This is a genomic window from Diaphorobacter oryzae DSM 22780 (assembly GCF_059568935.1).
The window spans coordinates 55,687-110,085 of sequence record NZ_JCANUL010000005.1 but is presented as its reverse complement, the minus strand read 5'-3'; the positions used below and the strand labels follow the sequence as shown (position 1 = coordinate 110,085).

At 70.8% G+C, this 54,399-nt stretch carries 58 protein-coding genes (2 of these 58 cut by a window edge); 41 read left to right on the top strand and 17 right to left on the bottom strand.

Translation table 11 applies throughout. From position 1 onward, the window contains the following. The 3 genes from glcF to BP68_RS10195 all read left to right on the top strand — a co-directional run. Positions 1-661 carry the 3' portion of a glycolate oxidase subunit GlcF gene (gene glcF / locus BP68_RS10205; RefSeq protein ID WP_496371299.1) on the top strand. It extends 587 nt beyond the left edge of the window, so 661 of the gene's 1,248 nt are visible here — the last part of the coding sequence; its start codon lies off the left edge, out of view; the stop codon is at positions 659-661. A 97-nt stretch (positions 662-758) separates the two neighbouring features. Beyond that, positions 759-1,661: a ProQ/FINO family protein gene (locus BP68_RS10200; protein WP_496371297.1), complete on the top strand. Its 903-nt coding sequence runs from the start codon at positions 759-761 to the stop codon at positions 1,659-1,661. A gap of 27 nt (positions 1,662-1,688) precedes the next feature. Next, positions 1,689-2,867, top strand: a complete 1,179-nt coding sequence (locus BP68_RS10195; RefSeq protein ID WP_496371295.1) for an MFS transporter — start codon at positions 1,689-1,691, stop codon at positions 2,865-2,867. A 9-nt stretch (positions 2,868-2,876) separates the two neighbouring features. On the opposite strand, the gene BP68_RS10190 is transcribed toward BP68_RS10195, so the two are convergent. The 4 genes from BP68_RS10190 to lplT all read right to left on the bottom strand — a co-directional run bounded on the left by BP68_RS10190 (position 2,877) and on the right by lplT (position 6,860). Continuing rightward, positions 2,877-3,362: a glutathione peroxidase gene (locus BP68_RS10190; protein WP_496371293.1), complete on the bottom strand. Its 486-nt coding sequence runs from the start codon at positions 3,360-3,362 to the stop codon at positions 2,877-2,879. Positions 3,363-3,393: 31 nt separating this feature from the next. Further along, a complete protein-coding gene (locus BP68_RS10185; RefSeq protein ID WP_496371291.1) occupies positions 3,394-4,302 on the bottom strand; it encodes an EamA family transporter in 909 nt (302 codons plus the stop codon). 165 nt (positions 4,303-4,467) lie between these two features. Then, the gene (locus tag BP68_RS10180) at positions 4,468-5,451 is read right to left on the bottom strand and encodes a methyltransferase domain-containing protein (RefSeq protein ID WP_496371289.1); all 984 of its coding nucleotides are present in this window, start codon (positions 5,449-5,451) and stop codon (positions 4,468-4,470) included. 131 nt (positions 5,452-5,582) lie between these two features. Then, positions 5,583-6,860 (bottom strand): lysophospholipid transporter LplT, encoded by a 1,278-nt coding sequence (gene lplT, locus BP68_RS10175; RefSeq protein WP_496371287.1) that lies wholly within the window; start codon positions 6,858-6,860, stop codon positions 5,583-5,585. 139 nt (positions 6,861-6,999) lie between these two features. Between lplT and alr the strand changes: the two genes are divergently transcribed. The 4 genes from alr (at position 7,000) to BP68_RS10155 (ending at position 11,947) form a co-directional block, all read left to right on the top strand. Next, on the top strand, positions 7,000-8,100 hold the full coding sequence (gene alr / locus BP68_RS10170; protein WP_496371285.1) for an alanine racemase: 1,101 nt from the start codon (positions 7,000-7,002) through the stop codon (positions 8,098-8,100). A gap of 9 nt (positions 8,101-8,109) precedes the next feature. Further along, positions 8,110-8,949, top strand: coding sequence for a hypothetical protein (locus BP68_RS10165; protein WP_496371283.1), 840 nt, complete (start codon positions 8,110-8,112; stop codon positions 8,947-8,949). A gap of 202 nt (positions 8,950-9,151) precedes the next feature. Next, on the top strand, positions 9,152-10,171 hold the full coding sequence (locus BP68_RS10160; protein WP_496371281.1) for a cytochrome-c peroxidase: 1,020 nt from the start codon (positions 9,152-9,154) through the stop codon (positions 10,169-10,171). Positions 10,172-10,360: 189 nt separating this feature from the next. Then, positions 10,361-11,947, top strand: a complete 1,587-nt coding sequence (locus tag BP68_RS10155) for an ABC transporter substrate-binding protein (RefSeq protein WP_496371279.1) — start codon at positions 10,361-10,363, stop codon at positions 11,945-11,947. 62 nt (positions 11,948-12,009) lie between these two features. Here the strand turns inward: BP68_RS10155 and fahA are convergent, their stop codons facing one another. Together fahA and BP68_RS10145 are read right to left on the bottom strand one after the other, a co-directional pair. Beyond that, positions 12,010-13,284, bottom strand: a complete 1,275-nt coding sequence (gene fahA, locus BP68_RS10150) for a fumarylacetoacetase (protein WP_496371277.1) — start codon at positions 13,282-13,284, stop codon at positions 12,010-12,012. Between the two features lie 22 nt (positions 13,285-13,306). Continuing rightward, on the bottom strand, positions 13,307-14,302 hold the full coding sequence (locus tag BP68_RS10145; protein ID WP_496371275.1) for a Bug family tripartite tricarboxylate transporter substrate binding protein: 996 nt from the start codon (positions 14,300-14,302) through the stop codon (positions 13,307-13,309). A gap of 127 nt (positions 14,303-14,429) precedes the next feature. Between BP68_RS10145 and BP68_RS10140 the strand changes: the two genes are divergently transcribed. After that, positions 14,430-15,209: an IclR family transcriptional regulator gene (locus BP68_RS10140; protein ID WP_496371273.1), complete on the top strand. Its 780-nt coding sequence runs from the start codon at positions 14,430-14,432 to the stop codon at positions 15,207-15,209. Between the two features lie 31 nt (positions 15,210-15,240). Here the strand turns inward: BP68_RS10140 and BP68_RS10135 are convergent, their stop codons facing one another. The 3 genes from BP68_RS10135 to BP68_RS10125 all read right to left on the bottom strand — a co-directional run bounded on the left by BP68_RS10135 (position 15,241) and on the right by BP68_RS10125 (position 17,469). Continuing rightward, on the bottom strand, positions 15,241-15,642 hold the full coding sequence (locus BP68_RS10135) for a Rid family hydrolase (protein ID WP_496371271.1): 402 nt from the start codon (positions 15,640-15,642) through the stop codon (positions 15,241-15,243). A gap of 162 nt (positions 15,643-15,804) precedes the next feature. Next, positions 15,805-16,431, bottom strand: a complete 627-nt coding sequence (locus BP68_RS10130; protein ID WP_496371269.1) for a glutathione S-transferase family protein — start codon at positions 16,429-16,431, stop codon at positions 15,805-15,807. Positions 16,432-16,491: 60 nt separating this feature from the next. Continuing rightward, on the bottom strand, positions 16,492-17,469 hold the full coding sequence (locus BP68_RS10125; RefSeq protein ID WP_496371267.1) for a 2-dehydropantoate 2-reductase: 978 nt from the start codon (positions 17,467-17,469) through the stop codon (positions 16,492-16,494). A 65-nt stretch (positions 17,470-17,534) separates the two neighbouring features. Between BP68_RS10125 and radA the strand changes: the two genes are divergently transcribed. From radA to BP68_RS10085, 8 genes are all read left to right on the top strand, one after another. Beyond that, on the top strand, positions 17,535-18,923 hold the full coding sequence (gene radA / locus BP68_RS10120) for a DNA repair protein RadA (RefSeq protein ID WP_496371265.1): 1,389 nt from the start codon (positions 17,535-17,537) through the stop codon (positions 18,921-18,923). 106 nt (positions 18,924-19,029) lie between these two features. Beyond that, positions 19,030-19,470 carry a glycerate kinase gene (locus tag BP68_RS10115; RefSeq protein WP_496371263.1) on the top strand — a complete coding sequence of 147 codons (441 nt, stop codon included), beginning with the start codon at positions 19,030-19,032 and terminating at the stop codon, positions 19,468-19,470. A 43-nt stretch (positions 19,471-19,513) separates the two neighbouring features. Then, positions 19,514-20,452: a branched-chain amino acid transaminase gene (locus BP68_RS10110; RefSeq protein ID WP_496371261.1), complete on the top strand. Its 939-nt coding sequence runs from the start codon at positions 19,514-19,516 to the stop codon at positions 20,450-20,452. Between the two features lie 3 nt (positions 20,453-20,455). Beyond that, positions 20,456-20,662, top strand: a complete 207-nt coding sequence (locus BP68_RS10105) for a zinc-finger domain-containing protein (RefSeq protein ID WP_496371259.1) — start codon at positions 20,456-20,458, stop codon at positions 20,660-20,662. A gap of 105 nt (positions 20,663-20,767) precedes the next feature. After that, entirely contained in the window at positions 20,768-22,087 is a 1,320-nt protein-coding gene (locus tag BP68_RS10100; protein ID WP_496371257.1) for an O-antigen ligase family protein, read from the top strand. 3 nt (positions 22,088-22,090) lie between these two features. Continuing rightward, the gene (locus BP68_RS10095; RefSeq protein ID WP_496371255.1) at positions 22,091-23,233 is read left to right on the top strand and encodes a glycosyltransferase; all 1,143 of its coding nucleotides are present in this window, start codon (positions 22,091-22,093) and stop codon (positions 23,231-23,233) included. Continuing rightward, positions 23,230-24,309, top strand: a complete 1,080-nt coding sequence (locus BP68_RS10090; RefSeq protein WP_496371253.1) for a glycosyltransferase family 2 protein — start codon at positions 23,230-23,232, stop codon at positions 24,307-24,309. Before BP68_RS10095 ends, BP68_RS10090 begins: the two co-directional genes overlap by 4 nt. Positions 24,310-24,312: 3 nt before the next feature. Next, the gene (locus tag BP68_RS10085) at positions 24,313-25,296 is read left to right on the top strand and encodes a glycosyltransferase family 32 protein (protein WP_496371251.1); all 984 of its coding nucleotides are present in this window, start codon (positions 24,313-24,315) and stop codon (positions 25,294-25,296) included. Positions 25,297-25,365: 69 nt separating this feature from the next. On the opposite strand, the gene BP68_RS10080 is transcribed toward BP68_RS10085, so the two are convergent. Then, the gene (locus BP68_RS10080) at positions 25,366-26,427 is read right to left on the bottom strand and encodes an NAD(P)H-dependent flavin oxidoreductase (protein WP_496371249.1); all 1,062 of its coding nucleotides are present in this window, start codon (positions 26,425-26,427) and stop codon (positions 25,366-25,368) included. 3 nt (positions 26,428-26,430) lie between these two features. Then, positions 26,431-27,330 (bottom strand): LysR family transcriptional regulator, encoded by a 900-nt coding sequence (locus BP68_RS10075; RefSeq protein WP_496371248.1) that lies wholly within the window; start codon positions 27,328-27,330, stop codon positions 26,431-26,433. Between the two features lie 81 nt (positions 27,331-27,411). On the opposite strand from BP68_RS10075, the gene BP68_RS10070 reads away from it, so the two are divergent. After that, positions 27,412-28,674 (top strand): YbfB/YjiJ family MFS transporter, encoded by a 1,263-nt coding sequence (locus BP68_RS10070; RefSeq protein ID WP_496371247.1) that lies wholly within the window; start codon positions 27,412-27,414, stop codon positions 28,672-28,674. 46 nt (positions 28,675-28,720) lie between these two features. Here BP68_RS10070 and BP68_RS10065 read toward each other — a convergent pair whose 3' ends face one another. The 3 genes from BP68_RS10065 to BP68_RS10055 form a co-directional block, all read right to left on the bottom strand. Beyond that, the gene (locus BP68_RS10065; protein WP_496371246.1) at positions 28,721-29,269 is read right to left on the bottom strand and encodes a redoxin domain-containing protein; all 549 of its coding nucleotides are present in this window, start codon (positions 29,267-29,269) and stop codon (positions 28,721-28,723) included. An 81-nt stretch (positions 29,270-29,350) separates the two neighbouring features. Next, entirely contained in the window at positions 29,351-30,079 is a 729-nt protein-coding gene (locus tag BP68_RS10060) for a GntR family transcriptional regulator (protein ID WP_496371245.1), read from the bottom strand. Positions 30,080-30,094: 15 nt separating this feature from the next. Next, on the bottom strand, positions 30,095-31,798 hold the full coding sequence (locus BP68_RS10055) for a sigma 54-interacting transcriptional regulator (protein ID WP_496371244.1): 1,704 nt from the start codon (positions 31,796-31,798) through the stop codon (positions 30,095-30,097). On the opposite strand from BP68_RS10055, the gene BP68_RS10050 reads away from it, so the two are divergent. The 20 genes from BP68_RS10050 to thmT all read left to right on the top strand — a co-directional run bounded on the left by BP68_RS10050 (position 31,797) and on the right by thmT (position 48,654). Then, on the top strand, positions 31,797-31,976 hold the full coding sequence (locus BP68_RS10050; RefSeq protein ID WP_496371243.1) for a hypothetical protein: 180 nt from the start codon (positions 31,797-31,799) through the stop codon (positions 31,974-31,976). The genes BP68_RS10055 and BP68_RS10050 overlap by 2 nt on opposite strands. Before the next feature lie 74 nt (positions 31,977-32,050). Beyond that, the gene (locus tag BP68_RS10045) at positions 32,051-32,341 is read left to right on the top strand and encodes a phenol hydroxylase subunit (RefSeq protein WP_496371241.1); all 291 of its coding nucleotides are present in this window, start codon (positions 32,051-32,053) and stop codon (positions 32,339-32,341) included. Positions 32,342-32,385: 44 nt separating this feature from the next. Next, a complete protein-coding gene (locus BP68_RS10040; protein WP_496371239.1) occupies positions 32,386-33,378 on the top strand; it encodes an aromatic/alkene monooxygenase hydroxylase subunit beta in 993 nt (330 codons plus the stop codon). Between the two features lie 23 nt (positions 33,379-33,401). After that, positions 33,402-33,671 carry an MmoB/DmpM family protein gene (locus BP68_RS10035; protein ID WP_496371237.1) on the top strand — a complete coding sequence of 90 codons (270 nt, stop codon included), beginning with the start codon at positions 33,402-33,404 and terminating at the stop codon, positions 33,669-33,671. Between the two features lie 46 nt (positions 33,672-33,717). Continuing rightward, positions 33,718-35,265, top strand: a complete 1,548-nt coding sequence (locus BP68_RS10030) for an aromatic/alkene/methane monooxygenase hydroxylase/oxygenase subunit alpha (RefSeq protein WP_496371235.1) — start codon at positions 33,718-33,720, stop codon at positions 35,263-35,265. An 87-nt stretch (positions 35,266-35,352) separates the two neighbouring features. Then, positions 35,353-35,709: a phenol hydroxylase subunit P4 gene (locus tag BP68_RS10025; RefSeq protein WP_496371233.1), complete on the top strand. Its 357-nt coding sequence runs from the start codon at positions 35,353-35,355 to the stop codon at positions 35,707-35,709. 70 nt (positions 35,710-35,779) lie between these two features. After that, positions 35,780-36,847: an NADH:ubiquinone reductase (Na(+)-transporting) subunit F gene (locus BP68_RS10020; protein WP_496371231.1), complete on the top strand. Its 1,068-nt coding sequence runs from the start codon at positions 35,780-35,782 to the stop codon at positions 36,845-36,847. A gap of 11 nt (positions 36,848-36,858) precedes the next feature. Further along, the gene (locus BP68_RS10015) at positions 36,859-37,203 is read left to right on the top strand and encodes a 2Fe-2S iron-sulfur cluster-binding protein (protein ID WP_496371229.1); all 345 of its coding nucleotides are present in this window, start codon (positions 36,859-36,861) and stop codon (positions 37,201-37,203) included. Between the two features lie 20 nt (positions 37,204-37,223). Further along, positions 37,224-38,150, top strand: a complete 927-nt coding sequence (locus BP68_RS10010; RefSeq protein ID WP_496371227.1) for a catechol 2,3-dioxygenase — start codon at positions 37,224-37,226, stop codon at positions 38,148-38,150. After that, entirely contained in the window at positions 38,150-38,578 is a 429-nt protein-coding gene (locus tag BP68_RS10005; RefSeq protein WP_496371225.1) for a GlcG/HbpS family heme-binding protein, read from the top strand. The genes BP68_RS10010 and BP68_RS10005 overlap by 1 nt, the downstream gene beginning before the upstream one ends. Before the next feature lie 14 nt (positions 38,579-38,592). After that, positions 38,593-39,483, top strand: a complete 891-nt coding sequence (locus BP68_RS10000; protein ID WP_496371223.1) for a SphA family protein — start codon at positions 38,593-38,595, stop codon at positions 39,481-39,483. 104 nt (positions 39,484-39,587) lie between these two features. Beyond that, complete coding sequence (locus BP68_RS09995; RefSeq protein ID WP_496371221.1) at positions 39,588-41,048, top strand: 2-hydroxymuconic semialdehyde dehydrogenase; 1,461 nt, start codon at positions 39,588-39,590, stop codon at positions 41,046-41,048. Between the two features lie 112 nt (positions 41,049-41,160). Then, complete coding sequence (gene dmpE / locus BP68_RS09990; protein ID WP_496371219.1) at positions 41,161-41,943, top strand: 2-oxopent-4-enoate hydratase; 783 nt, start codon at positions 41,161-41,163, stop codon at positions 41,941-41,943. 14 nt (positions 41,944-41,957) lie between these two features. Continuing rightward, positions 41,958-42,866, top strand: a complete 909-nt coding sequence (locus tag BP68_RS09985; RefSeq protein ID WP_496371217.1) for an acetaldehyde dehydrogenase (acetylating) — start codon at positions 41,958-41,960, stop codon at positions 42,864-42,866. A gap of 14 nt (positions 42,867-42,880) precedes the next feature. Next, complete coding sequence (gene dmpG / locus BP68_RS09980; protein WP_496371215.1) at positions 42,881-43,909, top strand: 4-hydroxy-2-oxovalerate aldolase; 1,029 nt, start codon at positions 42,881-42,883, stop codon at positions 43,907-43,909. Positions 43,910-43,922: 13 nt separating this feature from the next. Beyond that, positions 43,923-45,341 (top strand): methyl-accepting chemotaxis protein, encoded by a 1,419-nt coding sequence (locus BP68_RS09975; RefSeq protein ID WP_496371213.1) that lies wholly within the window; start codon positions 43,923-43,925, stop codon positions 45,339-45,341. Next, the gene (locus BP68_RS09970) at positions 45,338-46,585 is read left to right on the top strand and encodes an ABC transporter substrate-binding protein (RefSeq protein WP_496371211.1); all 1,248 of its coding nucleotides are present in this window, start codon (positions 45,338-45,340) and stop codon (positions 46,583-46,585) included. Before BP68_RS09975 ends, BP68_RS09970 begins: the two co-directional genes overlap by 4 nt. 35 nt (positions 46,586-46,620) lie before the next feature. Beyond that, positions 46,621-47,409 carry a 2-oxo-3-hexenedioate decarboxylase gene (gene dmpH / locus BP68_RS09965; protein ID WP_496371209.1) on the top strand — a complete coding sequence of 263 codons (789 nt, stop codon included), beginning with the start codon at positions 46,621-46,623 and terminating at the stop codon, positions 47,407-47,409. 41 nt (positions 47,410-47,450) lie between these two features. Further along, positions 47,451-48,434 carry a Bug family tripartite tricarboxylate transporter substrate binding protein gene (locus BP68_RS09960; protein WP_496371207.1) on the top strand — a complete coding sequence of 328 codons (984 nt, stop codon included), beginning with the start codon at positions 47,451-47,453 and terminating at the stop codon, positions 48,432-48,434. 28 nt (positions 48,435-48,462) lie between these two features. Beyond that, positions 48,463-48,654, top strand: a complete 192-nt coding sequence (gene thmT / locus BP68_RS09955; protein WP_013517254.1) for a 2-hydroxymuconate tautomerase — start codon at positions 48,463-48,465, stop codon at positions 48,652-48,654. Between the two features lie 16 nt (positions 48,655-48,670). On the opposite strand, the gene BP68_RS09950 is transcribed toward thmT, so the two are convergent. The 3 genes from BP68_RS09950 to BP68_RS09940 all read right to left on the bottom strand — a co-directional run bounded on the left by BP68_RS09950 (position 48,671) and on the right by BP68_RS09940 (position 52,046). Then, a complete protein-coding gene (locus tag BP68_RS09950; protein WP_496371204.1) occupies positions 48,671-49,882 on the bottom strand; it encodes an ATP-binding protein in 1,212 nt (403 codons plus the stop codon). After that, positions 49,882-50,598, bottom strand: coding sequence for a response regulator (locus tag BP68_RS09945; RefSeq protein ID WP_496371203.1), 717 nt, complete (start codon positions 50,596-50,598; stop codon positions 49,882-49,884). Before BP68_RS09945 ends, BP68_RS09950 begins: the two co-directional genes overlap by 1 nt. Before the next feature lie 113 nt (positions 50,599-50,711). Then, a complete protein-coding gene (locus tag BP68_RS09940) occupies positions 50,712-52,046 on the bottom strand; it encodes an AmpG family muropeptide MFS transporter (protein ID WP_496371201.1) in 1,335 nt (444 codons plus the stop codon). Between the two features lie 47 nt (positions 52,047-52,093). Between BP68_RS09940 and BP68_RS09935 the strand changes: the two genes are divergently transcribed. The 4 genes from BP68_RS09935 to BP68_RS09920 form a co-directional block, all read left to right on the top strand. Next, positions 52,094-52,780, top strand: a complete 687-nt coding sequence (locus BP68_RS09935) for a helix-turn-helix domain-containing protein (RefSeq protein ID WP_496371199.1) — start codon at positions 52,094-52,096, stop codon at positions 52,778-52,780. A gap of 114 nt (positions 52,781-52,894) precedes the next feature. Next, on the top strand, positions 52,895-53,791 hold the full coding sequence (locus BP68_RS09930) for a DMT family transporter (RefSeq protein WP_496371197.1): 897 nt from the start codon (positions 52,895-52,897) through the stop codon (positions 53,789-53,791). Positions 53,792-53,920: 129 nt separating this feature from the next. Continuing rightward, complete coding sequence (locus BP68_RS09925) at positions 53,921-54,238, top strand: PXPV repeat protein (protein WP_496371195.1); 318 nt, start codon at positions 53,921-53,923, stop codon at positions 54,236-54,238. 93 nt (positions 54,239-54,331) lie between these two features. Beyond that, positions 54,332-54,399: the start of a M48 family metallopeptidase gene (locus tag BP68_RS09920; protein WP_496371193.1), read on the top strand. 811 nt of this gene lie beyond the right edge of the window; only the first 68 of its 879 coding nucleotides appear in the window; its start codon is at positions 54,332-54,334; the stop codon falls past the right edge of the window.

Genomic DNA, 54,399 nt, shown 5'->3' with positions numbered 1-54,399 from the left:
CGAGACCGTGGTGGCCGCCAAGGCCGGCTGCTGCGGCGCGGTGAAGTTCCACCTGAACGATCAGGACGGCGGCAAGGCGCAGATGCGCGCCAACATCGACGCCTGGTGGCCCCATGTGGAGCGCGGCGAGGTGGAGGCCCTCGTCATGAACGCCTCGGGCTGTGGCGTCACGGTGAAGGAGTACGGCCATGTCCTGCGCCACGAGCCGGCCTACGCCGAGAAGGCCGCCCGCATCAGCGCCCTCACGCGCGACCTGTCGGAGCTGCTGCCCGACCTGGTGGAACGGCTGCGCGGGCGCGTCACCCCCCCGGCCGCACCGCTGGCCTACCACCCGCCCTGCACGCTGCAGCACGGGCAAAGGCTGCGCGGCGGCGTCGAGCGGCACCTGGCCGCCCTGGGCTTCGAGCTGCGTGTGGCGCGCACCGAATCGCACCTGTGCTGCGGCTCGGCCGGCACCTATTCCGTGCTCAACCCCGAGCTGTCCGGCCAGCTGCGCGACCGCAAGCTCGGCGCCCTGGGCGAGGCCTTCGCCACCCAGCCGCCGGCCGCCATCCTCTCGGCCAACATGGGCTGCATCACGCACCTGCAAAGCGGCACGGCCATCCCCGTGAAGCATTGGGTGGAACTGCTCGACGAGTCCCTGTCTGCCGCCGTATCCTGAGGCCCGGGTGCCGCGCCGCGCGATGGCGGCGCGGGACTGGCATGATGGCGGGTTTTGATCGCCGCGCCGCATGGGCCATGCCGCGCCTTTTTCTGCCATGAATGACACCGTGAACGCACAAACACCGCCCACAGCAGACGCCGCGCCGCCCGCCGCAGACGCCGCGACCACCGCCGCGCCGGCCGCTGCGGCGCCAGCGGGAGAGGGCGGGGGCGGCGCACCGCGCGCCAGCCGTCAGGGCCGCCGCGGCGGGCGCCGCCGCTCGGGCGACCGGCGCGCGGAGGGTGCGCCCGCCGCCACCGGCGAGGCCGGCAGCGCGGCACCTGCCAAGGGCGCGGCCCCCGGCCCGCGCCGCACGCACCCGCTGCTGGAACAGCTGGCCGCGTGGTATCCGCACCTGTTCGGTGCGCAGTTCCTGCCGCTCAAGCGCGGCGTCTTCCAGGACCTGCTGGCCGCGCATGGCGAGGCCATCGACAAGGACGGGCTCAAGCTCGCGCTGTCCATCCACACGCGCTCCACGCGCTACCTCACGGCCGTGGCCTCGGGGCTCAAGCGCCATGACCTGCAGGGCCAGCCCGTGGAGGACATGGCGCCCGAGCATGTGCACCACGCGCTGCTGGAGGTGTTCCGCCGCCGCAAGCCGCGTGACGGCGCCGAGGACCTGACGGCCAAGCTGCGCCGGCGCATCGCCCAGGCGTTCGAGGCCTCGGGCCTCACGCGCGAGGCCTACGACGCCCTGGTGCGCGGCCGCGACGAGAAGGCCAACGCCCTGCTCGACGAGGCCTTTGCCGAAGTCGCCGAGCGCGACGCCAAGGCCGAGGCCCTGCTGCGCGCCTTCGAGGCCAGCGGCGCCACGCTGGAGCAGTTCGCCGACATGTACGGCATGGACCGCCGCGTGGTCACGCAGTCCCTGGCGCGCGCGCGCCGGCTGCGGGAACCCGTTGCAGAGCCCGCCGCTCCGGTCGAGGCACCCGCAGAGGCACCGGGCGAGGCGCCGTAAGCCCGCGGCACACCACCGCCTTCCGCCATGACCCAGCCCGCCGTTCCCCGCCGCGTGCTGCCGGTCATCGTGTTCTCGCAGTTCGCGGCCACGTCCCCGTGGTTCGCCACCAATGCGGTGATGCCCGACCTGCAGCAGGCCTGGGGCCTGCCGGCCGGCGCCGTCGGCACGCTGACGTCCGCCGTGCAGCTGGGCTTCGTGGCCGGCACGCTGGTCTTCGCGCTGCTGATGATCGCGGACCGCTTCCGCCCGACCCGCGTCTTTCTGGCCTGCGCCGCGCTGGGCGCGGCCGCCAATGGCCTCACCGCCGCGCTCGACGGCGGGCAGTGGACGCTGCTGCTGGCGCTGCGCTTCGCCGTGGGCTTTGTGCTGGCGGGCATCTACCCGGTGGGCATGCGCATCGCGGCCGGCTGGTACCGCGAGGGGCTGGGCGCGGCGATGGGCGTGCTGATCGGCGCGCTGGTGCTGGGCACGGCGCTGCCGCACGGGCTGCGCGCGGCCGGGGGGCTGGCGCTGCCCTGGCAGAGCGTGGTGCTGGCCGTGTCGGCGCTCACGCTGCTCGGCGGCCTGGCGACCACCGGCCTGGTGCCCGATGCGCCGCGCCCGGCGCGCGGGCCCCGGCTCACGCCGCGCGGCCTGGCGGTGATCTGGTCCGACCCGCGGGTGCGCGCCTCGGTGCTCGGCTATTTCGGCCACATGTGGGAGCTGTATGCGTTCTACGTGCTGGTGCCGCTGATCCTGGCCACGCATCTGGCGGGCGCGGGCCTCAGCCTGGCGGCCTTCGCGGTCATTGGCGCTGGTTTCCTGGGCTGCGCCGTGGGCGGCCTGGTGGCGCGGCGCCTGGGCAGTGCCCGGGTGGCCGCCGCGCAGCTGGCGACCAGCGGCCTGTGCGCGCTGGCCAGCCCGCTGCTGCTGGGCGCGCCGCTGCCGTGGTTCCTGGCCTGGCTGCTGCTGTGGGGCGTGACGGTGGTGGGGGATTCGCCGCAGTTCTCCACCCTCACGGCGCGCAACGCACCGCCCGAGATGGTGGGCAGCGTGCTCACCTTCGCCAACAGCATCGGCTTTGCGATCACGGTGCTGAGCATCGAGCTGTTCGTGCGCGGCGCGCAGGCGCTGCCGCTGGCGCAGCTGCTGCCCTGGCTGGCCCTGGGCCCGGTGCTGGGCCTGTGGATGCTGCGGCCCCTGCTGCGGCCGGGCGGGGGGTGACCGGGGGGCTCAGCGCGCCAGCGCGGCCTCGATGTCGCGCACCAGCGCCTCGGGCTTGTCCGTGGGCGCGTAGCGGCGGATCACCCGGCCGTCCCGGCCGATGAGGAACTTGGTGAAGTTCCACTTGATGGCCTTGGTGCCCAGCACGCCCGGCGCCTCGGCCGTGAGCCAGCGGTACAGCGGGTGCGCCTCGCCGCCGTTGACGTCGATCTTGGCCATCATCGGGAACTGCACGCCGTAGTGGCGCTGGCAAAAGCCCGCAATCTCGCCGTTGCTGCCCGGGTCTTGCTGGCCGAACTGGTTGCATGGGAAGCCCAGCACCACCAGGCCCTGCGGCGCGTAGCGCTCGTGCAGCGCCTCCAGCCCGGCGAACTGCGGCGTGAAGCCGCAGGCGCTGGCGGTGTTGACGATGAGCAGCACCCGGCCGGTGAACTCGGCCAGGGGCTGGGGCGCGCCGTCGATGCGCGCGGCGTCGAAGTCGTATGCAGTGGTCATGGGGGCCTCCGGTCGCTTCGGCCCCACCTTATCACTGCGCGGCCTGGACGGCCTGGGGCACCCGGGCGCGCGGCCGCCAGGCCGACCAGGCGGCCGCCAGCAGGATCATCGCGCCGCCGACCAGTGTGCCCTCGGTGAGGCGCGCGGCGCCGAACAGCACGGATGAGCCGCTGGCGAACACCACTTCTGACAGCATCACCACCGCCGTCGTGCCCGCCGCCAGGCGCGCGGCGCCGAATTGCAGCGCCCAGTTGCCGGCCATCAGCAGCACGGCCATCAGCGCGGCCACCGTGAGCCAGCTGGCGTTGACCGCCGGGAACGCCGGCACCAGGCCCACGGACCGTCCCATGTGGGCCGCCAGCAGCGCCAGGAGCACGCAGCCGCCGAACATGGCACACATGCGCGCCTGGCCCGGCACGGCGTGCAGGCGGCGCAGCGTGACGCTGGTCATGGCGAAGGTGAAGCCGCCCAGCAGCGCCAGCAGGTCGGCCAGCGTCAGGGCGCCCAGCAGGCGCTGCACGCCGCCCTCGGCGGGCCACAGCACCAGCAGCACGCCGCACAGGGCCAGCAGCAGCCGCGCCAGCGCTTGCGGCGTGGGGCGCTCGCCCAGGATGCGCCAGGCCAGCAGCACGGCCCAGGCGGGCATGAGGTAGAACAGCAGCACCACGCGCACCACGTCGCCGATGGTGATGGCCCAGTTGAAGGCCGCGTTGGTCAGCCCCGAGTTCAGCGCCAGCAGCCACAGCGCCGGGTGCGCGCGCAGCTGGGCCAGGATGCCGGGACGCAGCACCAGCAGCGTGACGAGGATGGTGCCGTACATCAGCGCCGTGGCCCACAGCGGGTGCATGCCCGCGCCATGCATCTGCCGGAACGGCCACCAGGACAGTCCCCATATCAAGGCGTTGAACAGCAGGGCGAAGACGGGAAGCGGTGATTGCATGCAAAAAGTGCCGCCAGCGCCCGTGTATCAAGCGCTGGTAGCTATCAAAATAGTAGTATTCCGCCGAGGGGCCATGCGGCGTGGCGGCGGCGGCATGGTAGCGGTGAACGGCTAGGCGAGCGGCGCAGTGCGCCTTTCGGGCGGGGGCGGGCAAGGCCCCATGGGTCAGCCGCCGCCGCGGTACAAGCCGATCAGCGCGCGGTCGGTGATGGGCCGTGCGGCCCTCTGGCCGAAGAAGTACACCCCGCCGGCGCCATCGCCGCCGGACGGATGGCGCAGCGTGAGGGGGTCCAGCCAGCGCCACGGCAGCGACAGCAGGATGCCGCTGAAGTTGAGCAGGCGGCGGGACCAGCGCCCCCCCGCGAAGCTGAGGAGGAACGCATGCCCTGCCGCGCCCAGCACCCAGCCCGGCCCCAGGGCCGGGCCCGAGGCGATCTCCGCGTAATGCCGGAAGAGGCGGCGGTGCCCCAGCGGGGTGAAGCGGGTGAAATCGTAGGCGCCCATGTGGACGGGCTGCAGGAACGGCGTGACGGCGTAGACCCACCCGTCGGGGACCAGCACCCGGCGCATTTCCGCCTCGACCCGCTGCGGGTCGACGACATGCTCGAGGACCGCGACGGCCACCACCATGTCGAAGCTGGCGTCGGCGAAGGGCAGGTCGTGGGCATCGGCGATGCACGCGATGCCGTCGGAGAACGACACATCGGTGTAGGTGAAGTCGGCCGCATGGTCGAAGCGCACCACGCCGGCGCCGATCACGAGGATGCGGGGCCGGCCGCGCTGGCGGCAGACCGCCTGGATGGCCGCCGCGGAGGAGGTGCCGGCGGAGGCCGGGCCGCAGTCGTGCAGGAACCGCATCAGCTTGCGGTAGCGGCCCCGCAGTCCCTGGGCGTCATCGACGCCGGTGCCGTAAGAGGCGCCCTCATAGGTGGCGGCATCGGTGAAGTCGTCGCGCGCGAACACCGAGCGTTCGTCGACGATGAGCACGGGCGTGCCGCGCCGCACGGGGTAGGTCTGCCCGCACCCGGCGCAGCGCAGCGTGCCCGCCGCGGGGTGCAGCGCCGCGCCGTGGCATGCGGGGCACCACAGCGGCGGCGCAGGCACCGGTGCGCCGCAGGCCGGGGAGGCGTGGGGGGACTCCTGATCCATGGCGTCTTCCTCCTTGGCACAGGCCATGCCATCCGCAGGGGAGGGCATGCCGACGTATGCATTGTGCCGGCGAAGCGCGCGCGGCGGGCGGGAAGAACGACCCCCGGGCCCAGGGCCCGCGGCAGGGGCGGTCAGTGATGATCGCGGCGCGCGATCGTGAGCAGGTGCTCCAGCTCCTCGCCGTGGCGGCGCGTGTTGTGCGCATGCCAGCGCTGGATGATCCACATCACGCCGGCCACCACCAGGCCAAAGGCCGTGATCGCGCCGAAGGCCGACAGCCCGAACTTGGTGGACAGGCTGTAGAACGCGCCCATGCCGAGGATGGCGGCCTGCTCGTTGAAGTTCTGCACGGCGATGGAGCGGCCCGCGCCCATGAGGTTGTGGCCGCGGTGCTGCAGCAGCGCATTCATGGGCACGACGAGAAAGCCGCCCAGCCCGCCGAGCACGATGAGGAAGGGAATCGCGAGCCAGATGTTGTCGATGAAGTTCATCAAGATCACCAGCAGGCCCATGGCGATGCCCATCGGAATCACGCGCGTGGCCACGTCCAGGCGCATGTGCATGGAGGCCAGCACCGCGCCCGCCGCCGTGCCGATGGCCACCACGCCCACCAGGGCCGAGGCCTGGGTGGTGCTGTAGCCCAGGGCGGCGGCGCTCCAGGCCAGCACGATGTAGCGCAGATTGCCCGACACGCCCCAGAACAGCGTGGTGGTGGACAGCGAGATCTGCCCCAGCTTGTCGCGCCACAGGCGCCCGTTGCAGGTCCAGAAGTCGGGCAGCAGCGCGAGGGGGTTAGACGGCATGGGGCGCATCTCCACGCCGGTGAGCGGTATGCGCAGGTTGAACCAGGCGGCCAGCGCGTACACCGGCACCAGGGCCAGGATGGCGGCCTCTGCCGGCAGGTCGATGCCCAGGTCCATGCCGGGCATGTCCAGGGCCAGCAGCACGCCCGAGATGTGCGGCGCCACGAGCTGCCCCCCCACGAGCACGCCCAGGATGATGGAGGCGATGGTCAGCCCCTCGATCCAGCCATTGGCCTTGACCAGCTGCGAGGCCGGCAGCAGCTCGGTGAGGATGCCGTACTTGGCCGGCGAGTAGGCGGCGGCGCCCAGCCCCACCACCGCGTAGGCCAGCAGCGGGTGGTGGCCGAACAGCATCATCAGGCAGCCCGCCACCTTGATGGCATTGCTGATGAACATCACCCGCCCCTTGGGCATGGAGTCGGCAAACGCCCCCACCCACGGCGCCAGCACCACATAGAACAGCGCAAACATGGGCACCAGGGCGGCGCGCTGCCATTCGGGGGCGCCACTGGTGCGCAGCAGTTCCACCGCGGTCACGAACAATGCGTTGTCTGCCAGCGAGCTGAAAAACTGCGCCGACATGATGGTGTAGAAACCGCGCTTCATCGGATGGCTGGTGCTCCATCAGCGGGACTGATGGATTGTGAAAATTCGAAACACTCCGAGGAGCGACGGGCGGTTATATCACGCACCCTCGCGGGGCCAGTGCCAGAATGGCCTCCTTCCGCTCCGTAGAAACACCGCCATGCCGCGCCCCATCCTCGCCACGATTTACCCCGCCGCCGTTCAGCACAACCTGGAGTGCGCACGCCGCGCGGCGCCCGACGCGCGCCTGTGGGTCGTGGTCAAGGCCAATGCCTACGGCCACGGCATCGAGCGCGTGTTCGAGGGCCTGCGCTCGACCGACGGCTTTGCGTTGCTGGACCTGGCTGAGGCCGAGCGCGTGCGCGCCCTGGGCTGGCGCGGCCCCATCCTGCTGCTGGAGGGCGTGTTCGAGCCGCGCGACCTGGAGGCCTGCTCGCGCCTGTCGCTGTGGCATGTGGTGCACTGCGACGAGCAGATCGACTGGCTGGCCGCGCACAAGACCCAGGTGCCGCATCGCGTGTTCCTGAAGATGAATACGGGCATGAACCGCCTGGGCTTCACGCCCGAGCGCTACCGCTCGGCCTGGGCCCGGCTCAACGCCCTGCCGCAGGTGGACGAGATCTCGTTCATGACCCACTTCAGCGACGCCGACGGCCCGCGCGGCATCGCCCACCAGGTGCAGGCCTTCCACCATGCCACGCAGGACCTGCCAGGCGAGCGCTGCATCTCCAACAGCGCCGCCATCCTGCGCCACGGCGGCGAGACGCCGGTGCGCCTGGACTGGGTGCGCGCCGGCATCGTGCTCTACGGCAGCGCACCCGACCATCCCGAGCGCACCAGCGCGGACTGGAACCTGCAGCCGGCCATGACGCTGGCCTCGCGCGTCATCGGCGTGCAGCACCTGCAGGCCGGGGACACGGTGGGCTATGGCTCGCGTTTCACGGCCGAGGGGCCGCTCACCATCGGCATCGTGGCCTGCGGCTACGCCGACGGCTACCCGCGCCACTGCGGCACCGGCACGCCGGTGCTGGTGAACGGTGTGCGCACGCGCACCATCGGCCGCGTGAGCATGGACATGCTCGTCGTGGACCTCACGCCCGTGCCGGGCGCCGGCATGGGCGCCGAGATCACGCTCTGGGGCCGCGCCGGCAATGGCGCGCTGCTGCCCATCGACGAGGTGGCGCAGGCCGCGGGCACCGTGGGCTACGAACTCATGTGCGCCCTGGCGCCGCGCGTGCCCGTGGCGGTCGCGCAGGACTGAGCACCGCACATGGCACGCTCCCGCAGACGGCCGGGCAGCGGCCCATGGCACCGCCTGCGCCTGCCGCAGCGCACGCTGGCGGACGGCCTGCGCCGGCGCCACAGCCTGCGCTTGCATGGCTGGTGCATCGGCAGCTTCACGCTGGCCGTGATGTGGGGCGTGGCCCACGCGCAGATGCTGCTGGGCGTGCAGTCGCTCGCGCTGCGCTACCTGGCCACGCTGGGCATGGGCTATCTGGCCTATCTGCTGGTGCTGCGCCTGTGGGCCGCGTGGCTGCTGCGGTCCCGCAGCGAGGGCGACGGCGGCTGGCTGGACGGCGTGGACCTGCTGCCCGACATCGGTGCGGGCGCTGGGCGCAGCGGTGGCGCTCCTGCCGCCCCGCGCAGTGGCGGCGGAGGGGACTTCGGCGGTGGTGGCGCCAGCGGCGAATGGACCGCCCTGTCCGACGGCGCCGATGCCGCCGGCCTGGCCGATGGCCTCGGGGACGCGGCATCGGGTGCGCTGGAGGCCGCGGGCAGCGCCGACGAGGGTGCGGTGGTGGTCGTGCCCGTGATGGCCATCTTTTTGCTGGGTACGGCCGTGCTGCTGGGGGCGGGTGCGCTGGCCTGGCTGTATTTCGGCTCCGAGGTGCTGCTGGCCGTGGCGGTGGAGGTCGCCTTTTCCGTGGCCACGGCACGCGCCATGATGGGGGCGGAGCGCGCGGGCTGGCTCGGCGCCGCCTGGCGCCTGACCTGGAAGCCCCTGCTGGGTGCGCTGCTGTGCGCGGTGGCGCTGGGCGCCATGCTGGACCACTTCGTGCCGCAGGCGCGTTCGCTGCCCCACGCGGTGCAGCTGCTGCGCGGCCACTGAGCCCGCCCGCGGGCCGAAGCGCCGGCGGGAATAACCATTTCGCCGAAAATGTCTTTCGGTTTGTTCTTCATCAACTGCGGGCCGCGGGTCTTCCCGAAGAATGGGCCCACAGCGAACACCTGCTGTGCGCCCGCAGGGCGCCGCCGGGGTACTCGGGCGTACAGCGCTTTGACCGTTCGCTGGCCAAGAAATGGAGTTCTCGATGAAAAACAAGTCCCCTTCCGCTGGCCGTGCCGTCCGGTTCCTGCTGGGCGCGGTGTCCGTTGCCGCACTGCTGGCCACGGGCAGCGTACGCGCCCAGGAGCCCGTGCAGCCGATTGCCGCGGCCAAGGTCACTCAGCCCGCGAAGGTCGCGCTGGGCCAGAAGCTGTGGTTCGATCCACGCCTGTCGCGCTCGGGCTTCATCTCGTGCAACTCGTGCCACAACCTCAGCATGGGCGGCTCGGATAACCTCAAGACATCCATCGGCGACAAGTGGCAAAAGGGCCCCATCAACTCGCCCACGGTGCTCAACTCCAGCCTGAACCTGGCCCAGTTCTGGGACGGCCGCGCCAAGGACTTGAAGGAACAGGCCGGCGGCCCCATCGCCAACCCGGGCGAGATGGCCTTCTCGCACGATCTGGCGGTGGACATGCTGCGCTCCATTCCGCAGTACGTGGCCGAGTTCCAGAAGGTCTTCGGCCATGACAAGCTCACCATCGACGAGGTGACCTCTGCCATCGCCGCGTTCGAGGAGACCCTGGTCACGCCCAATTCGCGCTTCGACCAATGGCTCAAGGGCGACAAGAAGGCCATCACGGCGCAGGAGCTGCGCGGCTACCAGCTGTTCAAGGGCTCGGGCTGCGTGGCCTGCCACAACGGTCCCAACCTGGGCGGCAACTCGTTCCAGAAGATGGGCCTGGTCGAGCCCTACAAGACGGACAACCCGGCCGAGGGCCGCTCCGCCGTGACCGGCAACGACGCGGAACGCTTCAACTTCAAGGTGCCGACGCTGCGCAACGTGGAGCTGACCTACCCCTACTTCCACGACGGCGCCGCCGATACGCTGGCCGAGGCCGTGGACACCATGGGCCGCATCCAGCTGGGCAAGAAGTTCAGCGCGCAGGAAAACGCCGACATCGTGGCCTTCCTGAAGACGCTGACGGGCGACCAGCCCAAGATCGCCATGCCGATACTGCCGCCCTCCAGCGACAAGACCAAGCGGCCTCAGCCCTTCGACTGATTCGCGACAACAACGAAAGCCGGCCCGCGCTTGCAGGCCTTTCCAAGGCCGGGGCTCTGCGGGGGGCGCCGGCCTTTTTTGCTTGCCGCGCGGGCAGCGCAGGCATATGCATACAACCAGACGGTCGTTCGTGGTTGCCCGAGACCGGGTCATAGTGGCGCATCTTCGGCTTTCCGTTGTCCCATTGCCATGCGATTCCACAAGACCCTTCTCGCGGCCGCCGCCGTGGCTGCCGCCCTGCCGCTGGTGGCGCAGGCCTCCACCTTTCGCTTCGCGCGCTCGACCGACCTGTCCTCCTGGGACATTCATGCCCATAACGTGGGGGTGAACAACGCGCTGCACTCGGCGGTGTATGAGACCCTGGTCGAGTACAACAGCAAGACCTTCAAGCCCGAGCCGCAACTGGCGACCGAGTGGAAGCGCCTGAGCCCCACGCAGCTGCGCATCACGCTGCGGCAGGGCGTGCGGTTCAGCGACGGCTCCCCGTTCACGGCCGAAGACGTGAAGTTCTCGCTGGAGCGCGCCAAGGCCAAGACCTCGAACTATGCCGTGTATACGCAGGGCATAGACCGCGTGGAAGTGGTGGACGCCACCACCATCGACATCTTCTCGGACATCCCCAACCCTGTGCTGGTGAACCAGCTCACCGAGCTGCGCATCATGAGCAAGCCCTGGGCCGAGCGGCACAACACCACGGCGCCCAAGGACATCAAGGCCAGCGACGAGCCCTATACCCACCGCAACGCGCTGGGGACGGGGCCGTTCGTGCTCCGTTCCTGGTCTGCCGACCAGCGCACCGTGCTCTCCGCCAATCCGCACTGGTGGGGCAGGGGCCAGTTCAGCGGCAACGTGACGGACATTGTCTACACGCCCATCAAGTCCGATGCCACGCGCACGGCCGCGCTGCTGTCGGGCGAGGTCGACTTCGTGCTCGATCCCAGCCTACAGGACGTGGTGCGCATCCGACAGCAGCCGAACCTGAAGGTGCTCGACGGCGCCGAGAACCGCACCATTTTCCTGGGCATGGACCAGTTCCGTGACGAGCTGCAGAACTCCAACGTGAAGGGTAAGAACCCGCTCAAGGACCTGCGGGTGCGCAAGGCGCTGTACCAGGCCATCGACATTGCGGCCATCCAGCGCGTGGTGCTACGCGGACTGGCCCAGCCCACGGGAGCGCTCATCGCGCGCCAGGTGAACGGCTGGACGCCCAAGGCCGACGTACGTTGGCCCTACGACCCCGCCACCGCGCGGAAATTGCTGGCCGAGGCCGGCTACCCGCAAGGCTTCGAGGTGGACTTCGCCTGCAGTGCGGGCCGCTACATCAACGACGAGCAGCTGTGCCAGGCCATCACTGCGCAGTGGGCCAAGGTGGGCGTTCAGGCCAGGCTGCGCACGCTGCCGTTCGCCACGTACTTTCCGATGATCCAGCGCTACGAGGCCAGCATTTACCTGCTTGGCTGGGGGGTGCCCACGTTCGACGCGTTGTATTCGCTGCAATCGTTGGTGCGCTCGCCGGGCGCCGGCGGTGACGGCAACTTCAATCTGGGCCGTTTCAGTGATCCGCAACAGGACGCATTGATCGAACGCATCAAGAAGGAAACCGATGCGGCCACGCGCAACGGACTCATCGAGCAAGCGCTGGTGCGGGACCACCAGCTCATCTCGCACATCCCGCTCTACAACCAGATCATTCCGTGGGCGGCCACGAAGAAGGTGGAGATCATCCACCGCGCGGACAACCGCATCGACTGGCGCTCGCTGAAAGTCGGGAAATAAGCGCCCCTGGGCCGCGTTGCGCTGTCCGACCTCTTTCGCAGCGCAGCGCGCCGGGGGCTTGATCAGCTGCTGATCGTGGCGCTGGCCTCGCCCAGGCCGATGCGCACGGCGCCCGGGCGTTCGCACCAGCCACGCAGCGTGAGCGTGTCGCCGTCTTCCAGAAAGCTGCGCTGCTCGCCGTTGGGCAGCTGCACGGGTCGCTGGCCCGCCACGGCCAGTTCCAGCAGCGAGCCCGCTTCGTCCGTCCCGGGGCCCGAGAGCGTGCCCGAGCCGAGCAGGTCCCCGCTGTGCAGATTGCAGCCGTTCACCGTGTGGTGCGCCACGAGCTGCGCGGGCGTCCAGTACGCGGCGCGCGTGGTGTCGGTGCGCGACAGCACCGCAGGCGCCATGCCCTCGGCGCGCATGCGGGCCGTTTGCAGCAGCACCTCCAGCGTGATCGCGAACGCGCCCTGCGCGCGGTTGTCCGCCGAGTCCAGGTAGGGCAGGGGCTGCGGGTCGCCCTCGGGCCGCGTGAACGGCGCGCGGAACGGCGCCAGCGCCTCCAGCGTCACCACCCAGGGCGAGAGGGTGCTGGCGAAGTTCTTCGACAGGAACGGGCCCAGCGGCTGGTATTCCCAGCCCTGGATGTCGCGCGCGCTCCAGTCGTTGAACAGCGCTACGCCGAACAGGTGCTGCTCGGCCTCGCCGATGGCGATGGGCTCGCCCTGCGCGTTGCCCTGGCCGATGAACCAGCCCAGCTCCAGCTCGTAGTCCAGCCGCCGGCTGGGCGCGAGCACGGGCGCCGCCGCATCCGCCGCCTTGAGCTGGCCCATGGGCCGCTTCACCTGCCCGCCGTTCGCACCACTCACGCCGATCGACGAGGCGCGGCCGTGGTAGCCGATGGGCACCCACTTGTAGTTGGGCAGCAGCGGGTTGTCGGGGCGGAACTGCCGGCCCACGTTGGTGGCGTGGTGCACGCTGGTGTAGAAGTCGGTGTAGTCGCCGATGCGGCAGGGCAGCAGCATCTCGGCCTGCGCCTGGGGCACCAGCGCCTGCTGCCATGCGGCCTGCAGGGCGCTGCCCGCGGCGAGGCCCTGCGACAGCCGGGCGCGCAGCACCTGCCGCTGCGCGGGTGCGGCGGCCATGAGGGCGTTCATGTCGTCGGTATCCACCAGGCCTACGGCGCGCAGGTCGAGGATCTGGTCGCCAATCGCCACGCCGATCCGCGCCGCGCCGCCTGCCACCCGGAAGCGCCCGAACGGCAGGTTCTGGATGGGGAAGTCGCAGCCCGCCACGTTGGCGGAGGCGACCCAGCTGTGCAGGCGCGGGTCGTGGGTGGCGTCGGTGTGCAGGGCCATGGCGGTGTCTCCGGTCGGTGCGTCAGTCGGCGGCCATGTGGGCGTCGCGCGCCACCTTGCCCAGGCGCTCGTATTCGCGCTGGGTCAGGGCGCCGAACTCGGCGGCCGTGGAGCCGCGGGGCGTGAAGCCGGCGGCCAGCAGCTTGTCCTTCACGGCCGGTTCGGCCAGCGCGTCCTGCAGCGCCTTTTCCAGGCGCTGCACCACGGCGGCGGGCATGCCCGCGGGGCCGTACACGCCGAACCAGGGTTCGACCGCGTAGTCGGCAAGGCCCGCCTCGGCCAGCGTGGGCACGTCGGGCAGCGCGGGCGAGCGCTGCGAGCCGGCCACCGCCAGCGCCTTGAGCTTGCCCGACTGGATGTGCGGCAGCGAGGCCGGCAGGTTGTCGAACGCCACGGGCACCTGGCCCGCGATCAGGTCGGTGATCAGCGGCGCGCTGCCCTTGTAGGGCACATGCGTCAGCTCGGTCTTGCTGACCTGCCCGAACAGCACGCCCGCCAGGTGCATGGAGGTGCCCGCGCCCGCGGTGGAATAGGGCAGGCCGGGGTTCTTGCGTGCATGCGCGATCAGCTCGGCCACGTTCTTCACGGGCAGGGCGGGGCCCACTTCCAGCACGATGGTGGAGTTGCCCAGCTGGCCGATGGGCGTGAAGTCCTTGCGCGGGTCGAACGGCATCTTCTTGTAGATGTGCGGGTTCAGCGCGTTGGTGGAGATGGCGCCCATGCCCACGGTGTAGCCGTCGGGCGCGGCCTTGGCCACGGCGTCCATGCCGATGTTGCCGCCCGCGCCGCCCCGGTTCTCGATCACCACGGGCTGGCCCAGCGTCTGCGCCATGCGCGCGCCCACGGTGCGCGCCACCAGGTCGGTGGTGCCGCCCGCCGCATAGGGCACGATGAAGCGGATCGGCTTGGCCGGGAAGGCGTCCTGCGCGGCCAGCGGGCCGGCGGCGCACAGCAGCGCGGCGGTGGCGGCGCCCAGCAGGGCGCGGCGTGGCAGGGCGTTGGCAAGGGTGCGGTGCATGTTGTCTCCTGTGGAATGAAAAGGCCGCGCGTGGCGTGGTGGTTGTCGTCGGAGTCGATTGTTGCGATCGGTGCGCTTCCTACAATCGCTTTTTCCACTGGATGGACAACGGCAACCCTGGAGACGCATGACCACCCTGGTGCTCGACCGCGCGCTGCGCATCCTCGACCAGCTCTCGCGCTACGACGCGCGCGGCCTGTCGCTGTCGGACATTGCCCGGCAGTCCGGCATACCGCACCCCACCGTGCACCGCCTGCTGCGCGACATGGCGGCCGCGCGCATGGTGACGCAGTTGCCCGATGGCAAGGGCTATGTGCTGGGCCGCCTCACCTTCGAGCACGGCCTGGCCGCGCGGGCGCGGCACGATGTGGCGCCGCTCTTCACCGCCCACCTGCGCCGCCTGGCCGACGCCACGGGCTACGCGGCCTACCTCTTCGTGCTCAGCGGCCATGAGGCCGTGTGCTACGACCACACCAACGTGCAGCGGCTGGACCCGCCGCTCTCCGTCACCGTGGGCGGGCGCCGCCCGCTGGGCGTGGGCGCGGCCGGCCTGGCCCTGATGGCCGCGCAGGACGACGCGCTGGTCGAGGCCGCATTGCAGGCGCATGCCGAGGTGCTGGGCCGCTACGGCGGCCTGGACGTGCCCGCGCTGCGCACGCTGATCGCGCAGACGCGCGCGCTGGGCTATGCGCGCAGCGGCGGCTGCCTCAACACCAACACCGCCGCCGTGGGCCACGCCGTGCGCGATGCGGGCGGGCGGGCCTTCGCGGCGGTGAGCCTGTCCACCACCGTGGCCCGGCTCACCCAGCGCGAGGCGGCGCGGTTGGCGTCGCTGCTGCGCGCGGAGGTCCGGGAGATCGAGCCGCGCGTGCGGTTTGCGTGGAGCGATGGCGAGGCACTGCGCTGAGGGCGTGCCTGGCCCCACGCGGCTGCCGGCGTCAGTCCGTGACGGCCTGCGCCTCGATTTCGATCAGCCATGCGGGGTCGGCCAATCCTGAAACCAGAATCCAGGAAGAAGCCGGCAGGGCCTCGCCAAAAGCCTCATGCAGCGCTTGGGAGATGTCCTTTTGCGACGCCTCGGTGCTGGCATCTGCCCGGATGTAGAGCCGCAGCATGGTCACATCGGCCAGGCTGGCGGGCACTTGCGCCAGCAAGCGCTCGATGCTCTTCAGGCATTGCGTGGCCTGCGCATGCATGCCGACGCAGTGCAGGGACTGGTCGGCATTGGCGGCGACCTGCCCCGACAGGAAGATCTGCTTGGTCCCCGTGGAAACAACCGCCTGGCTGAATCCGTGCTGGGTGCTGTTGAACAAGAAACTGGGATTGATTCTCTGGTGCATTGATATCGGTCGTGAATGTCCTGCCCATGCTGGATGGGCACCGCGGCCAGCGCTCCTTCTCAAGGCCTTGAAGAGGGGGCGCCGTGGGCCGGGCCCGATGGTATCGGGGCGGTATTGTCCCCGGTGTCCGCGCCACTTTGTGCGGCCATGGCCGCGCGCGCTTCAGGCCAGCGCCTGCTGCACCGCCGGGCGTGCCGCCACGCGTTGGGAATGGGCGTGCACCTTGGGGAAGCGGGCGATGTCCACGCCGTCGCCTTTCAGCCAGCCCGCCACGGTGAACAGATAGCCGTCGGCCACGGAGTACTGCTCGCCCAGCACCCAGGGGCCCTGGTCCGCGTGGCCCAGGTAATGCCGTTCGATCACGTCGAAGCACTCGGCCATGTTGGCCGGCACCTTGCGCTGCATGGCGGCCTGGGCCTCGGGCTCGTCGGCCCAGCGGCTGGCGCGCGGGCGGTGGGCGTGGGCCACATGCACGGTGGAGGCGAGGTAGCTGTGGAATTCCTGCATGCGCGCCAGGGCGAAGGGGTCGTCCAGCGGCGCGAGCCGTGCGGCCGCAAAGCGCTGGGCCACGTAGAGCAGCAGCGCGGGCGTTTCGCTGAGCACGCCCCGCTCGGTCACCAGCGCCGGCACGCGGCCCTTGGGGTTGATGGCCAGGTAGGCGGGGCTGCGCTGCTCGCCGGCGGCGAAGTCCAGGCGCACGGCCTCGTGCGGGGCGTTGGCTTCGAGCAGGGCGATGCGCACGGCCTGGGCGCAGGTGCCGGGTGCGTAGTAGAGCGTGAGCTGGGTCATGGTGTTTGCTATGAAAAATGTAGCTGTTTGCGCTTGTTGGATAAGCGCCAGGGCCTGTTTTTAATATAAACCGCGCGTGCGTGCCATGAGCCGCGTGAGGCCCAGCAGCGCGTCGGTGTGCGGGGTGGGCACCTGCGTGAGCTGGCCCAGCTCGCGCACGACGCCCACGAGTGCGTCGATCTCCATGGGCTTGTGGGCCTCCACGTCCTGCAGCATCGAGGTCTTGAACGCGCCCAGCCGGCGCGTGACGGCGTGCCGGTCCTCGGGCCGCTGGTCGATGGGCAGGCCCAGCCGCTCGCCGATGGCCTTGGCCTCCAGCATCACGGCCGAGACGAAGCCGCGCACCAGATCGTCGTCCAGGATGCGGTCGGTGGTGGCGCCGGTGAGGGCGCTGATGGGGTTCATGGTCAGGTTGCCCCAGAGCTTGAACCAGATGTCGCGCTGGATGCGCGGCGAGCGCTCGACCTCGATGCCGCCGCGCGCCAGCCGTTCGGCGATCCGGTCCAGGTGTGCGCCGTCCTGCCCGCCGGGATCGCCCAGGATGAGCTTGTTGCCGAAATGCTGGCGCACCTGGCCGGGGCCGTCGAGCGCGCAGCTGGCGTGCACCACGCCGCCGACCACCTGCGCCTGCGAAAAGGCGCGGGCGATGCCGCCGTCGGCATCCACGCTGGTGAGGGCCTGGCCGCGCGCGGGGCCCTCGCAGCCGGCGGTGAACCACCAGGGCACGCCGTTCATGGCGGTGAGCACCACGGTGCCGGGGCCGATCAGCGGTGCGATGCGTCGCGCCACGTCGGGCAGGGCCGGGGCCTTCACGGCGATGACCACCAGGTCCTGCGCGCCGAGCGCGGCGGGGTCGTCGCTGGCGCGCACGGCCGCCTGGGCCTGGCTGCCGTCGGGGCGGGTGAGGCGCAGGCCGTGGGCCTGCAGTGCGGCCAGGGTGTCTCCGCGCGCGACCAGGCTCAGGTCGCAGCCGGCCTGGGCCAGTGCCAGTCCAAGCCAGCCGCCAATGGCGCCGGCTCCGTAGATGCATGCTTTCATGGGTGGAATGCGGTTCTGGGGAACGGGCCATTGTCCACGCTGGCGCCCGCTATAGTCTGCGCCCCATGGCCAAGGACAAAACCATCTTCACCTGCACCGCATGCGGCGGCACCAGCCCGCGCTGGCTGGGCAAATGCCCGGCCTGCGGGGCCTGGAACACGCTGGTCGAGGGCGTGGCCGAGAGCGCGGGCGGCGGCAAGAACCGGCTGAGCACGGCCGCCGGGCAGTACGCCGGCCTGGCCCAGGCGCAGGCCGTGATGCCGCTGGCGGCCATCGAGGCCACCGAGGTGGCGCGCACGGCCAGTGGCATCGAGGAGCTGGACCGCGTGCTGGGCGGCGGCGTGGTGGAGGGAGGCGTGGTGCTGATCGGCGGCGACCCGGGCATCGGCAAGTCCACCCTGCTGCTGCAGGCCATGGATGCGCTGCACCGCGTGGGCCTGCCCACGCTGTACGTGACGGGCGAGGAAAGCGGCGCGCAGGTGGCGCTGCGCTCGCGCCGCCTGGGGCTGGACCACAGCCAGGTGAACGTGCTGGCCGAGATCCAGCTGGAGAAGATCCTGGCCACCATCGAGGCCACGCAGCCCGCCGTGGCGGTGATCGACTCCATCCAGACCATCTACTCGGACCAGCTCACCAGCGCGCCGGGCTCGGTGGCCCAGGTGCGCGAGTGCGCGGCGCACCTCACGCGCATGGCCAAGGCCACGGGCATCGCCATCATCCTGGTGGGCCATGTGACCAAGGAGGGCGCGCTGGCCGGCCCGCGCGTGCTGGAGCACATGGTGGACACGGTGCTGTACTTCGAGGGCGACACGCACAGCAGCTTCCGCCTGGTGCGGGCCATCAAGAACCGCTTTGGCGCGGTGAACGAGATCGGCGTGTTCGCCATGACGGAAAAGGGCCTCAAGGGCGTGACCAACCCCAGCGCCATCTTTCTGTCCCAACACAGCGAGCCCGTGCCCGGCAGCTGCGTGCTAGTCACGCTGGAAGGCACGCGGCCGCTGCTGGTGGAGATCCAGGCCCTGGTCGACGGCGGCGGGCCCAGCCCGCGGCGCCTGTCGGTGGGCCTGGAGCGTGACCGCCTGGCCATGCTGCTGGCGGTTTTGCACCGCCATGCGGGCGTGGCCTGCGCGGACCAGGACGTGTTCGTCAACGCCGTGGGCGGCGTGCGCATCAGCGAGCCCGCGGCCGACCTGGCGGCGATGCTGGCCATCACCAGCAGCCTGCGCGGGCGCGCCCTGCCCAAGGGGTTCATCGCCTTCGGCGAGGTGGGGCTGGCCGGCGAGGTGCGCCCCGCGCCGCGCGGCCAGGAGCGGCTGAAGGAGGCCGCCAAACTGGGCTTCACCGTGGCCGTGGTGCCCAAGGCGAACGCGCCCAAGAAGCCCATTCCGGGGTTGGAGATCCACGCCGTGGAGCGCGTGGAGGAGGCCATGGCCGCCGTGCGCGGCCTGGCCTGACCGGCGCGGGACGGCCCGCCGCCGGCGGACAGGCCGTCCGCCAGGCGGCCGGCCGCTACGCAGCTTCCACAGCCGGGCGCCCCATGGCGCGTAGGACAATGCGGCCATGAATTTGCGCAAGATCCTCGTGCCACTGGGCATCGTCGCCCTCGTAATCGCCGCCTACCGCGCCTATGGCGGGCAGGGCATTCTCACGGTGAGCGGCGGCCTGGTCATGTGGGCGCTGCTGCACTTCACGCGCCTCATGAACGTGATGCAAAAGGCCCGCAACAACCCCATCGGCTATGTGGGCAGCGCCGTGATGCTCAATGCCAGGCTCAAGCCCGGCGTGAACCTGATGCATGTCGTCGCCATGACGCGCGCGCTGGGCGAGCAGCTGTCCGCCGAGGGCCAGCAGCCCGAGCTCTTCCGCTGGACCGACGGCACGCATTCGCACGTGACCTGCGAGTTCGTCAACGGCCGGCTGGCGCGCTGGGAGCTGGTGCGCCCCGCGCCGCAGGAGGACGCCGTGCCGGCGGCCCCTTCCCTACCGGCCGGCGAATCGTAAAATCACCGGCTTTGCGACCTTCGCAGTTCTCTAAAGGATCCCCATGAGCCCCGTTGTTCCCTCCATGGCCGACCGTGACGGCAAGATCTGGATGGATGGCCAGATGGTGGACTGGCGCGACGCCAAGATCCACGTGCTGACCCACACGCTGCACTACGGCTGCGGCGCCTTCGAAGGCGTGCGCGCCTACAACACCGTGAACGGCACGGCCATCTTCCGCCTGGAGGAGCACACCGACCGCCTGTTCAACAGCGCCAAGATCCTGCGCATGCAGCTGCCCTTCACCAAGGAAGAGGTGAACGAGGCCCAGAAGGCCGTGGTGCGCGAGAACAAGCTCGAGTCCTGCTACCTGCGCCCGCTGACCTGGATCGGCTCGCAAAAGCTCGGCGTCTCCCCCAAGGGCAACCAGATCCACCTGATGGTGGCGGCCTGGGCCTGGGGCGCCTACCTGGGCGAGGAAGGCATGAAGCGCGGCATCCGCGTCAAGACCAGCAGCTATACGCGCCACCACGTCAACATCACGATGACGCAGGCCAAGGCCGTGAGCAACTACAGCAACTCCATCCTGGCCAACATGGAAGCCACGGACGACGGCTACGACGAGGCCCTGCTGCTGGACGCCGCCGGCTTCGTGTCCGAAGGTGCGGGCGAGAACATCTTCGTCGTGAAGAACGGCGTGATCTACACGCCCGACCTGTCGGCCGGCGCGCTCAACGGCATCACGCGCAACACCATCTTCCACATCGCCAAGGACCTGGGCCTGGAGATCGTGCAAAAGCGCATCACGCGCGACGAGGTGTACATCGCCGACGAGGCCTTCTTCACCGGCACGGCCGCCGAAGTGACGCCCATCCGCGAGCTCGACCGCATCGAGATCGGCGCCGGCAGCCGCGGCCCCATCACCGAGAAGATCCAGAGCGCGTTCTTTGACATCGTCAACGGCCGCAATCCCAAGTACGCCCACTGGCTCACCAAGGTCTGAACCATGTCGCAAGCAATCGTTGAACTGCTGGCCAAGGACCTGAACGCCCAGGGCGGAGTTTTTTGTCCCAGCCCCAAGGCCGACATGAAGCTCTGGAACAGCCACCCCAAGGTGTACCTGGACGTGGCCCGCACGGGCGAAGCCAAGTGCCCCTACTGCGGCACCGTGTACCGCCTGAAGGCGGGTGAGGTCGTCCACGCCGGGCATTGATGCGGCCTTCGCGCCAAGCGTCTGTCTGCAGCACCGCCGCCGCACCGGCGGTGCTTCCTCGATATCCGCAGGGCTGATCGGCAGGCTCTGGGCTGCGTATCGCTCATGACCCTTGAAACCCTTTTGGGCCCGGGCCCCTGGCCTCGCCGGGTCGCCACCGTGGCGCTGTTCCTGCTGCCTGCGCTGGCCTTGACGGTGCAGTCGGGCTACTCCTACGGCGCTGCACTGCTGCTCATCGGCGCGCTGTGCTCCCTGCACCGGTGGCCCCGCATGGCGCACGACCGCTGGACGTGGAGTCTTGCGGCGACCATGGCCGGGATGGGCGTGCTGTGGTTCGTGCTGGCCAATCCCACGGAAGGCCTGGGGGGAGGGGACCGTCCCTCGAAGTTTGCGTTCGGCATCGCCTGCCTGCTCTTCGTGAGTCTTGCGGCGCCCAGGCCCCGTGCCCAGTTCTGGGGGCTGCTGGCGGGATGCCTGGGGCTGGGCGCGGTGGCGTTGTGGCAGGTGCATGTAGAGGGCTCTCCGCGCGCCTCGGGTTTCCCCACGGGCAGGACCAATGCCATCCAGTGGGGCAACCTGGCGCTGTTGTTGGGCACCATGCTGGCCGTCCAGACCCTGGCACTGCGTGAACACCTGAACCGCTGGGCCGTGGCCCTGGCGTGCCTGGGGGGGCTCCTGGCGCTCAATGCCTCCGTGCTGTCGCAATCGCGGGGTGGCTGGCTGGCGCTGCTGCTGGCCTGCCCCGCGGGGCTGTATCTGCTGTGGCGCTTTTCTCGTCGGGCGCTGTGGCGGGCCCTCGCGGGTGCCGCCGTTGCGCTGCTGGTACTAGGCGCAGCCAACCATGAGGTGTTGTCCGAGCGCTGGGACATCATGGAGAAGGAAGTGCTGATCTATGGCACCCAGCGCGAGGCCGACACCTCGGTGGGCCAGCGGCTGGAGCACTGGCGGTTCGCCTGGGAGGTGGGCCTGGAGAAGCCCTTCCTGGGCTGGGGCATGCGGGGCTATCTGGCAGAGAAGGAAAAGCGCGTGGCGGCGGGGCAGTACGAGCCGTCCATCCTCGAGTACATCTACACCCACAACGAGCCCCTGGACATGTTCATCAAGGCGGGGCTCGCAGGGGTGGCCCTGCTGCTGCTGTTCTATGCGGTGCCGCTGGGCATGTTCTGGCCCACGCGTGCGCGCATGGCCGCCTATGCGCACCAGGACGGCGAGGTGCGCGCGCAGATCCTGGCGCTGCGTCTGGGGGGCGTGTGCATTCCCCTGCTGTACGCGGGATTCGGCATGACGCAGGTCTTCTTTGCGCACAACAGCGGCATCATGTTCTACCTGTTCATGGTCATGCTCACCTGGTCCGCGGTGCGGGGCATGGACGCGCAATACGCAGGGCGCACGGACGCCGTTCCTGCCGCCTCGCCCTCCGCCTGATCCATGTCTGCACACGCCTTTGTTCCCGTACCGTCCGGCGCGCCCCGCCGGCCTCGGGTGCTGCACTTCGTGACCGGGGGCTTTTCCGGCGCCACGCAGGTGGCCGTGGACCTGGTGCGCGCCCACGCGGCCTCCGGCCGCTGCGAGGCGCTGCTGGTGCTGCGCCGCAAGCGGCATACGCGCAACGAGCGCGTGCAGGCGCTGCGGGACCAGGGGCTGGCGGTGGAAACCGTGGCGGGTTGGGCCCATGCCGCCACCATCTGGCAGCTGGTCGCGCTTTGCCGGCGTTTCAAGCCGGACGTGCTGGTGGCCCACGGCTTCAGCGAGCACCTGTGGGGGCGCTATGCGGGGTTGATGGCCGGCGTGCCGCGCCTGGTGCATGTGGAGCACAACTCCCGCGAGCGCTACACCGCCTGGCGGCTGCGCCAGGCCCTGTGGCTGGCACAGCGCACCGACCTGATCGTGGGCGTTTCCGAGGGGGTGCGCCAGAGCCTGCTCGACCGTGGCTTTCCCGCCGCCAAGACCGTGGCCATTCCCAACGGCATCGACCTGGCGCCGTATGCGCCGGCGCGCCATCCCATGTGGGCCGACCGGGTGCCGGGCATCGTCATGACCGCCCGCTTTGCACGCCAGAAGGACCACGCCACGCTGCTGCGCGCCGTGGCGCTGCTGCGTCAGCGCGGGCTCACTCCGCCCGTCCGGCTTGCGGGCGGCGGCAAGGCGGGGGCGCAGAGCGCCGCGCGCAAGCTGTGCACGGCCCTGGGGCTGGACGGGCAGGTGGAGTTCCTGGGCCACTGCGGTGATGTGCCGGGGCTGCTCATGGGCCATCGCATCTGCGTGCTGGCCACGCACTACGAGGGCATGCCCCTGTCGTTGATCGAGGGCATGGCCGCGGGCTGTGCCGTGGTGGGCAGCCGTGTGGTGGGCGTGCAGGAAATCGTCGATGACGGCCGCAATGGCCTGCTGGCCGCGCATGCCGATCCCCAATCGCTGGCCGACGCGTTGGCGCGCCTGCTGACGTGCGATGACGAGGCGCAGCGCCTGGCCCAGGCCGCGCGGGAAGACGCACGGCACCTGTACAGCCTGCAGACCATGACGACGCGCTACGAGGACCTGCTGCTGCAGGGGCTGGAGGCGGCGCGGTGAGCGACGCCGTGCGCGCATCGGCCGCGCCCTGGCTCAGCATCCTGGTGCCGGTCTACAACGTGCAGGACTATTTGCAGGAGTGCCTCGCCTCCGTGGTGGAGCAGGTGGCGCAGCTGCCGCATGCCCGGGATGGCGGTGCGGGCGTGGAGGTGCTGGTGCTCGACGACCGCTCCACCGACGGCTCGCGCGCGCTCATGGAGCAGCTGGCGCAGCGCTGGCCCGGCCGGCTGACCCTGATGTACCACGCGGTCAACCAGGGCCTGAGCGCGGCGCGCAACACCATGATCGACGCGGCCCGCGGCGAATACCTCTGGTTTCTTGACTCCGACGACAAGCTGCTGCCGGGCGCGCTGGCCGGCTTGCAGGCCACCGTGCAGCGCCATGCCCCGGATGCGGTGCTGTGCGACTTCACGGTGTGGCGCGAGCGTGCACGGCTCAAGCACCGGCTGCGTGGTGAGAGGCATCGCGCCACCTTTGCCGGCCCGGCAGGGGGGCCTCAGAACGATCGCGCGGGGCTGCTGGCGGGTTTGTTCCTGACCGGGCAGCTGCATGCCTGGTCCAAGGTGACGCGGCGCGCGCTGTGGGGGGCGGACCTGCGGTTCCCCGCGGGCCGCTACTTCGAGGACATGGCCGCCATGCCGCAGGCCTTGCTGCGCGCGCGCAGCTATTGCTACATGCCCCAGCCCTGGGTGGCCTACCGCCAGCGTGGCAGCAGCATCCTGGCGACGATGACCTTGCCCAAGGCGTTCGACCAGTCACAGGCGCTGGAGGCGTTTGCCCAGGCCCTGCGCGCCGCCGAGGCCGAGGGGGCCATGCCCGCCAGCGCGGCGCTGCATTTTGCGCTGGCCCACCAGAGCGCGCGCAACCTTGCCGGCGCGGCGCGTTTCCTGGAGCGGGCCGGCCTGCCCATGGCCGAACGCCAGGCCGCGGCGCGGCGCCTGCGGGGCGACTTCGCTGCGGCATCGCCGTTGTCGGCACCGGCGCTGCTGCGCGCCTACGTGCGGCGCGGCTGGTGGCTGCGCGCTCTGCGGCTGCGCCATGCCTGGAGCGTCGTGGCGGCCGGCGGACAGGGCTGACCCATGTCGCAGGCGCCGTCCTCCACCCGCTGGAAGCACCGGGGTGAACTGTGGCTGGCGGGCTGGCTCAAGCGCTGGTACCGCCTGTGCCCGCGCGACCTGGAGGTGGCGTCGGCGCCGGTGTTCACGCTGCATGCCACGGGCGCGGCAGCCGCGGCGCCGGCCGCGCGCCCGGGCATCCCCCGCATCCTCTGGAGCTACTGGCAGGGCGGCACGCCGCCGCTGCTGGTGCGGCGCTGCTTCGAGCATTGGCGGCGCCTGCATCCGCATTTCGAGATCCGCATCCTGGACGAGCGCGGCGTGCTGCAGTACCTGCCGGCCATCCCCGCCGCGCTCGACGGCGCATCGGCCGCCAGGCGCGCCGACTGGATCCGGCTGGAGCTGCTGCGCCGCCATGGCGGCATCTGGCTGGACGCCAGCACCATCCTCACCCAGCCGCTGGACTGGGTGCTGCAGGAGCAGGCACGCACGGGCGCCGACTTCGTGGGCTACTACCTGCAGCAGTACACCAGCGTCCCGGACCGGCCGGTGGTGGAGAACTGGTTCATGGCCGCACCGCCCGGCAGCCCCTTCATCGAAGACCTGCAGCGCGAATTCACGCAGGAGGTCATCGCCCGCACCGGCGAGCAGTACATCGCCCACCTGCAGGCCCAGGGCCTGTACGCGCAGGCGCTGCAGCGTATCGACATGCCGGCCTACCTGAGCATGCATTTGGCGCTGCAGGTGGTCCTGCTGCGCGGGGGGCGCTACCGGCTGAGCCTGTCCCCGGCGGAGTCGGGGCCGTACTTCCTGCATGTGCAAGGCCGCTGGCGCCGCGCCGCGCTCAAGCTGCGGCTGCTGTTCGCGCGCATACGCGGGCCGCTGCCGCCCCTGATCAAGCTGCGCTCGCCCGACCGGCGCCGGCTCGACGACTACCTGGCGCGTGGCCTGTACCTGCCCGAGAGCGTGGCGGGGCGCTGGCTCACGGGCGACGATGCGCAGCGCTGATGTGCTATTAATTTAATAGCTGTTGACGCTTTGTGGATAAGCGTCAAATGCCAAAAAGGCTCCAGCCCCTCACGCCCGCAGGCGCTGCAGCGCGGCCTGCCATTCCTGCGCCAGCAGCGCCACCAGCCGATCCGCCGGCAGCGCCCGCGCCGCGGCCACGCCCTGGCCGGCCCACAGCGACAGGCAGTCGGCCCGGCCCTGGCCGGCGGCGGCCTTGCGCAGCGCGCCGGTCAGCGCGTTCTGCACGGGATAGGCGGGCACGGCGGCCTCCGCGTCGGCCAGCCGTTCCATCATGGCGTTGACGATGCCGCGCGCCGGGCGGCCCGAGAAGATGCGTGTGACGCGCGTGTCCGTGGCCTGGGCCTGCGCCATGGCGGCGCGCTGCGCGGGGACGATGGCGGACTCGGGGCAGGCCAGGAAGGCCGTGCCCATTTGCACCGCCTGTGCGCCCAGCGCCTGCGCGGCGGCGATGCCGCGCCCGTCCATGATGCCGCCGGCGGCGATCACAGGGATGGACAGCGCATCCACGCACTGCGGCACCAGGGCCAGGGTGCCGACCATGCTGGCGTCGAAGTCGCCCAGGAAGGTGCCGCGGTGGCCGCCGGCCTCCATGCCGCTGACCACCACCGCATCGGCGCCCGCCTGCTCCCAGGCCAGCGCCTCGGCCAGCGTGGTGGCGGTGCCGATCACGCAGCTGCCGGCCTCGTTCTTGAGGCGCTGGACCTGGGCGGCGTCGAGGAGGCCGAAGGTGAAGCTGGCCACGGCGGGGCGGGCGGCGATGAGCGCCTCGAACTGCGCGGCGAAGTCTTCGCACCAGCGCGTGGGCACCTCGGGGGTCAGGCCGAACTCGGCGTACAGCGGGGCCAGCCGCTCCAGGGCGGCGGCGACCTCGGCGGCGTCGGGCCGGGGCGTCTCCAGCACGAACAGGTTCATGCCGAAGGGGCGGTCGGTGGCCGCGCGCACGGCGGCCGCGGCCTGCGCCATGGCGTCGGGCGAGCGCATGCCGCAGCCCAGAAAGCCCAGGCCGCCGGCCTGCGAGACGGCGGCCGCCAGTTGCGGCGTGTCGGAGCCCGTCATGGGCCCCTGGAGGATGGGCAGGTCGATGCGCAGGCGTTGCAGCAGGGAAGTCATGGGTCAGCTCCGGAAAGAAGAATCGGGAAAGTCATTGCCGCCGTGCCGCGCGTCGAGCAGGGCTTGCCGCAGCGCGGCCAGCGCCGGCGTGGCGTAGCCGGTGCGGTGTACCAGCACGGTTGCGCAGTCGCCCAGCGGCACCCAGCGCAGCGCCGGCGGCGTGCGCAGCAAATCCACCACCGACTGGGGCACCACGCCCGCGCAGCGGCCGGCGGCCACGCAGGCCAGGATGGCGGGGTAGGACGCCAGCTCCAGCACCTGCGGCGCCTGGCCCGTGGCCTGGCGCATCCAGTCCTCGCCGATGCGGCGGTAGGTGCAGCCGTGGGTGAAGGCGGCCAGCGTGGACAGGCGCAGGTCGGCCGGGGTGTCCACGGGCGGGTGGCTGGCGGGCAGGGCCAGCAGCAGCGATTCGGTGAACACGGGCGTGCGCTCCACCGGCGCGTCGGGCTCCAGGCCGGGCGGCGGCCAGGCCACCAGCGCGCAGTCGAGCTGGTGGGCCAGCACCTGCTCCACCAGCTGGCGCGAGGGCGCGGTGCGCAGCTCCAGCACCAGCTGCGGCCACTGGGCGTGCATCTGCGCCAGCGGCGCGGGCAGGCGGGCGGCGGCCGTGCTCTCCATGGCGCCGATGCGCAGGTGGCCGGCGGGCGCGTCCGGGTGCAGGGCCTGGCGCGCCTCCTCGGCCAGGGCCAGCAGGCGGTCGGCGTAGGCGTGCAGGGTCTCGCCGGCGGGCGTGAGCAGCATGCGCCGCCCTTCGCGCAGGAACAGGGCAGTGCCCAGTTGCTCCTCCAGCTGCTGCACCCGCGTGGTCACGTTGGATTGGGCGCGGCCCAGCCGCTCGGCCGCGCGCGTGACGCTGCCTTCACGGGCCACCGTGCGAAAGATGTCCAGTGCCACCAAGTCCATATGAATATGTTTTAAAGATGGTTTTGCAAAAAGCAATCTTGAAATAAGATTTGTGGCGATCATAACGCCCGGAGAGACACCATGGAATCACAGGCCCACCCCACCCGCGCCACCCCCGCGCCCACCGCGCACTGGGGCGAGCGGCCCGCGGCGGTGGCGCTGGCCGGCATGCTGGCGCTGGCCGTGGCCATGGGGGTGGGGCGCTTCGCCTTCACGCCGCTGCTGCCGATGATGCTGAACGACGGCGTGCTCACCCTCGCCGAGGGCAGCTGGCTGGCCACGGCCAACTACGTGGGTTACCTGCTGGGGGCGCTGGCCTGCATGGCGCTGCCCTGGGTGGCGCCCGGCTTCTACGCGCGCTGGCACCCGGCGCGGCTGGCACGCGCGGGGCTGGCGGCCACGGTGCTGCTCACGCTGGCCATGGCGCTGCCGTGGCCGGCCGGCTGGCCGGCGCTGCGCTTCGCGGCGGGCGCGGCCAGCGCCGTCGCGCTGCTCAACGTGGCGGCCTGGTGCATGGTGCGCCTGACGGTGCTGGGGCGGCCCGCCATGGGCGGGCTGATCTTCTGCGGGCCGGGCCTGGGCATCGTGCTCACGGGGCTGGCGGCCAGCGCCATGGTGGCCGCGCAGTGGCGCGCGGCGCCGGGCTGGGTGGTGTTCGGGCTGCTGGCGGTGCTGCTGTGCGCCGGGGTCTGGCCCGTGGTGCGGGGACGTGCGGCCATGGCCAGGGCGGGCGCGGCGCCCCCGGCGGCGCAGGCGGGCACCGGCGGCACGGTGGCGGCGCGCGCCGTGCATGCGCTGGCCTACGGGCTGTCGGGGCTGGGCTACATCGTCACCGCGACCTTCCTGCCCGTGATCGCGCGTGGCGCGCTGCCGCCGGACTCGCCCTGGCCCGACCTGTTCTGGCCCGTGTTCGGCGCGGGGGTGGCCATCGGCGCGGCGCTGAGCACGCGCGCGCCCGCGGCCTGGGACCGGCGCTGGCCGCTGCTAGCCGCCTATGCGCTGCAGGCGCTGGGGATCGCGCTGGGGCTGGTCTGGCCCACGCCGGCAGGCTTTGCGCTCAGCAGCCTGCTGGTGGGCTTGCCGTTCACGGCCATCACCTTCTTCGGCCTGCAGGAGGCGCGGCGCCTGTGGCCGCAGTCGGCCGACAGCTTCGCCAGCCTGGTGACGGCGGTCTACGGCCTGGGGCAGATCGCCGGGCCGCCGCTGGTGGCCTGGCTGCTGGCGCAGGCCGGGCCGGCCCAGGGCTTTGCGCGCGGGCTGGCGCTGGCGGCGGCGGCATTGGTGGCCGGCGCGGTGATGTACGGGCTGTCGGCCTGGCGCTGGCCGGTGGCGCGCGGGCGCTAGCCGCTGATCCGCGGCAGGGCCGCGGCCCGGGTGCGCGGATGGGCGCTCACGGCAGGTCCGTGGGCCGGCAGCCGTCGGTGTCGCAGCCCGTGCCTGTCGCCTCGGCGGCGGGTGCCACGGGCTCGGCCAGCAGCCGGCCCAGCAGGGCGCCCAGGCGCAGATCGTCGAAATGCCCGAAGTGGTGCAGGCGCACGCGGCCCTGCGGGTCCAGCACCACCAGGCTGGGCGTGCCGCGCAGCGACAGGCTTTGCATGGTCCGCGGGATGCTGCGCGGCGGGTCGGCCTGGTCCAGCCCGATGGGAAAGCGCAGCCGGTATTCGTGGATGAAGGCCTGCAGCGCCGCCGCGCTGCCCTGCACGGCATGGTGTTCGAACACCGTGTGCAGGCCGACCACGACCAGCTGGTCCTGCGAAAACGCCTCGTGCACGCGCCGCGCCTGCGGAATGCCGTGCTCCACGCAGCCGGGGCACAGCATCTGGAACGCGTGCAGCACCACGATGCGCCCGCGCAGGGCCTCCAGCGTGAGCGGCTGCGGGGTGTTGAACCATTGCGCCACCTGCAGGGGCGGCGCGGGAGGGGGGTGGGCGGCGGTCATGGGCGCACCCTAGCGTGCCTGGGCGGGAACGTCCACGGAAAGGGTATTGATTGCTATTAATAATATAGCTGCTTGCGCTTGCTACATGGGTGCTGGAGGCTTGCCGGGCAGTGAGACCCGGCCCTCGCGCAGCGCCTGGATGAGCAGGTCGGGGGTGGTGCGGATATGCGCCTCCAGCGCCAGCGCGGCGCGCGCGTCCTGCCCGGCCATGGCGTAGTGGAAGATTTCGGTGTGCTCGGCGTGCACGTCGCGCACGGCGCCGGGCAGGGCCATGGCGAAGCTGCGGTAGCGCTCGGTGTGGCGCGAGAGCTGGCGCAGCACGCGCATGGTCCAGGGCGAGGGGCGGCCCGACAGCAGCGCCTCGTGAAAGTGCACGTTGAGCTGCTCCCACAGGCGCCGCCGCCCGGGCGCGATCGGCTCCTCGGCCGAGAGGGCGGCAAAGGCCTGCTCCAGCCGCTGGCGCCACTGCGCGTCGCCCGCGCGGATCGACTGGCGCAGCGCCGTGGTCTCGATCTGCACGCGCAGGTGGGTGATGTCCTCCAGGTCTTCCAGGGCGATGGGCGCCACGCGAAAGCCGCGCTGCCCCTCGGTGACCACCAGCGCGTCGCTGGCCAGCCGCGTGATGGCCTCGCGCAGCGTGCCGGCGCTCACGCCGTAGCCGGCCTTGAGGTGCTCCACGCGCAGCCGCTCGCCGGGCACGAGCCGGCCGGTCACGATGTCGTCGCGCAGTTGGGCGTAGGCCTGCTCGATCAGGGTGCGCGCGGACGGCGCGGGGTGGTCGGGGGCGCACAGGGCGCTGCGTTTGGCCATGCGGGGTTTCCGTCGTCAGAGGTCGCGGATCTTGTTCAGGCGGTAGCTCAGCTGCGGGCGGGTCAGGCCCAGCAGGCGCGCGGCCGCGGCCAGGTTGCCGTGGTTGCGTTCCACGGCGGCCTCGATCAGGTGGGTCTCCAGCGCCTGCAGGTCGAGCCGGTCGGACAGCAGGCGCTCGATCAGCGCGGTGTCGCAGGCGCCGGGGGGCGGCTCGCCCAGGCGGCCGGAGACCTGCAGGGTGTGGGCCGGCGCGGCCGCCGGGGCGCCGCCGGCGCTGTCCGGGAACAGGTGCACCGCGTCCACGGGCTGGCCGGGGTCGGCCAGGATCACGCCGCGCTCGATCAGGTTCTCCATCTCGCGCACGTTGCCCGGCCAGGCGTACTGGCGCAGCGCGTGCAGGGCGCGGTCGGTCAGGTCGCCGATGTGCTTGTCGTGCCGCGTGGCGAAGCGCTGCAGCAGGTGCCGGGCGAAGGGCTCGATGTCGTCCAGCCGCTCGCGCAGCGGCGGGATGCGGATGGGGTAGACGTTGAGCCGGTAGTACAGGTCCTGGCGGAAGCGCCCGGCGCGCACGGCCTCGGCCAGGTCCACGTGGGTGGCGGCCACCAGGCGCACGTCCACCTGGCGCGGCTGGGTGGCGCCCAGGCGCTCGACCTGGCCGTCCTGCAGCACGCGCAGCAGCTTGGCCTGGGCGGACAGCGGCAGCTCGCCCAGCTCGTCCAGGAACAGGGTGCCGCCGTGTGCGCGCTCGAAGCGCCCGGCACGCGCGGCGTCGGCGCCGGTGAAGGCGCCCTTCTCGGTGCCGAAGAGTTCCGACTCCACCAGGTTGCCCGGCAGCGCGGCGCAGTTCACCGCCACGAAGGGCTTGGTGGCGCGCGGGCTCAGGGCGTGCAGGGCGCGGGCAAAGCGCTCCTTGCCCACGCCGGTCTCGCCGGTGAGCAGCACCGTCACCTGGGTGCCCGCCGCCTTGCGCAGCAGCTGCGTGGCGGCGCTGAAGCCGGCCGAGCGCCCGATCAGCGGGCCCAGGGCGTCGGCGGGCGGCTCGGGGCGGTCCTCGGCGGGCATGGGGGCGGGCCAGGCGGGCAGGGTGCGCGGGCCGTCCGGCGGTATCAGCGCGTCCGGCGCGTAGTCGCTGGCCAGCTGGGCACCGTCGGGCCAGTCCTGCACCGGCCGGCCCTCGATGCCGCAGTGCGCATGGCCGCAGGCGGCGCACTGCACCTCCTTGTAGAGCACGGTGCGGCCCATGAAGGCGCTGGTGTAGCCCGAGGCGTAGCCCAGCAGCGTCCAGCACACAGGGGCGCTTTGCGGGCCGAAGTCGCGCACATGGGTCTCCACCTCCCAGGAGTGCTGCCAGTCGAACATGCCGTGGAAATGGCCACTGGCCATGTCCAGCTCCAGCAGCCGGGGCGTGACCTGCACGGCCCCCTGCAGCATGTGCAGCTGCGGGCCGACGCTGAACATGGCGAAGCCGTCGGCGCCGGGGCGCAGCTGGCGTGCCAGCGCGGCGTCGCGTTCGCCCGAGGCGTAGCCCACGCGCAGCAGCAGGCGGCGCGCGCCGGTGGGGCCCAGGGTGTGCATCAGCTCGCGCCGCAGGATGCCCAGCGAGGCCGCGTGCAGCAGCACCATGCGCTGGCCCGCCAGCCAGATGCGGCCATCGGCCGCGGAGAACTGGATCTGGCGCCGCAGGTCGGCATCCGAAGGCAGGGCAGGGAGGGTGGGCATGCGTCGAATTATCGATAAACGATTTTCCGGCGCAAGCTGGGAAATCCCCCTTGAGATTCATCAAATGGTGAATTCGCCCGGTGATGCGGTGTGCAAATCATCAAGTTGCACTGCAGCAAACGGCATATCCGGTCCCATGGCATGGGCGATCGGCCTGCTGGAATCGGCCATTTTTTAAGGGTTTACCCGTGAATTATCGAGATTTCGCGGTTCTGGCCCGGGTCCTGGCACATGTCCTGCATAGACCGGGGCATGAGCACTACGCCCACCCCTTCCGACGACGCCTGGGATGTCCAGCGCCGCTTCATCCGCATCGTGCAGGTGCACGACAACGGCATGGTCGAGTTCGAGTTCGCCGTGGGCGAGCCGCAGCTCTACGTGGAGATGGTGATGCCGCGGCCGCAGTTCGAGGAGTTCTGCGCCATGCAGGCGGTGGTGCCCACGCAGGGCCGCCTGCCCGAGCACGGCGAGGGCAGTGCCGAGCACGAATGGGACTGGAACCTGCGCGATGCCCGCGAGCGGCATTTCCGCCAGGCGCCCTGACATCCACCGCTTCCCACACCGACAAAACCTAGGAGACAAGCCCCATGCAAATCGACCTGCGCACCGTCAGCATCACGCCGCTGCGCCAGACCTACGACCACATCGCCCGGCGCCTGGGCGCGGACAAGCCGGCCTCGCGCTACCTGGAGGCCACGATGGACGTGCAGCCCCAGGCCAACTTCCACTACCGCCCCACCTGGGACCCGGAGCATGAGCTGTTCGACGCATCGCGCACCCGCGTGGTGATGCAGGACTGGTACGCGCTCAAGGACCCGCGCCAGCTCTACTACGGCACCTATGCCCAGGCGCGCGCCCGCATGCAGGAGACGGCCGAGGCCGACTTCGACTTCGTCGAATCGCGCGGCCTGGCCGACCGCTTCGACGACACGGCCCGCCGCACGGCGCTGGACTTCTACCTGCCGCTGCGCCACGTGGCCTGGGGCGCCAACATGAACGGCGCCTTCCAGTGCGCCTACGGCCACGGCACGGCCATCACCCAGCCCTGCCTGTACGCCAGCATGGACCAGCTGGGCATGGCGCAGTACATCACCCGCCTGGGCCTGCTGCTGGGCAATCAGGGCGACCTGGAAGCGGCCAAGCAGGCCTGGCTGGAGGCGCCCGCCTGGCAAGGCCTGCGCCGCCTGGTGGAAGACACCTGGGTGCTCAAGGACTGGTTCGAGCTGTTCGTGGCGCAGAACGTGGCGCTGGACGGCATCCTGTTCGGTCTGGCCTACCGCGAGGTGGACACCGCCCTGTCCGAGCAGGCCGGCCCCACGGTGTCGATGCTCACGCGCTTCCAGGCCGAGTGGTTCCAGGACGCCAACAAGTGGGTGGACGCCGTCATGAAGACCGCCGCCGCCGAGAGCGCCGAGAACCAGGCCCTGCTGGGCCAGTGGTACGCCCACTGGCGCGGCCGCGTGCAGGAGGCCCTGGTGCCGGTGGCGCGCCTGGCGCTGGGGGATGCAGGCGATGCCGCCTTGGAGCGCGCCGTGGCCGCCGTCGATGCGCGCATGCACAAGGCCGGCATCGCCGTCTGAAGCCCCGCAGGAGAACACACCCCATGTCCACCGTATTCATCGCCTTCCAGAAGAACGAGGAGACGCGCGCCATCGTCGACGCCATCGTCGCCGACAACCCGCACGCCATCGTCAACCAGCAGCCCGCCATGGTGAAGATCGACGCCCCCGGCCGCCTGGTGATCCGCAAAAGCAGCATCGAGCAGGAGATCGGGCGCGAGTTCGACCTGCAGGAAATGCATGTGCACCTCATCACCCTGTCGGGAAACATCGACGAGACCGACGACGAGCTCTGCCTGAGCTGGAACCAATGAACGCGGCGCCCGCGTGCGCCACCGCGAGAACCCAAGGAGACAAGCCATGGATATGAAAGTCAGCAAGAAGCTGGGCCTGAAGGAGCGCTACAACCTCATGACGCGCGACCTGGCCTGGACGCCCACCTACCAGGCCGTGAAGGACGTGTTCCCGTACATGGAGTACGAGGGCATCAAGATCCACGACTGGGACAAGTTCGAGGACCCGTTCCGCATGACGATGGACTCGTACTGGAAATACCAGGCCGAGAAAGAGCGCAAGCTCTACGCCATCATCGACGCCTTCGCGCAGAACAATGGCCACCTGGGCGTGACGGACGCGCGCTACATCAACGCGCTCAAGCTGTTCCTCACCGGCGTGAGCCCGCTGGAATACATGGCGCACCGCGGCTTCGCCCATGTGGGCCGCCAGTACCCCGGCGCCGGCCCGCGCGTGGCCTGCCTGATGCAGAGCCTGGACGAGATCCGCCACTCGCAGACGCAGCTGCACAGCCTGTCCAACTACAACAAGCACTACAACGGCTTTGCCAACTGGCGCCACCAGCACGACCGCGTGTGGTACCTGAGCGTGCCCAAGAGCTTCTTCGACGACGCCGTGAGCGCCGGGCCGTTCGAGTTCATCGTGGCCATCGGCTTCGCCTTCGAATACGTGCTGACCAACCTGCTGTTCGTGCCCTTCATCAGCGGCGCGGCCTACAACGGCGACATGGGGGCCATGGCCTTCGGCTTCTCGGCGCAGTCCGACGAGTCGCGCCACATGACGCTGGGGCTGGAGATCATCAAGTTCATCCTGGAGCAGGACCCCGACAACCTGCCCATCGTGCAGGCCTGGCTGGACAAGTGGTTCTGGCGCGGCTACCGCGTGCTGACGCTGGTGGCCATGATGATGGACTACATGCTGCCCAAGCGCGTGATGAGCTGGAAGGAGGCCTGGGAAACCTATGCCGAGCAAAACGGCGCCGCGCTGTTCGGCGACCTGGCGCGCTACGGCATCAAGGTGCCCAAGGGCTGGGAGCAGGCCTGCAAGGACAAGGACCACCTGAGCCACCAAGCCTGGAACGTGTTCTACAACTACGGCGCGGCCGCGCCCTTCCACACCTGGGCACCCAGCGAGAAGGACATGCAGTGGCTGTCGGCCAAGTACCCCGACACGTTCGACAAGTACTACCGCCCGCTGTGGGAGCACTACGCCAAGGAACAGGCCGAGGGCCGGCGCTTCTACAACAAGACGCTGCCCATGCTGTGCCAGACCTGCCAGATCCCGATGTTCTTCACCGAGCCGGACGACCCGACCAAGATCGCCTACCGCGAGAGTGATTACAAGGGCATGAAGTACCACTTCTGCTCCGACGGCTGCAAGCACATCTTCGACAACGAGCCCGAGAAGTACGCCCAGAGTTGGCTGCCCGTGCACCAGATCTACCAGGGCAACTGCTTCCCCGAGGACGCCGACCCCTCCAAGCCCGACTTCGACCCGCTGATGGAGGTGCTGCGCTGGTACCGCATGGAGTTCGGCCGCGACAACCTGGACTACGCCGACTCGCAGGACAAGAAGAACTTCGAGACCTGGCGCGAGCAGGCCACCAACAACTGACGCAGCCGCCGCACCGCGCCCGGCCCCCGCTGGCCGGGCCGCGCGGCGCCGCGCACCCCACGACAACACAAGACAGGAGACAAGTCCATGGCCGTCACATCCGCCGCCCCCTACGACTTCCCGCAGAAGGACACCGTCGATCAGTTCCCCGCGCCGCTGCTCTACATCGGCTGGGAAGACCACAAGATGTTCTGCGCCCCGTTCTGCGTGCCCATGCCGCCCGCCACCCGCTTCGGCGACCTGGTGCACGGCGCGCTGCCCGGCATGTTCGGCGCGCACCCCGACTTCGAGCGCATCGACTGGAACCAGGCCGAATGGTTCGTCTCGGGCCGTCCCTTCACGCCCGACATGGACAAGACCGTGGCCGAGAACGGCCTGGGCCACAAGAGCGTGATCCGCTTTCGCACGCCGGGCCTGACCGGCCTGGGGGGTAGCTGCTTCTGAGGAAAAAAGGCCTGTTGGCCTTATGCAGCAAGCGCTAGATGCTATTGAAATTGAAGTCTGCGAGAACGCCATGAGCCACCAGCTCACCATTGAACCGCTCGGCCAGGTGATCGAGGTCGAGGAGGGCCAGACCATCCTCGACGCCGCCCTGCGCGCCGGCATCTACCTGCCCCACGCCTGCTGCCACGGGCTGTGCGGCACCTGCAAGGTCCAGGTGACCGACGGCGACATCGAACACGGCGAGGCCAGCGGCTTCGCCCTGATGGACTACGAGCGCGACGAGGGCCAGTGCCTGGCCTGCTGCGCCACGCTGGAGTCCGACGCCGTGATCGAGGCCGAGATCGACGAGGAACCCGACGCGCGCAACCTGCCAGTGCAGGACTTCGGCGGCGTGGTCTCGCGCATCGAAGACCTCACGCCCACCATCAAGGGCGTGTGGATCGAGCTGGACGCGCCCATCACCTTCCAGGCCGGCCAGTACGTCAACCTGCAGATTCCGGGCGAGAGCCAGCCGCGGGCGTTCTCCATCGCCAGCAGCCCGGCGCAGGCCCGCGAGATCGAGCTGAACATCCGCCAGGTGCCGGGCGGCAAGGGCACGGCCTGGGTGCACCAGCAGCTGCAGGCGGGCGAGCGGGTGCGCCTGTCCGGCCCCTACGGGCGCTTCTTCGTGCGCGCCTCGGCCCACCAGGCCGACGGGCTGGGCTACCTGTTCCTGGCCGGCGGCTCGGGCCTGTCCAGCCCGCGCTCCATGGTGCTGGACCTGCTGGCCGCGGGCGGCGACAAGCCCATCACCCTGGTCAACGGCGCGCGCACGCAGGACGAGCTGTACCACCACGCCGAGTTCGAGCAACTGGCCGCCGAGCACCCGCGCTTCACCTACGTGGCCGCGCTCTCGGGCGAGCCCGAGGACAGCGGCTGGCAGGGCGCGCGCGGCTTCGTGCACGAGGCCGCCAAGGCGCATTTCGGCAACGACTTCCGCGGCCACAAGGCTTACCTGTGCGGACCGCCCTTGATGATCGACGCCTGCATCACCACGCTGATGCAGGGCCGCCTGTTCGAGCGCGACATCTACACCGAGAAGTTCATCTCGGCCGCCGACGCGCAGCAGGTGCGCAGCCCGCTGTTCAAGAAGATCTGAAGGCACAGGCCATGGCGAGCTTCACCGTCACCATCGCCGAGACCGGCGAAAGCTACCGCTGCCTTGCCGAGCGCTCCGTGCTCGAAGGCATGGAGGCCCTGGGCCGCAAAGGCATCCCGGTGGGCTGCCGCCAGGGCGGCTGTGGCGTGTGCAAGGTGCAGGTCATCGAAGGGCAGTTCGCCAAGCGCGTGATGAGCCGCGCCCATGTGAGCGCCGAGGAAGAAGCCAGCGGCTGCGTGCTGTCGTGCCGCATCAAACCCAGCAGCGACCTGCGCGTGAGCGTGGTCGGTGCCATGAAGAAAAACGTGTGCCGCCCGCAGGGGCCGGCGGCGCCATCCCTTTCCACACCCACCTGAGAAAACCTAAGGAGACAAGCATGGCAATGACAGGCGTTTTGCGCCCAGGGCACGCACAGATCCGTGTGCTGGACCTGGAGGAGTCGGTCCAGTGGTACACCGACGTCATGGGCCTCGTGCCCATGGGCCGCGACAACCAGGGCCGCGCGTACTTCAAGACCCGCGCCGAGCGCGACCACAACAGCGTGGTGCTGCGCCAGGCCGACCAGGCGGGGCTGGACTTCTTCGCCTTCAAGGTGCTGGACCGGGCCACGCTGGAGGAGCTGGACCGCAAGCTGCAGGCCCATGGCGTGAAGACCGAGCGCATTCCCGCCGGCGAGATGCTGGAGACCGGCGAGCGCGTGCGCTTCCAGATCCCCACGGGCCACACCATGGAGCTGTACGCCGACAAGTCCGCCGTGGGCAGCACCATCGGCTGCAACGACCCCGAGGTGGACGTGATCGACGGCCCCGGCATCCGTCCCATCCGCATGGACCACTGCCTGATCTACGGCGGCGACATCGACGGCAACGTCAAGCTGTTCACCGAGGTGCTGGGCTTCAACGTGGTCGAGCGCGTCAAGCTCGAGGACGGCCAGACCGACCTGGGCGTGTGGCTGACCTGCAGTGCCAAGGCGCACGACATCGCCATGGTGCGCCACGCCGAGGACGGCAAGCTGCACCATGTCTCGTTCCAGATGCCGAGCTGGGAAAGCGTGCTGCGCGCGGCCGACATCATGAGCATCCAGCGCGTGTCGATCGACGTGGGGCCCACGCGCCATGGCGTGACCCAGGGCACGACGATCTACTTCTTCGACCCCAGCGGCAACCGCCTGGAAACCTTCTGCGGCGGCTACGACCACTACCCCGACATGCAGCCCATCACCTGGAGCTGGGAGCATGTGGGGCGCGGCATCTTCTACCACGACCGCAAGCTCAACGAGGCTTTCCTGAGCGTGGTGACCTGATGCAGCGCAGCGTCGAACAACGCACCATCACCGCCGACGCGGCCCATGCGGCGGTGGCCGCCGCCGTGGCCCAGGCGGGCGCGCTGGGCATCCGCATCAACGCCGCGGTGACCGACGCCTCGGGCGTGCTGGCGGCCTTCCTGCGCATGCCGGGGGCCTTCCTGCACTCGGTGGACATCGCCATCGACAAGGCCTACACGGCGGCCGGCTTCGGCTTCGCCACCGGGCAATGGGCCGGCATCTTGCAAGGCGACGAGGCGCTGCGCCTGGGCATGCCCCAGCGCCCGCGCAACGTGGTCTTCGGCGGCGGCCTGCCCATGCGTGAGGGTGGGGTGCTGATCGGCGGCATCGGCGTATCCGGCGGCAGCGCAGAACAGGACGAAATCTGTGCCCGCGCCGCGCTGGCGGCGCTGGGCCTCGACACATGAAGGAACACACAAGCATGAAGACAACACACATCGCCGCCGCCCTGGCGCTGGCGGGCGCCCTGGCCGCCACCGGCGCCCAGGCCGAAGGCCACTACGTGCCGGGCGTGGAGGGCGTGCAGGCGGCCAGCGTGCCGCCGCCGGGCATGTACTACCTGGGCTACCTGGTGAACTACAGCATCGACGGCTTCCGCGCGCCGGGCAGCAGCGACAACTTGCCCGGCCACAACCGCGGCACCGTCACGGCGCTGGCCAACCGCTTCGTCTGGGTCACTAACCACAAGCTGCTGGGCGCCGACTACGGCATGGAGGCCATCGTGCCGGTGCTGCGCACCTCGCTCACCATCAACGCGGCCGGCATCTCCGACAGCCGCAGCGGCGTGGGCGACATCTACCTGGGCCCGCTGGTGCTGGGCTGGCACGGTCCGCAGTGGGACGCCGTGGCCGCCGCCGGCATGTGGTTCGACACCGCCAGCACCAGCCATCCGGCATCGCCCGGCAAGGGCTTCAAGAGCACCATGCTCACGGGCGGCCTGACCTACTACTTCGACGGCGCCAAGACGCTCTCGGGCTCGGGGCTGATGCGCTACGAGTTCAACGGCAAGAACGGCGCGGGCTATCGCGCGGGCGACCAGCTCACGCTGGAATGGGGCCTGGGCAAGTCGTTCGGCGCGGTGTCGGCGGGGCTGGTGGGCTACAGCCAGTGGCAGACCACCAAGGACACCGGCCCCGGCGCCAGCGGCGACAAGTCCGCGCGCCACGCCTTGGGGGCCGAGTTGGTCTACCCCGTGCCGGGCGCGGGCGTGTTCCTCAAGGGCGCGTTCTACAAGGAGTTCAGCGCCAAGGGCGGCACGGGCCCGCAGGCCAAGGGCTCGCTGCTGCGCTTCACGCTGGTCAAGGCGTTCTAGGCCGATCCAAGGGGGAGGGCGCGCGGCGGATGACAGGGCCGCCGCGCGCCCGCGGGGGCCGCATGCCGCACAGGTGTTCAACATTTCCACAGCAGAGCAACGACATGAAAGAGTTTCTCAACTTCATCAACGGTGAGTACGTCAGGAACGCCAGCGGCAAGACGTTTAACAACATCAACCCGGTGAACGGCCACGTCATCGGCAGCATCCACGAGGCGGGCCAGGGCGAGGTCGATGCCGCCGTGGCCGCGGCCCAGGCCGCGCTCAAGGGCGACTGGGGGCGGCTGTCGGTCATCGAGCGCTGCAAGCTGCTCGACGCCGTGGCCGGCGAGATCAACCGCCGCTTCGACGACTTCCTGCAGGCCGAGATCGCCGACACCGGCAAGCCGCACCACCTGGCCTCGCATGTCGACATTCCGCGCGGCGCGGCCAACTTCCAGATCTTCATCGACACCATCAAGAGCACGGCCACCGAGTCGTTCAACATGCGCACGCCCGACGGCAAGACCGCGCTGAGCTACGGCGTGCGCGTGCCGCGCGGCGTGATCGCCGTGGTCTGCCCGTGGAACCTGCCGCTGCTGCTCATGACCTGGAAGGTCGGCCCGGCGCTGGCCTGCGGCAACACCGTGGTCGTCAAGCCCAGCGAGGAAACCCCGGCCACCGCCACGCTGCTGGGCGAGGTGATGAACGCGGTGGGCATGCCGCGCGGCGTGTACAACGTGGTGCACGGCTTCGGCCCCGGCTCGGCCGGCGAGTTCCTGACCCGCCACCCCGGCGTGAACGGCATCACCTTCACCGGCGAGACGCGCACCGGCAGCGCCATCATGAAGGCTGCGGCCGACGGCGTGCGCCCCGTGTCGCTGGAGATGGGCGGCAAGAACGCGGCCGTGGTGTTCGCCGACTGCGACTTCCAGGTGACCGTGGACACGCTGACCCGCTCGTGCTTCGAAAACGCCGGCCAGGTCTGCCTGGGCACCGAGCGCGTGTATGTCGAGCGCCCGATCTTCGAAAAGCTGGTGGCTGCGCTGAAGGACCGTGCCGAGGCCATGAAGCCCGGCCTGCCGTTCGACCACGACACCAAGATCGGTCCGCTGATCAGCAAGAAGCACCAGGCCAAGGTGCTGGGCCTGTACCAGACGGCCCAGGACGAGGGCGCAACCATAGTCACCGGCGGCGGCGTGCCCGACATGCCCGAGGCGCTGCGGGGCGGCTCATGGGTGCAGCCCACCATCTGGACCGGCCTGCCCGAAACCGCCACCGTGGTCACCGAGGAAATCTTCGGCCCCTGCTGCCACATCAGTCCCTTCGACAGCGAGGAGGAAGTGCTGGGCAAGGTCAACGCCAACCGCTACGGCCTGGCCACGGCCGTGTTCACGCAGGACATTGCGCGCGCCAACCGCCTGGCGCAGCAGATCGAGGTGGGCCTGTGCTGGATCAACGCCTGGTTCCTGCGCGACCTGCGCACGCCCTTCGGCGGCTCCAAGCAGTCGGGCATCGGCCGCGAGGGCGGCGTGCATTCGCTGGAGTTCTACACCGACCTGCGCAACGTGATGGTGAAGTTTTAAGCCAAAAAGGCCTGTGGCGCTTACTGGATAAGCGCAAATAGCTCCTTAAACAATAGCAACCTGGGCCCGCAGGGCCACCGCTCCGAACCACTTTTCTTTGCCGATTGATCCCATGAACACCTCTTTGCACGGCCCACTGGGCGACGAGCTGTACCAGGCCCTGACACAGCGCCAGGTGCTGGAGCCCCTGACCAACCGCCACCCCGACATCACCATCGAAGACGCCTACGCCATCCAGCAAAAGATGCTGGCGCGCCGCCTGGCGGCCGGCGAAAAGGTGGTGGGCAAGAAGATCGGCGTGACCTCCAAGGCCGTGATGGACATGCTGGGCGTGTACCAGCCCGACTTTGGCTGGCTCACCGACGGCATGGTCTACAACGAGGGCGAGGCGATCCCTGCCGATACGCTGATCCAGCCCAAGGCCGAGGGCGAGATCGCCTTCGTGCTCAAGAAGACGCTCAAGGGCCCCGGCGTCACGGCCGCCGACGTGCTGGCCGCCACCGAGGGCGTGATAGCCTGCTTCGAGATCGTGGATTCGCGCATCCGCGACTGGAAGATCAAGATCCAGGACACCGTGGCCGACAACGCCAGCTGCGGCGTGTTCGTGCTGGGCGACCGCCTGGTCGACCCGCGCGACGTCGATCTGGGCACCTGCGGCATGGTGCTGGAGAAGAACGGCGAGATCGTCGCCACCGGCGCCGGCGCCGCCGCCCTGGGCCACCCGGCCAACGCCGTGGCCTGGCTGGCCAACACCCTGGGCCGCCTGGGCATCGCCCTGGAGGCGGGCGAGGTGGTGCTGTCGGGCTCGCTGGGAATCATGGTGCCGGTGAAGGCCGGCGACAACCTGCGCGTGACCATCGGCGGCATCGGCGGCTGCTCCGTCCGCTTCATCTGACACGAGGAGCCCCCATGACCAAGAAGATCAAATGCGCCCTGATCGGGCCCGGCAACATCGGCACCGACCTGCTGGCCAAGCTGCAGCGCAGCCCGGTGCTGGAACCCGTGTGGATGGTGGGCATCGACCCCGAGTCCGACGGCCTGAAGCGTGCCCGCGAGATGGGCATCAAGACCACCGCCGAGGGCGTGGACGGCCTGGTGCCGCACATGCAGGCCGACGGCGTGCAGATCGTGTTTGATGCCACCAGCGCCTATGTGCATGCCGAGAACTCGCGCAAGGTCAACGCCCAGGGCGCGCTGATGATCGACCTCACGCCCGCGGCCATCGGCCCCTACTGCGTGCCCCCAGTGAACCTGCAGGAGCACCTGGGCCGCGGCGCGATGAACGTCAACATGGTCACCTGCGGCGGCCAGGCCACCATTCCCATGGTGGCGGCGGTGAGCCGCGTGCAGCCCGTGGCCTATGGCGAGATCGTCGCCACCGTCTCCAGCCGCTCGGCCGGCCCGGGCACGCGCAAGAACATCGACGAGTTCACGCGCACCACGGCCGGCGCCATCGAGCGCGTGGGCGGCGCCAAGAAGGGCAAGGCCATCATCGTCATCAACCCGGCCGACCCGCCTTTGATCATGCGCGACACCGTGCACTGCCTGACCGAGGGCGAGCCCGACCAGGCCGCCATCACGCACAGCATCCACGCCATGATCGCCGAGGTGCAGAAGTACGTGCCGGGCTACAAGCTGGTCAACGGCCCGGTGTTCGACGGCAACCGCGTCTCGGTCTTCCTGGAGGTCGAGGGCCTGGGCGACTACCTGCCCAAGTACGCCGGCAACCTGGACATCATGACCGCCGCCGCCGCGCGCACCGCCGAGATGTTTGCCGAAGAAATGCTCGCCGGCCGCCTCACCCTGCAGGCCGCCTGAAGGAGAACCCCACCATGACGAACAAGCACATCACCCTGCACGACATGACGCTGCGCGACGGCATGCACCCCAAGCGCCACCTGATGACGCTGGAGCAGATGAAGAGCGTGGCCCAGGGCCTGGACGCGGCGGGCGTGCCGCTGATCGAAGTGACCCACGGCGACGGCCTGGGCGGCGCCTCGGTCAACTACGGCTTTCCCGCGCACAGCGACGAGGAGTACCTGGGTGCCGTGATCCCGCTGATGCAGCAGGCCAAGGTCTCGGCGCTGCTGCTGCCGGGCATCGGCACCGTCGATCACCTGAAGATGGCGCACGGCCTGGGCGTGCACACCATCCGCGTGGCCACGCACTGCACCGAGGCCGACGTGAGCGAGCAGCACATCACCATGGCGCGCAAGCTGGACATGGACACGGTGGGCTTCTTGATGATGGCGCACATGAACAGCCCCGAGGGCCTGGTCCAGCAGGCCAGGCTCATGGAAGGCTACGGCGCCAACTGCATCTACGTCACCGACTCGGCCGGCTACCTGCTGCCCGACCAGGTGAAGGAGCGCATTGCCGCCGTGCGCGCGGCGCTCAAGCCCGAGACCGAGCTGGGCTTTCACGGCCACCACAACCTGGCCATGGGCGTGGCCAACTCCATCGCCGCCATCGAGGCCGGTGCCAACCGCATTGACGCGGCGGCCGCCGGCCTGGGCGCGGGCGCGGGCAACACGCCCATGGAGGTGCTGGTGGCCGTGCTCGACCGCATGGGCATCGCCACGGGCGTGGACGTGTGGAAGATCCAGGACGTGGCCGAGGACCTGGTGGTGCCGCTGATGGACTTCCCCATCCGCATCGACCGCGACGCGCTCACGCTGGGCTATGCGGGCGTGTACGGCAGCTTCCTGCTGTTCGCCAAGCGCGCCGAGAAGAAGTACGGCATTCCCGCGCGCGACCTGCTGGTCGAGCTGGGCCGCCGCGGCATGGTCGGCGGTCAGGAGGACATGATCGAGGACACGGCCCTGACCATGGCCCGCGCGCGCGGCCTGCGGGCCGCCTGACGGAGCCGGCGGCATGGCGACCGTGTTCATGGCCCTGGGGGCGCTCCTGCTGGCCTGCGTGGCCTGGCCCGTCTGGCCCCTGCCCTGGGCCGGGCTGCGCGAGGCCGCCGTGCTGGGGCTGGCGCTGCTGTGCCTGGCCCTGCTGGCGGCGCGGCGCCAGCGGCCCGCTGCGCGCCGGGCGCTGGAGCGGGTGGACCGGCACGCGCTGGACGTGGCCGTGAACAACGCCAGCATGATGTCCTCGTTCACGCGGGTCGTCTCCTTCTCGCGCGAGCAGTCCGCCGTGCTGGCCGGCCTGCGCGAGGGCGTGGATGCGCTGGCGCACAGCGTGGACACGGTGGCGCAGTCGGCCGCCATCACCTGCAGCGAGGTCGATTCCATGCACGCGCTGGCCCTGCGCGGCGACGGCCTGCTGCGCGAGACCTCACAGCGCATCGCCTCCCTGGCGCAGTCGGCCGACGGCCTGGAGGAGCGCTTTCGCGAGGTGCGCCAGCACACGGGCGATATCGAGGGCATCGTCGCCATGATCCAGAACGTGGCCATGCAGACCAACCTGCTGTCGCTGAACGCCGCCGTCGAGGCGGCGCGCGCGGGCGAGCAGGGGCGCGGCTTCGCCGTGGTGGCCGACGAGGTGCGCCAGCTGGCCGGCCGCACGCGCGAGGCCACGCAGCAGATTCGCCAGATGATCGCCGGCATCACCGCCAGCACGCTGGCGGCCGACGAGTTCCTGCAGACGGTGCTGCAGGACATCCAGGGCAGCGTGCAGCGCACGCACGAGACGGGCCTGGCCCTGGCCGACATCCGCGACCGCTCCGGCCGCACGCGCGAGGCCGCCGGCGACATGGCCGCCGCCGCACAGACCCAGGGCGGCGTGAGCCAGCGCCTGGTGCACGACGCCGAGCGGCTGTCCGCCGCCGCGCACCAGTCGGTCGAGTGGGTGGGACAGAGCAACGCCCAGCTGCGCGTGGTGCAGGGGCTGATCGGGCAGCTCAAGCGCGAGACCTCGGGCCTGCTGCCCGCGGGCAACCCGGCCGCCGTGCTGGCCGACGGCATCGAGGAACTGCGCGCCTGCAACATCCTGGTGATGAACGCCGACACCGCCGCCGAGGTGGCGCCGGTGGTCGAGCGCATCGCCCAGATCGACCGGCAGATGGACGGCGCCTGGGCGGCGCTGCAGCGCGGGCGCGGCGCCCGGCGCTGGGGCGATGCGGCCCGCCAGTTCGCCGCCGCGCTGCAGTCCTACCGCAGCCTGCGCGGCCAGGCCCTGGCGCTGGCCGCGCAGGGCGACTTTGGCGCGGTGCGCACCCTGGTGCCGCAGCAGGTGCGCCCGGCCTACGACCGCGTCAAGGCCGCGCTGGCGCAGCTCGATGCCCAGGCAGTCGACGCGGGGACCGACATGCGGCCGGTGCAGGCCGGCGGGGTGGCGGCATGAAGCGGCGTGAACTGCTGGCTGCGGGCGCGGCCCTCGGCACGCTGGGCGGCAGCGGCGCGGCCCGCGCGCAGACCGCGCCGCTGCGCGTGGCGCTGATCTCGCCCACCACCGGCGCGCTCTCGGCCTTTGGCGCCACCAACACCTATGTGCATGGCCTGTTTGCACAGCGCCTGGCGGCTGGGCTGCCCACGCGCCACCTGGGCCAGCGCGCGGTGACGCTGGAGCTGCACGACGCCGCGTCGTCGCCCGCCAAGGCGGCGGAGATCGCGGCGGCGCTGGCCGCCGACGGCGTGCACCTGGTGCTGGCCACGGCCACGCCCGAAATCTGCAACCCCGTGGCCGACGTGTGCGAGGACGCCGGCGTGCCCTGCGTGACCTCGGTGGTGCCGTGGCAGGCCTGGTTCCATGGCCGCAAGGGCCAGCGCGACAAGGGCTTTCAGTGGACCTACCATTTCTTCGCCGGACTGGAGGACTTCGCCAGCGTCTACAGCAGCCTGTTCGCCCGCGCGGACCTGGGCCGCATGGTGGGCGGCATCTGGCCGGACGACATCGACGGCAGCGCCTTCCGCGAGGCCATGCCGCAGGCCCTGGCGCAGCACAAGCTCACGCTGTTCGACCCGGGCCGCCTGCAGCTGGCCGCGCCCGACTACGCCGGCATCGCCACCCGGCTGCGCGACGCGGGTGTGCAGATGCTGACCGGCGTGCTGCCGCCGCCCGTGGCCCTGGCCTTCCTCGAGGCCGCGCGCAAGGTGGGCTACCAGCCGCGCATGGCCTCCATCGCCAAGGCGTTCGCGTTCCCCGAGACCGCGGCCGCCATCAACACCCCCGGCATCGCGCTGACCAACGAGGTGTGGTGGTCGCCGGCCTGGCCCTTCCGCTCGGGCTGGACCGACGCCACCTCGCAGCAGGTGGCGCAGGAGTACGAGCAGCGCACGGGCCGGCCCTGGGTGCAGACGCTGGGCTTCTCGCACGCGCTGGTCGATCTGGCGGTGCAGGTCATCCAGGAGGCCGAGGGCGCCACGCGCCAGGGCCTGCTGCAGGCCCTGCGCCGCACCAAGGCCAAGACGGTGGTGGGGCCGCTGAGCTTCGGCGGCCGCTTTCCCAGCCTCAACGTGTGTTCCACCCCCGCCGTGGGCGGCCAATGGCAGCGCGACGCGCAGGGCCGCTGGGTGCTGCAGGTGGTGGACAACACGCGCTCGCCCTTCATCCCCGTCACCACCCGCCTGCAAGTGGCGGGCGGCTGACGGGCTCTCTTTTTATCTATCGACGGAACCACACCATGGCCCTCTCTCCCCAGACCATTGCCCAGCTTGCCGAGCACCTGGAAACCTGCCAGCTGCAGGCGCGCGACACGCCCAAGATCACCGACGACCATCCCGAGATGGACTGGGACGACGCCTACGCCATCCAGGACGCGATCCTGGCGCGCAAGCTGGCGCGCGGCGCGCGCGTGGTCGGCCTCAAGGCGGGCCTGACCTCGCACGCCAAGATGAAGCAGATGGGCGTGACCGACCCGGTGTTCGGCTTCCTGGTCGACGACTACGCCGTCGCCGAGGGCGCCACGGTGAACACGGCCGAGCTCATCCATCCCAAGGTGGAGCCCGAGATCGCCTTCGTGCTCAAGCACGCGCTCAGGGGCCCGGGCTGCCACATCGGCGCCGTGCTGGCCGCCACCGACTTCGTGCTGCCCGGCATCGAGGTCATCGACAGCCGCTACCGCGACTTCAAGTTCGACCTCAAGAGCGTGGTGGCCGACAACACCTCGGCCGCGCGCTTCGTGGTCGGCGGCCAGGCGCTGCGCCCGCACGACGTGGACCTGCGCACCGTGGGCATCGTGCTGGAGAAGAACGGCCAGCCCGTGGCCCTGGGCGCGGGCGCGGCGGTGCTGGGCCACCCGGCCGCCGCCATCGCCATGCTGGCCAACCACCTGGGGCGGCGCGGGCAGGAGATTCCGGGGGGCAGCCTGATCCTGTCGGGCGGCGTGACCGAGGCCGTGGCCGTGCAGGCCGGCGACAGCGTCAGCCTGCGTGTGCAGGGCATGGGCAGCGTCGGCGTGCGCTTCGCCTGACGGGCGCTCGCGCAGGCAACACACAACACCAAGGAGACATCGTGCAACGCAGAGACTTCATGGCGGCCGGTGCGCTGGCCGCATGGGGCGCCGGCCTGCCGGGCGGCGCCTGGGCCCAGGCGGGCTACCCGGCCAAACCGGTGCGCATGGTCGTGCCGTTCCCGCCGGGCGGGCCGACCGACGTGATGGGCCGCACGGCCGCCAAGGCGATGGGCGACCGGCTGGGCCAGCAGTTCGTGGTCGAGAACAAGGCCGGCGCGGGGGGCAACATCGGCACCGACGCGGTGGCCAAGGCGGCGCCCGACGGCTACACCATCGGCCTCACGGCGATCAGCAGCCTGGCGATCGCCCCGCACCTGTACGGCAACGTGCCCTTCAACGTCGACAAGGACTTCGTGCCGATTTCGCTGGTGGGCACCACGCCCTGCGCCCTGGTCATCCACCCGGCGGCGCCGTTCTCCGATCTCCAGGGCATGGTGGCCTACGCCAAGGCCCATCCGGGCCAGCTCAGCTACGCCACCTCCGGCATCGGCACCAGCAACCACCTGGCGGCCGAGCTGCTGCAGTCGGTGGCCGGCATCCAGCTCACCAATGTGCCGTACAAGGGCTCCAGCCAGATCGTTCCCGACCTGCTGTCGGGCACGGTGATGATGAGCATGGAAAGCTCGCTGGCCACCACCTTGCAGCATGTCCGGGCGGGCAAGCTCAAGGCCATCGCCGTGACCTCGCCGCAGCGTGCCAAGGCCCTGCCCGACGTGCCCACGGTGGCCGAGTCCGGCTACCCCGGCTTCGAGGTGGAGACCTGGTTCGGCCTGGTGGCGCCCGCGGGCGCGCCGCAGGCCATCGTGGACCGGCTGCACGCTGCCTGGCAGGCCGGGTCGAAGGCACCCCAGGTGCAGGCGGCCTTCGACAACATCTCGGGCAACCTGCGCGTCACCACGCCGCAGCAGTTCGCGGCCTTCATCCGCGCGGAGAACCAGCGCTGGGGCGCGCTGATCCGCAGGCTCGGCCTCAAGGCCGATTGATTCCTTCCTTCCCCGGAGTTCGCACACCATGCCATTTGCACAGATTTACATGATCGAAGGCCGCACCGAGGAGCAGAAGAAGGCCGTCATCGAGAAGGTGACGCAGGCCCTCGTCGATGCCGTGGGCGCGCCGCCCGCCAACGTGCGCGTCTGGATCCACGACGTGCCCAAGGAGAACTGGGGCATTGCCGGGGTGAGCGCCAAGGAACTCGGGCGCTGAGCGCCTGCCCCCCGGTTCAGCGCGCCGCCGGCAGGCGCAGCGCGAAGCAGGCGCCGGGCGCGCCGTCGGGCCGGTCCTCGCACCGCACGCTGCCGCCGTGGCGCTGGGCGATGGAGCGCACCAGCGCCAGGCCCAGGCCCACGCCGCCCGATCGTTCGCTGGCGCCGGGCAGGCGGTAGAAGGGCTCGAAGATGCGCTCGCGCTGCGCGGGCGGCACGCCGGGGCCGTGGTCGCACACGCGCAGCACGGCAAGGCGGTCTTCGCGGGTGAGCGTGAGCGTGACCTCGCCCTGGCTGTAGCGGCGGGCGTTTTCCAGCAGGTTGCGCACGGCGCGGCGCAGCAGCTTGGACACGCCCGGCACCTCGATGGAGGCGTCGGCGCCGTCCGCCATGGCGAACTCGGCATCCACGCGCACGCATTCCTCGACGGCCAGGCCCACCAGGTCCACGGCCTCGACGGTGCCCACGTCGGCCGCGCCGGAGTCGAGGCGGCTGGCGAGCAGGATCTCGTCCACGAGCTGGTCCAGCTCGGCGATGTTGCGCTCGATTTCCGCGCGGAACGCGGGGGAGGGCGTGCCGTTGCCCATCAGCTCCAGCCCCATGCGGATGCGCGTGAGCGGCGAGCGCAGCTCGTGCGAGGCGTTGGCCAGCAGCGACTTGTGCGACTGCACCAGCGTCTCGATGCGCGCGGCGGCGGCGTTGAACTGGCGCGCCAGGTCGGCCACCTCGTCATGGCCCTGCTCGGCCACGCGCACGGACAGGTCGCCCTCGCCGAAGCGCTGCACGCTGCGCTGCAGGGTCTCCAGCCGCTGCAGCAGCCGGCGGATGATGGGGAACACGCCCACGGTGACGGCAATGCCCACCAGCGCCAGCATCCACAGAAAGCCCAAGGGCGGGCGAAACCACGAGGCCGGCCCATGCTCGCCCGGGCGCATGCGGGGCGTGCGCGGCGACAGCTGCATCTCGTACACGTCACCGGACTCGGTCTCGATGCGGTAGCGCGCGCCCTCGCCCGGCTCGCGCCGCTGGCGTATGCCCACGCCGTCCACCAGCGTGCGGCCCTGCGCGTCGGTGATCACGATCTCGCGCGAGGGCGGCTGCTGCTGGTTCTGCTCGGCCGCCCAGCGCCAGGCCACGCCGACGGCGAACGCGAACACCAGCACGCCGCCCACCACGGCAAGCCAGATGCGCAGGTACAGGCGGCGCGAGAAGGGGCTGATCAAGGACATCAGTCTTGCTGCTTGGCGAAGACATAGCCCACGCCGCGCACGGTGAGGATGCGGCGTGGGTTCTTGGGGTCGGCTTCGATCGCGGCGCGGATGCGGCCCATGTGCACGTCGATGGAGCGGTCGAAGGCCTCCAGCTCGCGGCCGCGCACGGCCTCCATGATCTGGTCGCGCGTGAGCACGCGGCCCGCGCGCTCGGCCATGGCGGCCAGCAGGTCGAACTGGTAGGAGGTCAGGTCCGCCGGCTGGCCGTGCACGGCCACCGTGCGCGCGTCGCGGTCGATCTCCAGCGCGCCGAAGCGCAGCAGGTTGGCCGCGGGCTGGGCGCCGGCCTCGCGCCGGCGCAGGATGGCGCGGATGCGCGCCAGCAGCTCGCGCGGCTCGAAGGGCTTGGGCAGGTAGTCGTCGGCGCCGATCTCCAGGCCGATCACGCGGTCCATGGGGTCGCCCTTGGCGGTCAGCATCAGCACCGGCACCTGGGCGGCAGCGCCCGGCAGCGCGCGGATGCGCCGGCAGACCTCCAGGCCGTCCATGTCGGGCAGCATCAGGTCCAGGATCACCAGATCGGGAAGCTGGCCGCCCTCGGGCGCCTGCAGGCGCGCCAGGCCGCTGGTGCCGTCGGCCATGTGCGCCACATGCAGCCCCGACTGGCCGAGGTATTCGCCCACCATCTGCGCGAGGCGGTGGTCGTCTTCGATCATCAGCAGTTGCGAACTCATGTGCGGACCTTTCTGCGGCGATGTTCGCCCGGGGGCATCTCGGCGCGTTGAAGCCTCGGTAAAGTTAGGTAAACCGGGTTGTTTCAAAATTCATAGCTGCCAGCGCTTGTCCATCAAGGGCTGGAGGCCTTTTTGGCTTTGGATGCCAGCGCCACCAGCAGCAGCACGGGCAGGCCCAGCAGGGCCGTGCCCGTGAAGAACGCGGCGTAGCCGTGCGCGTCCACGAACTGGCCGGAGAAGCCCGCCAGCCATTTGGGCAGCAGCAGCATGATGGAGCTGAACAGCGCGTACTGCGTGGCGGTGTACTGCACGTTCGTCAGGCTCGACAGGTAGGCCATGAACGCCACCGAGGCGATGCCGCCCGCAAGGTTGTCGGCGCTGACCACCAGCATCAGCCCCGTCAGGTCGTGCCCGCGCTGTCCCAGCCAGGCGAAGAGCAGGTTGCTGGCCGCGCTCAGCACGGCGCCCAGCATCAGCACGCGCATCACGCCCAGCCGCACCGACAGCATGCCGCCCACGAAGGCGCCCACCAGCGTCATGATCACGCCGAAGACCTTGCTGACGGCCGCCACCTCGTCCTTGGTGTAGCCCATGTCCACGTAGAACGGGTTGGCCATGATGCCCATCACCACGTCGCTGATGCGGTACACGGCGATGAGCAGCAGGATCAGCGCGGCCTGCCAGCGGTAGCGTCGGATGAAGTCGGCAAACGGCTCCACCACCGCGCTGCGCAGCCACTCGCCCAGGTTGCGCGCGGGCGGCAGCGGGCGCGGCGTGGGCTCGGGCGACAGCAGCACCGTCACCGTGCCCACCAGCATGGAGGCCGCCATCACCAGATAGGCCGCGGCCCAGGCGCCGGCCTGGTAGCCCTGCAGACCCGGGTCTTCGGCGCGCGCGGCCACCCACAGCACGCCCGCGCCGGCCCAGATCATGGCCAGGCGGTAGCCCGTCTGGTAGGTGGCGGCCAGGGCGGCCTGCCGCTCGGCGTCGGCCGACTCGATGCGAAAGGCGTCCAGTGCGATGTCCTGCGTGGCCGAGCCGAAGGCCACGGCCAGCGCGCACCACACCAGCGGGGTCAGGGCAACGCGCGGGTCGTTGAAGGCCATGCCGCACAGCCCCGCGATCACCAGCGCCTGCGCGAACACCAGCCAGCCGCGGCGCCGCCCCAGCCAGCGCGTGAGCAGCGGCAGCGGCATGCGGTCCACCAGCGGCGACCAGACCCACTTGAAGGCGTAGGCCAGGCCCACCCAGCTCAGGTAGCCGATGGTCGTGCGGTTCACGCCCGCCTCACGCAGCCAAAACGACAGCGTGCCCAGCACCAGCAGCAGCGGCAGCCCGGCCGAGAACCCCAGCGCCAGCATGCGCAGGCTGGCCGGCTCCAGGTAGACCAGCCAGGCCTGGCGCCAGGAGCTGCGGGGGGAGGGGGAGGAGGGAGCTTCAGGCGGCATGGGCAGGCGGGCGCGATCGTGGAGGCGGGTGCAGCTAGTATTTGAGCATGGCCCGCACCGCCCCCGCCCTGTTGCACCCCACCATCTCTGTGCGCCACTACGGTGGCGAGCACCAGGCGCACGCCCACACCCATGCGCAGGTGCTGTATGCGCTGCACGGGCGCATGGAGCTGGAGGTGGCGGGCCGCGCCGCCTTCGTGGACACGGCCTGCGGCATGGTGGTGCCAGCCGGCACCGCGCACGGCTTTCTGGCCCGGCCGGGCACGCGCATCCTGGTGATCGACGCGCCGCCCCACGCCGCGGTGGACCGCGTGCGCCGCTTCGCCGTGCCGCCCGCGGCGCGGGCCGCCCCCGCCCCCGAGGGCGCTGCCGAGCGCCTGGCCCTGCTGCTGCAGGCGCCGCGCGTGCTGGCGCGCCGCGCCATCGACCTGGCGCTGCTGCAGGCCGCCGTGGACCCGGCCCTGCACGAGGACTGGCCCACCGCCCGCATGGCGCAGCTGTTCCACCTGAGCGCGCCGCGCTTTCACGCGCGGCTGCGGGAACTCACGGGCCAGACGCCCCAGGACTGGCTGCGCGCACGCCGGCTGGACATGGCCGAGCGCGCGCTGGCGCGGGGCCAGTCGCTGGAGGCCACGGCCCTGCGCACGGGCTATGCCAGCGCCAGCGCCCTGGCCTATGCGCTCAGGCGCGAGCGCGGCGTGGGCGCACGGGTGCTCAGATTTCAAGCCAAATAGGCCGCTTTCGCCCACTGGATAAGCGCAACAAGCTATCAATTTGGGAGTAATGGCGCGCCGCAGATCGCGCGTCGCTCGACAGTTGCACGCTCGCGCCCGGGCACCATGGCGGGCATGAACACCGCATCCATTCGCAGCATCGCCATGGTGCTGCTGGCCGCCATGCTCTGGGGCACCACGGGTACCGCCCAAAGCCTGGCGCCGGCCGGGCTGTCGCCGTACTGGGTGGGCGCGCTGCGGCTGCTGATCGCCAGCGCCTTCTTCGCCGTGCTGGCCTGGCCGGTGCGCCGCCGCGCCGGGGGGCGCGGCCTGCGCTGGGGCGCCGTGCTGCTGGCCGGCGCCTGCGTGGCCACTTACAACCTGAGTTTCTTCGCCGGCGTGAAGGCCACTGGCGTGGCCCTGGGCACGGCCCTGGCCATCGGCAGCGGGCCGATCTGGGCCGGGCTGCTGCAGACCGCCGTGCAGCGGCGCCTGCCCGCGCCCGTGTGGTGGCTGGGCACGCTGCTGGGCGTGGGCGGCGGCGCGGCCATGGCGCTGGACGGCGGCAGCACGGTGCGGGCGCCCGGGTCCGGCATCGCGCTGTGCCTGCTGGCCGGCCTGGCCTACGCCGTCTATGCCCTGACCAACAAGCGCCTGGTGGCGCAGGCCGGCGCGGCCACGGTGAACCTGGCGGTGTTCGGCACGGCGGGCCTGCTGTCGCTGCCCGTGGCCGTGCTGCTGGGCGGGCCGCCGCAGCTCGCCGCCGGCACCTGGGGCGTGGTGCTGTACCTGGGTCTGGTGGCCACGGGGCTGGCCTATCTGCTGTTCAGCACGGCGCTGCGCCACATCAGCGGCGCCACGGGGGTTACGCTGGCGCTGGCCGAGCCGGTGACGGCGTTCGCCCTGGCCATCGCGGTGGTGGGCGAGTCGCCCTCGGCCATGGCGTTCGGGGGGCTGGCGGCCGTGCTGGCGGGGCTGCTGCTGGTGATCTGGGCCGAGCTGCGCGCCAGCGCGCCGGCGGCTACGGCCTGAGCGGTACGCAGCTGCTTGCACTTGCTGCCGTTTGGTTACATGCGGGGGTCAACGCGGCGCGGTGCCTTGCCGTTGCCTGTAAAGGCCCTTTCTGCGCCACCTCACGGGCCGGCGTTCCAAGGACATCGCATGAATTACAGACCCATTGTGCTGGCCGCGTTGCTGGGCACGGCCGGCACCTGCGCCCTGGCCGAGGTGAACGTGAGCATCGGGCTGCCGGGGCCGGTCTATGTCCAGCCGGCGCCCCTGTACGCGCCGCCGCCCGTGTATGCCGTGCCCCGGCCCGTGTACGCGCCGCGCCCCGTCGTGGTGGTGCCGCCACCGATGTATGCGCCGCGCTGGCGCGGCGACGACGATGACTACGACGAATGGCGCAAATGGCACAAGCGCCACTACAAGCAGCAGCGCAAGAAGTGGCGCCGCGAATGGGACGATGACGACGATTGATGGCCGCGGCGCCGCGATCGCCCTGGCGGCGCGTGGCTGTTATGCGTGCCTGCCTACACGGCCCACGGTGCGGCCGCACCTAAACTCACGGGCATGACGATGTCCCCCACCGATTCCCTGTCTTCGCCCTCCCTGGATGCGGGCTGCCGCTGCTGCGCCGC

Excerpts from the sequence above, each read along its gene's own strand:
- BP68_RS10200 (WP_496371297.1), top strand. The coding sequence starts at position 759 with ATGAATGACACCGTGAACGCACAAACACCGCCCACAGCAGACGCCGCG.
- BP68_RS10030 (WP_496371235.1), top strand. The coding sequence starts at position 33,718 with ATGGATATGAAAGTCAGCAAGAAGCTGGGCCTGAAGGAGCGCTACAAC.
- fahA (WP_496371277.1), bottom strand. The coding sequence starts at position 13,284 with ATGGCCCTGCACACCGACGCCACCCACGACCCGCGCCTGCACAGCTGG.
- dmpH (WP_496371209.1), top strand. The coding sequence starts at position 46,621 with ATGGCCCTCTCTCCCCAGACCATTGCCCAGCTTGCCGAGCACCTGGAA.
- BP68_RS10015 (WP_496371229.1), top strand. The coding sequence starts at position 36,859 with ATGGCGAGCTTCACCGTCACCATCGCCGAGACCGGCGAAAGCTACCGC.
- BP68_RS10005 (WP_496371225.1), top strand. The coding sequence starts at position 38,150 with ATGCAGCGCAGCGTCGAACAACGCACCATCACCGCCGACGCGGCCCAT.
- BP68_RS10160 (WP_496371281.1), top strand. The coding sequence starts at position 9,152 with ATGAAAAACAAGTCCCCTTCCGCTGGCCGTGCCGTCCGGTTCCTGCTG.
- BP68_RS09950 (WP_496371204.1), bottom strand. The coding sequence starts at position 49,882 with ATGTCCTTGATCAGCCCCTTCTCGCGCCGCCTGTACCTGCGCATCTGG.
- BP68_RS10190 (WP_496371293.1), bottom strand. The coding sequence starts at position 3,362 with ATGACCACTGCATACGACTTCGACGCCGCGCGCATCGACGGCGCGCCC.
- BP68_RS10145 (WP_496371275.1), bottom strand. The coding sequence starts at position 14,302 with ATGCACCGCACCCTTGCCAACGCCCTGCCACGCCGCGCCCTGCTGGGC.
- thmT (WP_013517254.1), top strand. The coding sequence starts at position 48,463 with ATGCCATTTGCACAGATTTACATGATCGAAGGCCGCACCGAGGAGCAG.
- BP68_RS10065 (WP_496371246.1), bottom strand. The coding sequence starts at position 29,269 with ATGACCGCCGCCCACCCCCCTCCCGCGCCGCCCCTGCAGGTGGCGCAA.
- BP68_RS10185 (WP_496371291.1), bottom strand. The coding sequence starts at position 4,302 with ATGCAATCACCGCTTCCCGTCTTCGCCCTGCTGTTCAACGCCTTGATA.
- dmpG (WP_496371215.1), top strand. The coding sequence starts at position 42,881 with ATGACGAACAAGCACATCACCCTGCACGACATGACGCTGCGCGACGGC.
- BP68_RS10195 (WP_496371295.1), top strand. The coding sequence starts at position 1,689 with ATGACCCAGCCCGCCGTTCCCCGCCGCGTGCTGCCGGTCATCGTGTTC.
- BP68_RS10140 (WP_496371273.1), top strand. The coding sequence starts at position 14,430 with ATGACCACCCTGGTGCTCGACCGCGCGCTGCGCATCCTCGACCAGCTC.
- BP68_RS10050 (WP_496371243.1), top strand. The coding sequence starts at position 31,797 with ATGCGTCGAATTATCGATAAACGATTTTCCGGCGCAAGCTGGGAAATC.
- BP68_RS10010 (WP_496371227.1), top strand. The coding sequence starts at position 37,224 with ATGGCAATGACAGGCGTTTTGCGCCCAGGGCACGCACAGATCCGTGTG.
- BP68_RS10155 (WP_496371279.1), top strand. The coding sequence starts at position 10,361 with ATGCGATTCCACAAGACCCTTCTCGCGGCCGCCGCCGTGGCTGCCGCC.
- BP68_RS10180 (WP_496371289.1), bottom strand. The coding sequence starts at position 5,451 with ATGGATCAGGAGTCCCCCCACGCCTCCCCGGCCTGCGGCGCACCGGTG.
- BP68_RS10105 (WP_496371259.1), top strand. The coding sequence starts at position 20,456 with ATGTCGCAAGCAATCGTTGAACTGCTGGCCAAGGACCTGAACGCCCAG.
- BP68_RS10115 (WP_496371263.1), top strand. The coding sequence starts at position 19,030 with ATGAATTTGCGCAAGATCCTCGTGCCACTGGGCATCGTCGCCCTCGTA.
- BP68_RS10080 (WP_496371249.1), bottom strand. The coding sequence starts at position 26,427 with ATGACTTCCCTGCTGCAACGCCTGCGCATCGACCTGCCCATCCTCCAG.
- BP68_RS09995 (WP_496371221.1), top strand. The coding sequence starts at position 39,588 with ATGAAAGAGTTTCTCAACTTCATCAACGGTGAGTACGTCAGGAACGCC.
- BP68_RS10135 (WP_496371271.1), bottom strand. The coding sequence starts at position 15,642 with ATGCACCAGAGAATCAATCCCAGTTTCTTGTTCAACAGCACCCAGCAC.
- BP68_RS10165 (WP_496371283.1), top strand. The coding sequence starts at position 8,110 with ATGGCACGCTCCCGCAGACGGCCGGGCAGCGGCCCATGGCACCGCCTG.
- BP68_RS10060 (WP_496371245.1), bottom strand. The coding sequence starts at position 30,079 with ATGGCCAAACGCAGCGCCCTGTGCGCCCCCGACCACCCCGCGCCGTCC.
- BP68_RS10035 (WP_496371237.1), top strand. The coding sequence starts at position 33,402 with ATGTCCACCGTATTCATCGCCTTCCAGAAGAACGAGGAGACGCGCGCC.
- BP68_RS09935 (WP_496371199.1), top strand. The coding sequence starts at position 52,094 with ATGGCCCGCACCGCCCCCGCCCTGTTGCACCCCACCATCTCTGTGCGC.
- BP68_RS09930 (WP_496371197.1), top strand. The coding sequence starts at position 52,895 with ATGAACACCGCATCCATTCGCAGCATCGCCATGGTGCTGCTGGCCGCC.
- BP68_RS10095 (WP_496371255.1), top strand. The coding sequence starts at position 22,091 with ATGTCTGCACACGCCTTTGTTCCCGTACCGTCCGGCGCGCCCCGCCGG.
- BP68_RS09985 (WP_496371217.1), top strand. The coding sequence starts at position 41,958 with ATGACCAAGAAGATCAAATGCGCCCTGATCGGGCCCGGCAACATCGGC.
- BP68_RS10110 (WP_496371261.1), top strand. The coding sequence starts at position 19,514 with ATGAGCCCCGTTGTTCCCTCCATGGCCGACCGTGACGGCAAGATCTGG.
- BP68_RS10085 (WP_496371251.1), top strand. The coding sequence starts at position 24,313 with ATGTCGCAGGCGCCGTCCTCCACCCGCTGGAAGCACCGGGGTGAACTG.
- BP68_RS09940 (WP_496371201.1), bottom strand. The coding sequence starts at position 52,046 with ATGCCGCCTGAAGCTCCCTCCTCCCCCTCCCCCCGCAGCTCCTGGCGC.
- BP68_RS09925 (WP_496371195.1), top strand. The coding sequence starts at position 53,921 with ATGAATTACAGACCCATTGTGCTGGCCGCGTTGCTGGGCACGGCCGGC.
- radA (WP_496371265.1), top strand. The coding sequence starts at position 17,535 with ATGGCCAAGGACAAAACCATCTTCACCTGCACCGCATGCGGCGGCACC.
- BP68_RS10000 (WP_496371223.1), top strand. The coding sequence starts at position 38,593 with ATGAAGACAACACACATCGCCGCCGCCCTGGCGCTGGCGGGCGCCCTG.
- BP68_RS10040 (WP_496371239.1), top strand. The coding sequence starts at position 32,386 with ATGCAAATCGACCTGCGCACCGTCAGCATCACGCCGCTGCGCCAGACC.
- BP68_RS10070 (WP_496371247.1), top strand. The coding sequence starts at position 27,412 with ATGGAATCACAGGCCCACCCCACCCGCGCCACCCCCGCGCCCACCGCG.
- BP68_RS10045 (WP_496371241.1), top strand. The coding sequence starts at position 32,051 with ATGAGCACTACGCCCACCCCTTCCGACGACGCCTGGGATGTCCAGCGC.
- BP68_RS10130 (WP_496371269.1), bottom strand. The coding sequence starts at position 16,431 with ATGACCCAGCTCACGCTCTACTACGCACCCGGCACCTGCGCCCAGGCC.
- alr (WP_496371285.1), top strand. The coding sequence starts at position 7,000 with ATGCCGCGCCCCATCCTCGCCACGATTTACCCCGCCGCCGTTCAGCAC.
- dmpE (WP_496371219.1), top strand. The coding sequence starts at position 41,161 with ATGAACACCTCTTTGCACGGCCCACTGGGCGACGAGCTGTACCAGGCC.
- BP68_RS10075 (WP_496371248.1), bottom strand. The coding sequence starts at position 27,330 with ATGGACTTGGTGGCACTGGACATCTTTCGCACGGTGGCCCGTGAAGGC.
- BP68_RS10100 (WP_496371257.1), top strand. The coding sequence starts at position 20,768 with ATGACCCTTGAAACCCTTTTGGGCCCGGGCCCCTGGCCTCGCCGGGTC.
- BP68_RS09975 (WP_496371213.1), top strand. The coding sequence starts at position 43,923 with ATGGCGACCGTGTTCATGGCCCTGGGGGCGCTCCTGCTGGCCTGCGTG.
- lplT (WP_496371287.1), bottom strand. The coding sequence starts at position 6,860 with ATGAAGCGCGGTTTCTACACCATCATGTCGGCGCAGTTTTTCAGCTCG.
- BP68_RS10125 (WP_496371267.1), bottom strand. The coding sequence starts at position 17,469 with ATGAAAGCATGCATCTACGGAGCCGGCGCCATTGGCGGCTGGCTTGGA.
- BP68_RS09945 (WP_496371203.1), bottom strand. The coding sequence starts at position 50,598 with ATGAGTTCGCAACTGCTGATGATCGAAGACGACCACCGCCTCGCGCAG.
- BP68_RS09970 (WP_496371211.1), top strand. The coding sequence starts at position 45,338 with ATGAAGCGGCGTGAACTGCTGGCTGCGGGCGCGGCCCTCGGCACGCTG.
- BP68_RS10055 (WP_496371244.1), bottom strand. The coding sequence starts at position 31,798 with ATGCCCACCCTCCCTGCCCTGCCTTCGGATGCCGACCTGCGGCGCCAG.
- BP68_RS10020 (WP_496371231.1), top strand. The coding sequence starts at position 35,780 with ATGAGCCACCAGCTCACCATTGAACCGCTCGGCCAGGTGATCGAGGTC.
- BP68_RS10025 (WP_496371233.1), top strand. The coding sequence starts at position 35,353 with ATGGCCGTCACATCCGCCGCCCCCTACGACTTCCCGCAGAAGGACACC.